Origin of the sequence: Paenibacillus sp. Soil522 (genome assembly GCF_001428245.1) — a bacterium.
Classification (GTDB): Bacteria; Bacillota; Bacilli; order Paenibacillales; family Paenibacillaceae; genus Pristimantibacillus.
In genome coordinates this window covers 171,905-226,863 of record NZ_LMRV01000088.1, presented here as the reverse complement: position 1 = coordinate 226,863, position 54,959 = coordinate 171,905, and the positions used below count along the sequence as shown (strand labels likewise).

Genomic DNA, 54,959 nt, shown 5'->3' with positions numbered 1-54,959 from the left:
TTGTGCTGTATTTAGCAGCTGCAGCCTTAACACCAATTTCCCCCCTCTTTATTTCATCAAGGATCGCAAGTTTCTCTGGTGCGCTATACTGTTCTTTTGACATGAAAAAGCTCCCCTCACAGCAGCAGGTTTTATTATTTAACCTGTCTACTGTATGGGGAGCATATCACAATCGGCATGGGACAGTCTTTTTTTAAAAAGAAGATGTTATTGTATTGAAAACGAGGATACCGTACATAATTGCAGCCGTAATCGCTATGATACTCGGCTTTAGCACCAGGAGGTTTGCCGGCGCGCTGCCCGCTTTCGCTGCGGAGCATTTTGGCGATGCGTTATGGGCGAGCATGATTTATTTTGGCGTTCGTGCCGTATGGGTACATAAGAGGCTTTTTTGGGCGGCGTTGATTAGCGTTTTATTTTGTTTTGGCATTGAGCTTAGTCAGCTTTATCAATCCGATTGGATCAATGAAATCCGAAGCACTTTTTTTGGAACGTTAGTTTTGGGCAGCGGGTTTTTAACGGTTGATTTGGCGAGGTACAGCGCGGGGATTGTGCTGGCGCTCTTGATTGACGGGTATTTCAGTAAACGCGGGCTTAGGGGCTGAAATGAGATTAGGCGCTCGTTCGAACGTTAGGGAATCATCCGGGAAGCAGAATTCACGGATGCTACCCCGCGTTTAATGCCTATACCATGCCAGGAAAGCGTCGGCAACAGCCGTGCCCGCAACGCCGTTTGGATGGGGGTCGTCATGAGGACTCATAAAGGCCTGCTGAAGCAATTGCTCATTCGGCGCCGCTTGTCCGAGTACGGCAGCGATGTCGAACACGCCGGACACACCGGTTAAATGGCAATCGCGAATCCACGAGTTGACGGTACGCCAGACGGTCTCCATTTCTCCCTCAAAGTTGAACGCAGGCAGCGTGCATAGCCATATAGCAAGGTTTGGCTTGCCGCTCACGAGCTGATCGATAACCGACGTAATATCGGCAATCAATTGCCCGGCGCTGCGTTTCGCGGTACCGATATCGTTTACCCCGATGCAAATAACGACCTCATCGCCTTGCTTCGCTTTGGACAGCCAAGCGCTATCGTTTACCAGATCGTAAGCGCGGGCCCACCCGCTGCCAATGTTCCATACGCCAATGTCTGGGCCTAAGCCTGCCGCGATCTTTGCAGCCCAGAAGGCGTAGCCGTCCTGCTCGGTGCGAACGCCTTGCGTAATGGAATCGCCGAGAAATATGATCTGCTTAGATACGGCTCTTTCATAGGCGAGCAGCGAAGGCAGCACCTGACGGTTGCCTGAAGGGGTATAGCCATCGGCAGATGGCTGCCCGGCTAGGCTGCCGTCTGCTTCATACGCGCTTGCAAGCAAGGTCTCCGTATTGAATGGGAGCCCTTCCTCAAAGCCGTCCAATGTGATCGACCAGCTGAACGCCAGAAAATGATTTTCCGGTACGTACACTGAGGCTGTGTCACTCCAAAACCGCTCCCTCCGCTGCACATCTTTGGAGGATGAGCCGTCAAACATGACAGGGCGTTCCGTCCCTGCTGCAATGCTGCCGTCCGGCAGCTCTCCGCCGTCAGCCACGAAGCAGGATTCGATCCGCCATCGTCCGCCCGGGTCATTTGCTTTCGACTCGGCTCCGTCTGCCCATGTGGAATCGACGGTGTTGCTATGCCAAAACTTGAATTGCAACTGACCATACTCCCGCGGCCGTATGTACGATCGAAAGGTAATGGTCGTCTTCTTCTCTGACCGATATATAAAATTCGCTGCGGTCGATAGAGAGGTAACCGATGTGTAGCCGCTTTGCAATACCTTCATCTCCTTAGTCAATTATGAAGTCCCCCTGCAAGGAGAGGGATCTTTTCTCTCAAAACTATCATTATTTTGAATAGAAGACAATGCAGAGGTTTCGCTGGCAATTGAAATTCTATATGATAAGAAGAAACATAGGAAATCGAAGGAGACTGGTAAAATGAGTTTCACAGCTAGACAAAACGAGATTATACGAAAAATAGCGATACTGGCGCAGAGCCAGACCGTTCTAAGCAGCGGGCTATGGTTTCATCACGATATTCGCGATAACTTTTATTATGCTTCCTACTTGTTCGCGGCCGCAGTCGACTTCCCGGAGCAGCTGCCCTTCGATGCGGAAGCCGCCAAACATTTAGCACAAGGTATCATGCTGGAAGTGCTTCGCCTTCAAGATCAAAATGGTGAAAGCGCCACCTTTGGCCATTGGCCGTTAAACCTCGGGGAGGCTCCGCGCGAGGCGAAGCCTAATGTACTGCCCGTAGAGCTCATGGGAAGCTTGATGGCCTTCTTTACGAGCCGCTATCGAGTTCATTTTGATGAGAGGCTTGCACAGGCATTTGATTCGGCGCTCTTTAACGTATACCGGAGTGGCTTCTATCGTCAAAAAAATGTATTCGGTCATCACGATGCCAAATATACAGCCGCAAAGCTGATTTTCGGCCAATTGTACGAGGATGCCGGGCTGATCCGTAACGGGCGCAGCAATCTTCAGCTTACTTTAGCCCATGTCCGTAAGCATGGAATGTCCGAATACGGAAGCTTGCCCTGGTTCTGGCACTGGGTGCAGGCATTTACATGCGCATGGCATCAAATGAGCGACCCGTCGGTCAAAAAAGAGCTAAGCGATATGCTGGATTATCTCTGGAACGAGAGAGCGGCGTTTTACTTGAAAGGGGCCTGGGCCGGCGCGCATTGCCGCGGTCAGAAGCATGATATTCCGCTCGACAGCAACGTCCTGCATGACTATGTGCAGTTCGGGGATTTCGAGCTTCCCGCTGAAATGCCCCGGACGGAGTATGCCGGCTTCCTCTATTATGAGGCTCCCGAAGCAGCCCGTCGCACAGCGCTTGATCGAAGCGGGAAGGCCGAAGTGAAGAAGGCCGTCACGAAGATTTCGGATGCGGGAACGAGCATTCTTCACAGCTATGCTTATATGACTTCCGAGTTTGCGACGGGAGGGATGTGGGAGCGGTATGAGGAGTTTGATAACGAGCAGCACCGCTGGGACATTACTTTGCCGCTTGGCCGGAACCGCGGCGTGAATCAGGCTTATTTCTTCCATCCGGCTGAACCAAATACCGGCGATGATCCGAGACATCAAACCGGGCATACGGAAGTTCTGTTTCACAAAAATACGATTGCCGCGCTTTATCCGATTCCAGCCGGCGCAGCTCACCAAATCGCAGGGATATTGCCGATTGCGGAGTGGCAGCAAGAGCCGGGCGTTCTGCTCGGACAGACGGATCAAGTATTCTTTGCGGTCTATTTGATGCAGCCATTCGAGATTGAACGGCTGGCCGATCGATACGTCGTGACAAGCGAAGGCTCGCGGAACGGCGTTGTTTTAGAGGCAATCAGCCAAAAGGATGCGGAGCAAAGGGGCCTGGACAGCTTTGAGGCATTCGCAGCCGTGGCTAGGCGGAACGCTCCTGCATGGTCTACGGAAAAGCTGAGCGTCCGATATACGAGCTTGGACCTTAGTGTGCTTGAGCTTAGCGTTGACAGCCATAGCGAAAGCGAAAAAAGGATTAACGGGCAACCGGTTGATTTTTCCGAATACATGCTCTAGGATAGTGTCCCGCAGGGACGTAATTACAGCCGCACCAACTGAAAGCGTGTCCCCGCAGGGACGAAAGCGATCCACAGCAAACGGAACATGCCAGGTTCTCTGTACCTCCTTCGTTAGTCTAATTGCAGGTGTCCAGAGGACGCAGTCCTCGGGGCCCTCCCTTGGAAGGGAGGGTTTGGGAGGGTTCGAAAGCACTTAAAGGGACTTTATCCTTGACTTCGAACGAGCCATCTGCTAATCTCACTTTCAGAGAAAAGGCGGGTGTAAGCATGATCATCGGCATCGGAAATGATTTATCGGATATTACGCGTATAGCCAAAATATTGGAAGGGCGCACAGGCGAACGGTTTATGGAGCGGGTGCTGTCCGCAGGCGAACGTGAGCTGGCAGCGCAGTATTCGGGTGAGCGGCTGAGCCAATTTACGGCTGGGCGGTTCGCGGCGAAGGAAGCGGTCGTGAAAGCTTTTGGCTGCGGCATCGGTAATGTTATCGGATTTACGGATATTGAAATATTGCGGGGAAGCTGCGGCAAGCCCGAGTGCAGTCTATCTGCCGCCGCATGGGACCGCCTCGGCCTTAGTCCCGAAACGGTGCGGATTCACGTAACGATTACGCATGAGCGTAAGCTGGCTTCTGCTTTTGCCGTTGCGGAACGGATATCGCAGTAACCTTTTGCCGATACTTGGAATGTAATATACCAAGTTAGCTAGTCGAGAGGGGATGGCGTCAGTGCAGGAGCAGCGGCAGCAAAAGACGAAGCGTCGGTTTAAAACGGGGCAATGGGTCGAATTTGACGGCTTGTATTCGGACGATTGGGGCGGTGATCTGGTGCTGGTGCAGGGCGATCTGTTTCCGATGCACCCCCAAATGGGTGAAACGCATTGGACGTACGCAGGCCAATCCGCTCTTCACTTTACGAAATCTCCCAAAATAAATGGACACCATATCGGCTATTAGGCTGATAAAAAAAGGATGCCAGCGGCAGCAAATGTCTGCTCCGGCATCCTTTTCTGTTTATCATCGCAGCCGCCTCAGCCGTTACTTGTTGCTTGCTAACCAATCGGCCAGTCCGGCAATTTCTTCGGAAGTCAGGCGATCCTTGAAGGCGGGCATCGAGCCTTCTCCCTGCTCAATTTGCTGCGTAATATCCGACGCGCTCATGCGCGCGCCGACGTTCTGAAGATTCGTTGCAGGGCCTACTCTGCCCTGCAGCCCGGTGCCGTGACAGCTGACGCAATTGGCCTTGTAAACGGAGACTGCCTCGGCGGGTCCATCCAGCGCGCTGCTTCTCTTTGAAGCACTATCGCCGCCGCAGCCCGCAAGCGCAAGCAGCAGCCCCGCAGACGCTATAAGCGTTATTCCAACAAACAGCATACGATTAAAAAGCATAATCAGCCCCTCCTTATTAATTTCTTTATTTTGGAAATTTTGGACTTGTTTGAGACATTCACAGGACGTCCATATGAATTTGATTCGTTAATTCGTATAATAGAGTAGGCAGATGGTTATTCACAGAGGGCATCAAAATACATTATATCGCAGTTTTACTTACAGGAGAATTCATGAAACCGACAATAGAGAGCATTTTGAAAAACCAATTAAAAAAAATTCAGGCTGAGGTTATTATGGCCGCCTATTCGGAGAGCTTGCCAGGCTGGACCGAGCAAAAATCCGAGCCGGATTTTTACCGTTTCTGCTACACGGACAAGGGAGAAGCATGGCTGAATATACAAAATGAGAGTTATATCGTACAGCCGGGCACGCTTTATTTACTGCCTGCGGGAACGGTCCAATCGTTTGGGACGGAAGGCGATGAGCCTTTTGGCCGCTATTGGTGCCATTTTCGTTTAGAGCTTGGGGATATTGAGTTTATAAATTCGCTGCAGCTGCCGCCATTTGTATATGTGAAGGACAAGCAGATGATGAATGAGCTTTTTTCCAAAATGGAAACGTATCAACACTGCGCCTCTATCACGAGAGAGCTGCGTCTGAAGGCGGTTTTACTGGAGATGATCGCCTTCTATCTGGATGAAAGCCATGTCCAGAGGCAAATGCCCCATGATCCCGGCTTTGGAGTAAAGTGGAATGAGGTGCTCGCATACATCGAAGCCAATTTGCATGCGAACATTCAAATCGAAGAGCTCGCGAAATTCGCCTTCCTGCATCCGAACTATTTTATTACTTCCTTCAAAAGCATCATGGGCTGCTCGCCGATCCAGTATGTGACGAATCGCCGAATCGCGCATGCCATGCGGCTGCTTATGGATACGGAGCTACCGGTGTCAGCCATCGCGAAGCAGGTGGGCATGCAAAATCATTATTTATCAAGGCTGTTTAAAAGATACACAGGCCTTACGCCGGTTCAATATCGCAGGATCAGCAAGCAAAGCGCAGGCAATCGAGCGGATTTTACTGAGACAACGGGCGAGAAGGAGAATAGCTAATGGAACAGGAAGACATTAAAACATTTTTCAGCGCGGAGCTGCTTGCCTGGTACCGGCTGATCAAGCGGGATTTGCCTTGGCGGATGAACCGGGACCCTTACCGCGTATGGGTATCGGAAATTATGCTGCAGCAGACGAGGGTAGATACCGTCATACCGTTTTACAACAATTTCATGAGTAAGTTTCCAACTGTTCGTGCGCTTGCGGAAGCGCCCGAGACGGAGGTGCTCAAAAGCTGGGAGGGCCTCGGCTACTACTCGCGCGCACGGAATTTGCAAGCAGGCGCCAAAGAAGTGGTAGCGCGCTATGGCGGCATTGTGCCTGATGATAAAACTTCCGTAGCCGGACTGAAGGGCGTCGGGCCATACACAAGCGGCGCGATTATGAGCATTGCGTTTAACCGTCCGGAGCCTGCGGTTGACGGCAACGTCATGCGCGTGCTCTCGCGCTATTTTTGCTTGGAGGAAGATATTGCGAAGCCGTCTACGAGAGCGGGCATTGAGAAGCTTGCTGCCTCCCTTATTCCCGAAGGCGCTGCAGGTGATTTTAACCAGGCGCTTATGGAGCTCGGGGCACTCGTATGTACGCCGAAATCGCCAAGCTGCCTGCCGTGTCCTGTGATGGAGCATTGCGGGGCCAGGCTTGCGGGCAGAGAGGCGGAATTGCCGGTCAAGACGAAGGCGAAGCCGCCGCGTCCGGAGTACAGAGCGGCAGCCATTGTCTTAGGCAGCGGCGAGAATGCAGGCAAAGTGCTCGTAAGACAGCGGCCGGATACCGGGTTGCTTGCCCAGATGTGGGAGCTGCCGCATTTGCTGTTATCGCCGGATCAGGCGAAATGGCTGGCCGAGACGGCGCCGAAGGAACAGAATGAGCTGGGCGAGATGATCAGCCGCATGCTTGAGGAGGATACGGGAATGCTTATCCGTCCGCGCAGCTGGTTTGTGGACGCCGACCATATTTTCAGCCATATTCATTGGAAAATGCGTTTTTACTTGGCGGATTTGGGTGAAGATGCTTATTCTCCTGCGGAGGCGGCTGCGGCATCCGCATTAGAAGGAGCGGGTATGGCTGCGGAGGCGGCTTCCGTGTATGAAATAAGTGCGGGCGATGCCCAAAAATCGGCTGGCAGCGGTGCTTTCGTCGGAGCAGGGGAAACGGAGCTGAGCCGTTATCGATGGATTGGCAAGGAAGATATGGAAACATTGCCGTTTCCGAATTTATTTTTGCGCATTTTAAAGCAATTTTGGGAATAATTCAATAGAAGAGTCGGGGGAGAAGCGAATGAACAGGATGCTTGAGCTGCTGCTGCAGCACAAAATCGTAGCGATTTTAAGAGGTATTGAGGATCGGCATGCGGATGCTGCGGCGCAGGCTTTAATAGACGGCGGTATTCATATGATGGAAATTACGATGAATACGGAGGGTGCGGCGGTTATGATCGAGCGTTGGCGCACGAAGTTTGACAGCCAGGCTGCTGTAGGCGCCGGTACGGTAACCGACGTCGCGCTTGCCGAGCAGGCGGTTGCCGCTGGAGCGCAGTTTCTCATTTCGCCTAATTTGGATGAGGAAGTTATCGCTTATGGGCGTGAGCGCGGCATCACTGTATGGCCCGGCGTCATGACGCCGACGGAAATCGTAAAGGCATGGAAGGCAGGGGCCGATGCTGTGAAAATATTCCCGATGGGAACGCTTGGCATCGGGTACTTGCAGGAAATTCGCGGTCCGCTGAACGATATTCCGATGATTGCGACTGGCGGCGTTGATTTACATAACATTGCAGACTACTTTAAAGCAGGGGCGAATGCCGTTGGGATGGGCAGCAAGCTCGTCAATTTGGAATGGGTACGCGAAGGCAAATTCGCTCAGGTAACGGAGCGGGCGCGGCAATTTGCAGATGCCGTGCGGGCTTTGTAGAGCAAGGGGGAAATGACGTGGACGCTGCATGGTGGCTGCTGGTCAGCTTCTTCATATTCATTGCATTACTGGCTGCGTTTGTCTGGCAAATGGGAGTACGCAGTCAGAAGCCGCGCAAGCTAACGAATGCGGATGCTCCTGACGTGGACACGCAGTGGCAATCCATATCCTTCACAAGCAAGGGATCCAAGCTGGAAGGCTGGCTGCTTCTGCCGGCTTCTTGCGCCTCGCCGGAGGAGGGGCTTGCGCCGCTTATCGTTATCGCGCATGGCTGGGGCTCCAACCGGACGAGAGTGCTGCGATACACGCGTCCGCTTTACGAAGCAGGCTTCTCCGTATTGATGTACGATGCGCGAAGCCACGGCGACAGCGATTCTATCTCTGCTCCTTCCGCGCTTATGTTTCGCGATGACGTGCAGGCTGCGGTCGATACAGCGAGGCGTCTTCCGGGAATCGATCCGGACCGGATCGCGGTGCTCGGACATTCGCTCGGAGGCTTTGGGGCACTGCTCGCGCTCGATCAAGGGATACAGGTGCGGGCAGTCGTAACGGACTCGATGCCCGTCCGTTTCGAGACGATGATGAAGTCAGAGCTGAAACGCAAAAAAATTCCGTTCTTTCCCCTAGCCTATCTTATTCCGATGATTTGGCTCATTCGTGCACGCATATCGCGAGCCGAGTTCAGAGCCGCCGACATTCCACTGGTGTTATCGAGACATGCTGGCAGCCTGGAAGCGGGCCGTACGCCGGTTATGATGATTCATTCGAACGGCGATGATTTTATTAGTGCGGATGATCTACGGGTGCTGAAGAGGCAATTGCCTGAGGGCATCATAAGCACGCTGTTCGTATCGACCAAGGGGCACAGCGCATCGGAGCAGGAGCCTGCCTTTTGGGAGCGGGTCATTCCTTTTTTGCAGGAAACGGTCATGAATGCTTCGGGCAAAAAGGAAGCCTGCGGCACGGGGCTGCAGGCTACAAGAGAGAATATATAATAAAGGGGGGTCATGAATCTATTATAGTAGCCTAAGATGAAAGCAAGATGAGAGAAATATTACAGTTTGATTACATGGCTGTGTATCAAAAGTTTAAAAAACTCCTAAACCTAATAAAATAGAAGTAGAAGAAGGGTTGGGAGAACACATGGGATTATGGACGAAGGAGCAGCTTCACCAGTTCATCAAGGAGAATAAGCTGGTGACGGCGCAGGGTGCCCAAAACGCACTCAAGGATCTTCAAGAGATGCTGCCGTAAAATGGTTTTTGAAAATAGAACAAAAAGCAGGATTTCATGTTTGTTAAGTGAATTCCTGCTTTTTTATTCTGCTTTTTTAAACAATCACTGGGTACCTGTCTTTTTGCCGACGGGAAACGCTATGCACGAATCATGCACGCTTTGGCGTTAAGAACGGCGGACCCGCGATTTATAGTCAATGAAGCGGTGATTACGCCTATTGTATCAAGGTCTTATCCGTAAACGGGTTAAACAAGGGGACGTACGTTACCGATTCGTTATTGATATTGCAACGTAGAAAAATGAAAAATATAAAAAAAGCCGATTTTCCAAAGCAGGAAGATTGGCTTTTTCTATGACTTTGTGAAGTACTCTGCTTGAACATACCTTTCTTTAGCTTAAGTACAAGCCTTTAAAATCTGCATTAAATTAAATAGATGATTTTGAACCCCGTTGAGCAAGGGATTCATACGTTGATCGTTTGGTCATATTTCTACCTCAGGCGATTTATATCTTCCCTAGGCGGAAAACCAAACATGCGGGAATATTCACGACTGAATTGCGATTGGCTTTCGTAGCCAACCCGGAATGCGACATCACCGACATCAGTTGACTCGGATAATAAAAGGCGCCTAGCTTCCTGCAGTCTCAGTTGTTTTTGAAACTGAATCGGGCTCATAGCCGTTACATCTTTAAAGTGCCGATGAAGCGAAGCAACACTCATATTCGCTTTTTCCGAAAGCACTTCAATTCGAAAAGACGTATTATAGTTTTTTATGATATATTCAATAACTTCTCTGATTCGATAGGTATTGCTACCTTCTATCGCCATTTGTTCCAGCGCATCCCCATGGGGACCTTGTAGAACCCAATAGAAAATTTCCTTGATGAATAAAGGCGCAAGCACCGGGATATGTTTTGGATTGTCTAGCAAACAGGCTAACCTGACTACTGCATCCAACAGAGATGGCTCTACTTTGCTGACAAACATAGCTCGTTTCGCATTTTTTTTCGGTCCTACTCGAATTTCGGAATCACTTAAAACCTCTAAGATTTGGCTCGGTGTAATTTCAAGTTTGAGAGCCAAATACGGAGCGTCAGAAGAGGCTTTGATCACTTGTCCAGTAACCGGCAAGTCAACGGATGCCACAATGTAATCGGCAGGACCGTACCGAAAACGCTCCTCTGCTAACAATACCTCCTTTTCTCCTTGGACAATAATGCAAAAGGATGGCTCGTTAATTCTAGAAATTGGTTCGGTAATAACAGATTCACGGATGAAAAATAAAGACGGAATAGGGGTCGGATGAACACCGTCCTGCCCTGCAAAACGCTCAATGAGTTTGGCAAGTTCATGCTGCTGTTTGTTGATTCTCTCAGACATACCTAATTCTCCTTATTCCGTCATCTTCGATAGTTTCATTCTATCGCTTATTTGTCGATTGCACAAATGGTTGTGAGAGAATTAGGCAAAAACTTGATACGAATGGGATAACGATTGCTTTTTCATTTGTTACATAATAAGAAGTACATAAGACACAATAAACAACAACTGAAAGGTAGCTATTAATTTAAAAGAGAGTGAGGAATAATCAAAGTGGATTATATGAAACTTGGAAATACCGGCTTGGATGTATCCCGGCTTTGTCTTGGCTGTATGAGTTTTGGTGTAGCAGAGCGGTCGTTTCATCAATGGGTACTCGATGAAGAGCACAGTCGTCCTATTATTAAAAAAGCCCTTGAGCTTGGTATCAATTTTTTTGATACGGCGAATGTGTATGCAGCTGGAACAAGCGAGGAAATTGTTGGTCGTGCTTTAAAAGATTATGCCAATCGTGATGAAATTGTCATCGCGACAAAGGTTCATGGTCGTATGCACGAAGGTCCAAATGGTGCCGGACTTTCCCGAAAGGCAATCATGAGTGAAATTGATAAGAGTCTGAAGAGATTGGGAACCGATTATGTCGATCTTTATCTAATCCACCGTTGGGATTACCATACTCCCATTGAAGAAACGATGGAAGCATTGCATGATGTTGTGAAGGCTGGGAAGGCAAGATATATTGGCGCTTCAGCCATGTACGCTTGGCAGTTCCAAAAGGCATTACATGTAGCGGAGAAAAATGGGTGGACCCGGTTTGTAGCGATGCAGAATCATTTAAACCTCATCTATCGTGAAGAGGAGAGGGAGATGCTGCCGCTTTGCAAGGAAGAAAAAATCGGTGTGATTCCATATAGTCCGCTTGCGTCAGGAAGATTGACTCGTAATTGGTCAGAAACAACGCATCGATCCGAAACCGATCTGATTCAAAAATCGAAGTACGATGCGACTGCAGATACGGATCGAATGGTCGTGGAGCGGGTGGCGGCTATCGCAGAAAAACATGGCGTTCCCCGTATTCATATCGCACTTGCCTGGCTGCTGCAGAAAGAACCCGTCACAGCTCCTATTATCGGCGCTACGAAAACATCTCATCTTGAAGGTGCCGTAGGCGCTCTATCGGTTAAGTTAACATCGGAAGAAATTGCGTTCCTGGAAGAACCGTATGTATCTCACCAAATAGTTGGTTTTAGTTAATATGGTACGACGATAGCTTGATATTGGCGGAAATACAGAACAATTGAGATTTCATTTGAACAAAGCGAAAACAAACGGGATTTCGGAAGAAGAGCTCAAAGAAGTCATTATTCATCTTGCTTTTTACGCTGGATGGCCGAAATCGATGTCTGCCATTATGGTTGCTAAAGAAGTGTTTTCAGAAGGGAAATAAAGGATTCTCTATAAAGGCATAGAAAAATAAACCCCCTAATTATAAAGCGTAACAACATAGGAGGAAAAAATATGTCTGATAAGAAAGTTTGGTTTATCACTGGTGCCGGGCGTGGTATGGGCGCAGACATCACCAAGGCCGTCCTGGCAGCCGGGTACCAGATCGTCGCCACTGGCCGCAACACCGACGCGGTATCCAAAGCCATCGGCGAGGTTGATAATTTGCTGGTCGTGAAATTGGACGTCACCAGTCCTGCCGACGCCGAGGCCGCCGTAAAGGCGGCGGTTGACCGATTCGGAACGATCGACGTGCTCGTCAATAACGCTGCCAATTGTTATCTCGGCTACTTCGAGGAGCTGATCAGTTGGCATCATTACAGGAGCTTCCAGTAGTATTTTATTTGTAGTGCCAATTCAGCTATATCCATCCTCACATCCAGCTCCCCTGCCAATCCTGTTCTGTTTTGATCGTGTATACTTTGAAATGTAAACGGAAGTTCGTTCCGGGATCTTTGCTGTCCTCTGATTAAATAACTTTATTTTCACAAATTCTGAACCGTAGCTGAGGGCATTGATCGCATTAAAGAACTTTAATTTTTTTGCTTTCAATTTTATGCTCAAAATACGTTGATTTTACTGGACTCACATTAAAGAACTTTATTTTTCCTCACCAGCGTCATCATCTCACTCGCCCTCAAGGAGATCCGGTTGTCGTACCGGATTCTGATCGGCCTTCCCTTTGCTTTCGTAAGCGTATAGTGATCGTGGCAGGAGGCGAGCAGGGATTGCATTTCGGGCAAGTTACGCTTCGCGGGGACGGTTTGCTGCATCTGCGAAGCCTCTTTGGCGCAGTCTATCTCATACTGATGAGCAGATTGACGTCGCGTTATCGGTTTATGCAGCTGATTTCCTGGGAGATGACGACCGGCGCCGTTTCAATGCTCCCCTATGTGCTGTGGAAGGCGGACGCCGCCTATTTAGCCGGCATTTCGTCAAACGGCTGGATCAGTCTCACGTATACGGCCATTCTGGCGACCATGGTCGGCTTTACGCTGCACATTTGGAGCCTCGCCCGTCTTGGCCCTTTCAAAGCGTCTTTTTACGGGTACACGCTGCCGATCACGGCGGTCGCCGCGGGGTATTTTTTGCTGCATGAAATGTTGACGGTTTATCAGATGCTCGGAGGAATCGGCGTCTTATTTGCCATGTATTTGGTGCAGAGGGACATGCAGAAGGTCAGAAAATCAAAGACAGCCAAGGCGCTAGCGACATGATGCTTACTTTTTAAGCTGTGTTTTTCAGAATTAAGTGACCAATGTATGAAGATTTTATATAGGACACATAACTATAGAGCTCGATCAAATGAAAGGAGGATTCAACATGGGCAGTGATAACATCAAACCGAACGGTTCCCAGCATGTGGCTCCCCCATCGGACGACCCTAAAAAGCAGGGACGATCAGCAGCAAAGAAGAAGTCTAAATAGCAATGTTGTTCCGACTAATTAATCCCCCACAATCGCCGATATGAAAAATTCACCCCTTAGAATGAACACTGGAAAACCCCTGGGTTAATCCGATGAAATTCTAGGGGGTGCATTTTTTATGGCAATGAAAGGACAAAAATTTATAAAACATTATCCAAAGTCTCTTATATTTGAGGCTGTTCGATTGCATGTTGATGAAGGATGGAAAAACAGTAAGATCACCGGTCACCTAGGAATACATGACAAAGATCATTGAGTTGATTTTTTCATCTGTTCTTATTCCCTGAAATCATCATAAAATTCTAATATAGTAAAATACATCTGCTCATGTATGTTAGATCAACCGGCGTACAAGCTCTGGAACTGACTACAGAAAATTATCATAGTTCTAAATTTGCGCACCCGGCCAGGCTTCTGACCGATACAAGTAAGCTCACGCAATTATCGCACTCATTCCTGTAGTCATAAGTACTTGTAATATCTCCACTACTTCACTTTTTCGGAGTTTTCTTGATAACCGATCAGCGAATACGCAGGCTTTTCCTAGTAAGACTGTGAAGTGTCAGATGTAAATCAGGGAGTGATAGATTATGAATCATTCATTTTCTACTTGTCCGCTACCCCTGCCGGTGACACCCCAAGATACTTGGATACCGCTTGCTGCGTTAGAACGGATGGAACGTACCCGGTACGATGTACTTATCATCGGTACGGGCGCGGGAGGAGGTGCAGCGCTCTGGCGGTTGTGTAACCAATGGCGCGGAACCGGCCGAAAGATCGGGATTATTGATGCAGGCGGCCTGCTCATTCCGAGTCATGTCTGGAATGTGCCGACGTTAAACAGGGGCCGATGGTTCGATTATATGTATAACCCGCGCATTTTAAGAACTCTTGGACTTACACTTCCTGAATTCCCAGGTGCCAGACAATTGTTTGCATTAGGGGGTAAAACCCTGACGTGGGGGGCAGTTAGTCCCCGAATGCCTGTTTCCGAATTGCTCCAATGGTCGATCCCGCTGCGAGAAATGGATTTTTATTATAGCTTAGCGGAGAAGGTGATGAAGGTCACACAGACTTATACCTCCGGATCCGCGATCACGCAAATTTTGCTTAAAAGGCTGTGGCAAAACGGGTTCGTTGATGCCCGAGAGATTCCGATGGCTGTTGATATGACCGCCACTCAGTACGGAGAAGTCCATTCCAATGCTTTCTTCAGTTCGATTTCATTTTTTGCAGAGGCGTTAAATCTGATGTCCTTTGATTTGGCCGTTGAGGCGCGGGCTGTACAAATTCATGTCGAAAAGGGCAACGTATCAGGTATTACCGCGATGTCGAAGGAAGGAAAAGCATATGCGCTGGAAGCGGAAAATATCGTTTTGGCCGGAAGCACTTTTGAGACTCCGCGGCTTCTTCTACATTCAGGTATCCCGGGTCCGGCGATCGGCCATTATTTAACGAATCATACCAGTTTAATGACGGTTATACCCTTAAGTGTCAAAGGTTTCCCGGAAGTGCTTGGCACGCTGGGCATCCTATATCCAGCATTGGAGGGGCGCCCGTTTCAGTTGCAAATCCAGGGACCGGGAACGTTTGCTTGGTATCCCCAGTATGAAGAAAAGCCCGTCCGAGAGGATTGGGAAGTACGATTACTCAGTTTCGGTCGAGTGGAATCGAGGTTTGAAAACAGGGTGATGTTGGATGAAAACCGGAAGGATTTCTACGGTGTTCCAGAAATCCAAGTCCAATTTTCCTACAGCGACAAAGACCGGGAAGTGATTGCGCTGATGGCGGATTCCATCCGGAAGGCGACCAACGCCATCAGGGGCGAAACAGATGAAGGTTCCTTGCCTTCCCTTTGTTTGGCGCTGTCGGGAAGTGACAATCATGAATCGGGGACATGCCGTATAGGGAACGATCCGCTCACTTCGGCGGTCAATCCGTTCGGACAGCTCCATGGTATTCGTGGTTTGTATGTGTCCGATAACAGTGTACTTCCTACCAGTGGGGCGGCAAATCCGACTCTGACAACGGTGGCGCTAGCGATTCGCACAGCTGATTACTTGCTGGAGATGATGAAAGGCTGACCGCCTTAGTTTCGGAGGTGAACACATGAAAATGAAGCATCGTCTTGGTATCATCGAAAGAGCTTTAAGAAAGGCGAATCGTTTGTTTTCGCTCTTTGAAACTTTATCCGGACCAAGTGCAACTACCGGAGAGTCACGAATGTTATTGAACGGCATCTGGCGATTTTTAACGGATCCTGACCATCTGGGTGAAATAAAGGCGTGGTATTCGGCATCATTGAATGATTTCGCATGGGAAGCTCTAACTGTACCCGGTAATTGGGATACGATGAATGCTTACAGCTCCTATAGGGGCAAGGGTTGGTACAGAAGAACCTTCGAAGCACCTAGTGATTACCTTGGATATACGGTTTGCATCCGGTTCGATGCGGTTTATCATCATACTAAGGTATGGTTAAACGGAACTTATCTTGGCGAGCACAGCGGTGGATACACACCCTTTGAGTTCGATGTGTCGGCATTGTTAAACTATGGCAGCACCAATACGATCACTGTTATGGCCGATAATTCCTATCAGGTGGGAGCATGGTGGCCCTGGGGCGGCATAATCAGAGACGTCCATTTGATTGTTAATCACAAGGTTAGAATTCAATGGCAAAAGGTTACTTCGACGCCAGACTTGATCCATGGTTCGGCATCAATCCATATAAACGTGAAAGTGCTGAATTGTTTCTCAAGGGTCAAGACGATAAATGTAGAATGTAATCTTTATGACAAGGCAAGCGGCAGCTTAATTTGGAGTTCGGCAAATGATAAAAATCTCACCGCTTCCGCTTCAGTTAACGCTAATTCGCATGTGAGCGTCAGCTTGCATACGAAATTACCTGCATCCAAGGTAAAGTTATGGCATTTTGATTTTCCGCATCTTTACCGTATGGAAACGTCACTCTTAGAAAACACCGTTTTAAAGCATCAAGTCAGTAATCCGTTTGGCATCCGTAAAATTGAACTTTCAGGGACACAGTTTAGACTAAATGGAGAGCCGGTCAGGCTTGTAGGATTCAACCGAGTACCATCTAACCGTGTGACAGGAAATACCGAGCCGAAATATCTCGTCAAGGCCGATATCGATTCGATGAAAAACGCCGGAGCCAATATGGCCCGAATCCACCATGTACCGAACGATTCCGATTTATTGGACTATATCGACGAGAAGGGAATGCTGAATATTGGAGAAATTCCCGTGTGGGGCAAGGAAGACATTCATGTTACTAAAGATAACCCCGAAGCGAGGCAGTGGTTAAAAGAAATGATTGAAAGAGATTACAATCACCCTTCAATCGTCGGTTGGAGTGTTGCGAATGAAATTCCCGGAGACACTGCAGCCGGTCAAAAATACGTTAAATCGATGTTTGATTATATCAGAACGTTTCTTGATTCAAGCAGAATACTGACCTATGCCAGCAACACGGCAGCCCAGGCGGGCTCGCCAATCGGGGATGCAGCCCAATATTGTGATATCATATCGTTAAACAGCTACGGGAATCAAGCCGAAAACGCTATTCATGTTCATAGGCTTTGGCCCGACAAGCCGATTTTTTTCACCGAATATGGACCATCCGGATTCAATAATGAAGATCCAAATATCGGGAACGTGCAAGTTGACAGCTTATTAAACCTGTTGAGGGATAAGGAGTATATCGTCGGGGCCTCACTCTGGACATGGAATGATTACAGGAGCGATTATGCGGGCACACCTGCATCCGAAAACAGACCTTGGGGCGTTGTAACCGTATGGAGGCAGCGGAAAAGAGGCTACGAAAACGCAAGGAAGGCCAACTCGCCCGTAAAAGCCATGCGTATCTCCCATTCCGTGATTACATTCCGTACAGGAACCCGTGTGAAAACTGCTGTAACGGTAAATCCAAAGGGAATGATTGCAGCGGATTTGCCATCCTATACGATGAAGGGTTACAAGTTGAAATGGCAGATTTACGACAACCATTACAAAAGCGAAGGTGGGATTATTGATCTTCCGCAGTTGTATCCTGGGAATTCTCCATGGACGGGCTACCTCCTGTGGACGGTTCCCATGGAAGGTGTACTGCAGCAGAAAATTACAATTGTCACCCCCACGAACTACGAAGTATATGAAAAAAACGACTACTTTAACGTGCCTGCGGCGCCTACAATCCAAGAAGTCTTGGTTGCGAGCGGTACTGTACGGATCATTTTTCATAAAGTGAACGGAGCGTCTGCTTATAATGTAAAATATGGGATGCCGTACCGGTCAGCGAAGGATTTTATGTGGGATATTCCAGCGATAGCACGGATTTACACTATAAGATCCAATACGGCATAAAAAGTGGGGTGTACTCCCATGTACTTGACCGCATTACTCAAAAAGGCGCTTTTGCCGTAACGGGCTTGAAAAATTACACAACGTACTATTTTCGGTTAATGCGAACGACCGCTTCCGGCAGAAGCGACTATTCACAAGAAGTCGCGGTGAAGCCGGAACCTTCCGATGCGCCTATGGCACGGCCTCAATTATATGCGGCGCTTCCGGGCAATGGTCAAGTCGCACTCATCTTTGAATCAGTACCGAAAGCGACGGGCTACAAAGTCAAATATGGAACGGAAGCGGAATGTTATTCAAATATGGTTGTTGTCAATTCAGCTGCAGTAGGCCAAGTTGTGGTGACAGGTCTGAGCAATCATATCACTTATTATTTTACAGTAAGCGCATTAAGTGAAAATATGGAATCAGCTGCCTCCGATCTGAAACAGGCCGTACCAATTCCATGGCCAGTTTCTTTCCCCATGCTCATGATGAAACAGAGCGATAAACCATCGTTGTGAGACCGCAGGGATTCCTGTGGTCTATTTTAATGGGCATAGGCAATCTATCCTGAAGTCGAAGCATCTGTATGTTGAGAAGTGCGCAAGAAAACAACATTTTTCGTCTGTATAACAACACATTTCTGGACGGATACGGGCTATGATTTACACAAGAATCTCGAAATAGCCTGAGGAAAGAAGGTAAATGGACATGTTAGAAGCAAAGGAACAAATGTGGTTAAACGGAGTAATCGAAAAGATTACAACGAAAATGGATTGGGTCAGCGAAAAATCCAGAAACAAAATCCCTTACACGACGATTAACGGAACGCATGATGACCGCAGCATAGACAACCCGACCGGTACCGAAACAGATGGCATCAATTGGTGGACGAATGGTTTCTGGGGCGGCATGATGTGGCTGATGCACCATGAAACCGGCAACGAAAAATATAAAGAGATCGCCAATATTTCCGAAGCCGGGTTGGATCAATGCTTCCAGGATTATTACGGGCTGCATCACGATGTCGGGTTTATGTGGCTTCCGACCAGCGTGGCCAATTATAAAGTAACGAAGAACGCGGAGTCCCGGAAAAGAGCTCTGCATGCCGCCAACTTGCTGGCAGGACGATTTAATCTGGCGGGCGGGTTTATCCGTGCATGGAACGATGTGGGGGATAACGATACCAGAGGGTGGGCGATCATCGACTGCATGTTCAATATTCCCCTTCTCTACTGGGCCTCGGAAGAAACGGGAGATCCGCGGTTTAAGCAGATTGCCATGAAGCATGCGGATACGTCCATGACGGCTTTCGTGAGACCGGACGGTTCCGTGAATCACATTGTGGAGTTCGATCCGTTTAATGGCGGAGTGGTCAAAACATACGGAGGTCAAGGCTATGAAGAGGGCTCTTCATGGACGAGAGGGCAAACCTGGGCCTTGTACGGCTTTATGATGAGCTATATCCATACCGGAAAAGAACAATATTTGGATACGGCTAAGCGTGTTGCGCATTATTTTATGGCCAATATTCCAGACAACGGAGTGATACCGGTTGATTTCAGACAGCCGAAAGAGCCTAGGCGTGAGGATGACACGGCTGCAGCGATTGCAGCTTGCGGATTGATTGAACTTGCCAAGGCAGTAGGCCCGTACGAGAAAGAATCCTATATCGAAGCTGCGCTAAAGCTGCTCAGAACGTTAGATGAATCGCGTTGCGACTGGTCCAGGGATAACGACTGCATTTTGCAATACGGTTCAGGAGCGTATTACGCAAAATCGCATCATCATCCGATTATCTATGGGGACTACTATTTTATGGAAGCTATTTTTAAACTGAAGGGCAATGATTTGTATCTTTGGTAAGGGATAGGACCCGGAAGGGTCCTATTTGTTATTATGGATAGGGGACACGAAAGGCAGAGGATGAAAATCTTTTTGATAAATGATACTGCATGTAAATTTTGGGAATAATTTTAAATGGACCCCGTTATAGAAGCGCATCCTCTAGAATATATATGGGATAACGCACGCGTTATGCGGTGATGTATTTTAATCCGTTCGATTATGATACTATTCAAGGAAGCAGAAAGAGATAAATAGACTTGTGAAGAGGAGCTGCGGATCCCGGGGCTGTTCGCTTTGCAACCCGTATAGGAGGTTCGAATGCATAGAGTAGCTTCCAAGCTGTTGGTGGTTGTCTTCATCATAGCAGCTGCATATTGCCTTGACTTAAAGCTGGACTTATTTCCTGCCGCAGCCGAGTCGGAGGAGGCCGTCGCCGTGGATGAGCCGAATAAGCTGGAGAGACTGGAGCAAGAAATCGCCCAACAGTTCCAAGCCCGGTCTGAGCATTTTTCTGTCACTTACACGGGGGACAAGCAGGAGCTGACGGATAAGCTCAAGGATATTATTCACGCCGCCCTTAGGCATGATGACTATTCGGCCTATATCCTGGAATCCTACATCTATACGATCCGAAGCTGGGGAAATAAATCGACGATCGCCCTTGAAGCCAGATACCGTGAGACGCTTAAGCAAACAGCCGTCGTAGACCTTGAAACGGCGAAGGCGCTTAAGTCGATCATTGAACCGGGGATGAACGAGCATGAGAAAGTAAAAGTGATTCACGATTGGATCGTTAATCAAATCGAATATGACCAGTCCTTGTCGCACTACACCGCATATGAAGCGGTAACGTTAGGCGAGGCAGTCTGCCAGGGCTATGCGCTGCTCGGCTACAAGATGCTGAAGGAAGCGGGCATTACGGTATTAATTGCCGAGGGGACCGTAAATACGGGCGAGCATGCTTGGAATATGGTGCAGCTGGACGGCATTTGGTATCATTTGGATTTAACTTGGGATGATCCGGTAGGGATAACGGCTGCAGGCAAGGACTCGTCTGCGAAAGCGAATGCAGCCAAACCGGGCGAGAGTGCGATCAGGTACAATTATTACTTGAAGACGGACGAGGAGCTGCGGGCGGATCATCAATGGACAAAAGCTTATCCTGCCGCAGCGGCATCCTATGCGGATACGATCCGGGAGCTGGAGCAGCTGGGCAAGGCAGCCGAGCGCGACCGCTTTACCAAGCTGAAGATGACACTGGGCCTGCACTGGCTGGAGCCGGAATATACGGTATCGAGCTCAGAGCAGCTTAATCAGGTTATTCAATCGGCGCTTGACTCCCGCACGGCGAGCTTAGCTTTCAGATATGAGCAAGGCGATCAGTTTCCCGCTGCCTTGAAGGCTGCCTTCCAGAGCGTGAACGTGGCAGTTGGCTACCGGGCGAGCTATGAGCCGTATGCCGGCGATGATTCGCTCCTTGTCCATATACAGCTTGAATATCGGCGGTAGACGGCATTTCGAATGAAGCAAATCGATCATACCCGAAAATGAGGTGCAGAAATGCACCTCATTTTCGTATTTACCGGGCGATGTAATTGTTCGGAGAATGATTATTTTGAGAAATGGCCGACTGTTTCCTGATCGATCAACGGAAGCGTAATCTCTATTTTTGTTCCAAAGCCGGCTTTGGATTTGATCATGAACTGAGAGGCGGCGCCGAACTGTATTTTTATTCTTTTGTACGTGTTATAAAGGCCGATATGGGGCTGATCATCATCGGCATTGACCGGCGAGTACTGTAATCGATCCCTGATTTGCTTTAAGCGGCCGGGGGTTATCCCTATCCCATTGTCTATTACCGCTATCCGCAGCTGTTGCCCCTTTGCACGGATTTTAATTTTGATTAACCCCTGTTCCTTTTTGTTTTTAATGCCGTGATACAGCGCATTCTCCACTAACGGCTGCAAAATGAGCTTATTCACCCGATAATCCAGAAGGTTCTCCTCTAAATCCCAAATGACCTTGAATTTGTCCGAATATCTGTATTTGAGTATTTCGATATAACTGCGGGTATACTGCAGCTCTTCTTCGAGGCGGATAAGCTGCATGGGCACATCGAGCGCATATTTAAGAATGTCGGATAAATGCTCCAGCATGACGTTGGCTTCATTGGGTTTCCCGGTGAGGCTAATCACTTTCCAATAAATCGTTTGGAGCGTGTTGAACAGAAAATGAGGATTGATTTGAGCTTGCAGCGCTTTAAGCTCAAGCACCTCATGCCGATATTTACGTTCCGAAAGCTGGACGGTTAAGTAGTTATGCTCCACGAACGTCCGCAATACGTTTTGAATGATGTAATTGTACACATGATAAGGCTTTTCCTCGACCGTCGACAGCTCGGTGCCGTATTTGGCTGAGTGGATGATGTTCAGAATGGATTTGACATTGCGGTAATTATTTCTAGTGAGAAAATAGGTGAGCAGAGTACCCGCAATAAAACAAGCGATAAGCAGAAAAGACGTCAATTTCTTCAAGAAATTAGGTACTTTATATAAGCTTTTCTGTGAAGTGACCGTAACGAAGCTCCAACCGTATTTATCTGATTTTAGTTTCGAAACCAGACTTGGTCCGGCAGCAGATTGAATCGTAAATACGGATTGCTTGTTTAAACCGATGTCTACAAACTCATGGCTTGTGTAATCAGCCAATTGGGCTTGGCTGGTCATTAATTGATTATTCTGATCCATAATGAAAATTTGCTGCTCGGGAAGCACCTTCAGATGCTCGAGCTGCTTTTCAATATAATCAGTGGAAATGTTAAGGATGAGCACGCCGGAATTTTGAGCTTGGGTCAGTTTGCGGTAAAGCGTTATCACTTTTTTTGACGGCTCGAATGAATATGCCCTAACTGTACGGGACTCGGCCCACATCATTTCGTGCCCATGCATCATAATGCTCCGGTGCCAAGAAACATCATGGGATGTGCGCAAGTAGTCAATCCCGTTGTTGCTGTTGTAATACCGGTCATAGTCATTTGGGATATACATATAAATGGAATCAATATAGGGTCTGGCATTTGCCGGGGCATCGATAAAGTCGCGTACCGTATCGAACAGCGTGATATCCCCCGATTCCAGCACGGGCGCTCTCAAGACGCGATTCATATTCTGATTGATCGTCGGATTCGTAATAAAATATAAAGAGATCGCATCCAGCTCGTTAAAAATCAACTCGACGTTATCTTTGGCCTGCCGAAGCAAGCTTTCGTTATTGGCAATAATAGCATCCTTGATATAGTTCTCGATAATAAGATTGGACAATACGCCGAGCACCAGGATCGGGATAAACATCGGCAGGATGACGCCTATAAAGTTTTTTATGAAAAAAGTGTGAATGGTTTTCATAAGCTACTCATTTCTAACCTCACGCGGCGATTTTCCGTAGTATTTGCCGAACGCCCGGGTGAAATTTTTGGAATTTGCATAGCCGACGAGCTCGCTTACTTGATAAATTTTGTACTGAAAGTCTTCAAGAAGTTCTTTTGCTTTGCTCATTCGTTTATCGAGCAGCAGATCAGAGAAATTTTGCCCCGTTTTATCTTTAAAAAATTTACTGAGATATTGGGGAGTCATATAGACATGCTCAGCAGCCCCTTCCAGGCTGGCTGTAGAAAGATGCTTGTCTACGTATTGGCGGACCGCCGCTATCACTTTGTGTTCCGTTAAAACGGAATCGACAGCTTCCGTCGCGGTCGATTGATTTAGCTCTTCCTTCAGCTTTATAAAAGTTTCTACCAGCTCGTCGTATTTTGTAGGTTTAATAATGTAGTTTTTCACACCGTATATGATGGCCTTTTGTGCATACTCGAATTCCCTGTGGGCGCTTAAAAATACAATTTTAACTGGTAAGCGCTTACGGTATATTTCATGGGCAAGCTCCAAGCCGTCCATTACAGGCATTTTAATATCGCTGAGCACGACATCCACCCGTTCTATTTCAATAAAAGTAAGCGCGTCTGCCCCGTTTTCCGCTTCGCCTACAATTTCAAATCCGATCTCTTGCCAAGGGAAATAGTTCCGTAATCCGGTTCGGGTCTCTTTTTCATCGTCGACGATCAGAAGCTTGTACATGAAGGCCCCCCAGTTGTTTAACTTTTTATCTTGATTATAGTATACCAGTATCGTGCCGCCAAAAATAAGCTCGGCAAGCGAAATGTTAAATTAAGCTGATTTATAGCAAGTAATGATACCTTTTGCGGGATTAAGGACAAAAAATACATAACTAGAGGTACGGAATAACAATTCGAATGCCTGTTTTTTTAAGGATGTAAGCGCTATTATTTAGTCAGCAGCAACGGTTTAAGCAAACAAAAAAAGATAAGGGGGTTCAAGAACGATGGGGATCAAGTTCGGATGTCATGGTTATACCTGGCAGCTGTCTTACGAAACGCAGTCGGATAATTTGCCTCATATATTGGACGTCATTGCAGACGGCGGTTTTAAGGGGCTGGATACGCAGGTAGCGATGCTCGGCAGATTTTATAATGACCCGGCGCTTCTCAAGGAGGAATTGCAAAAACGTAATCTGGAGCTTGCGGCTCTGACGCTTTCCTTGCACTGGCTTCACAAGGGGGAATCAGAAGAGGAACAAAGCACAGCCGACCATTTTATTGCTTATCTGAAGCAGTTTCCAAATGCTTTACTTAATGTAGTCCAAATGCCGGGAAAAAATCGTGATGAATTGCAAACGAGGCAGCGTAACGTTCTGGAATGCGTCAATGCCATTGCAAGAAGAGCAGCAGATCATGGCGTTGTCACAGCGTTTCATCCCAACTCTCCGCCAGGCTCGGTTTTCAGAAACGAAGAGGATTATAAGATCATGTTTGACGGGTTGGATACGAATGTGATCGGGTATACCCCTGACGCAGGACATATCGCCTGCGGCGGCATGGATGTGGCGCAAGTTTTTGAAACGTATAGACCGCTTATCAAGCATGTACACTTTAAAGATGCTGCTGCTGATCATGTGTGGAAGGCGATGGGCGAAGGGGTGATCGATTTCCCACGTATTGTCAGACATCTGCAAAACACCGATTATAAGGGATGGATTATGGTAGAAGAAGAATCCGAGAAAGCGGTAGCCGACCCGGATGGCGCCATGATGGAAAATGCCCGCTATGTTAAAGAACAATTAATGCCAATTGCGTAACAAAATATTTTGGAAATAGATGATTTATTATGAAAGGAGTTTGTTCATGAAACCTAAAGTGGTGTTAACAGGACAAACCTGGCCAATCCCCTATGCGAAGCTTCAGGAACATTGCGATGTGAGGCAGTGGACAGGCCCCGGCCCGATTCCAAGGGAGCAGCTGCTGGAATGGCTCGAAGATGCGGAAGGCTTGCTCAGTGTCGGTCACAGCATAAAGGTGGACGAGGAGCTGCTTAGCGCTGCTCCAAAGCTTCGGGTTATTGCGCAGTCAGGGGTTGGCTACGACAATATTGATGTAGCTGCTTGTACGAAGAAAGGGATTCCGTTCGGCAATACGCCGGGCGTGCTGGTTGAGGCGACGGCAGATCTTACTTTCGGCATTTTATTATCGGCTATGCGTCGCATTCACGAAGGCTGGGATCTGGTGAGAGCAAACCAATGGCGTGAAGTGATGGGCACCGATCTTTATGGTAAAACATTAGGGATTTATGGTATGGGTGATATTGGAACCGCGGTGGCAAAGAGAGCGAAGGCGAGCGGCATGCAAATCATCTATCATAATCGTACGCGAAAGCAGGATGACGATCAGCTCGGAGCAAAATACGTTTCCTTTGACGGGCTGCTGGAAGAGGCGGACTGCATCGTCGTACTCGTGCCATTATCCGCTCAAAGCAAAGGAATGTTCGGAAAGCAGCAGTTCGACCGGATGAAAAATACTGCTTATTTTGTAAACGCTTCACGGGGACAGGTGGTTCAGACAGATGCGTTGTATGACGCTTTGAAACAGAACAAAATCGCCTACGCAGCATTAGATGTTACGGATCCGGAGCCATTGCCGGGCGATCATCCGCTGCTTGCATTGCCAAATATTTTGGTAACGCCGCATATTGGCAGCGCAACGTATGAGACCCGCAATAGTATGGCTATGTTGGCAGTGGACAACTTATTAGCAGGACTAGCTGAGAAGCCTCTGCCGGCTTGCGTGAACTCATCTGTTAATTACATCTAAAAAAATAAGGGGATGAATAACATGTTGAAAAAATTTAACAGGCTAACGATTTTAAGCTTGGTCACACTCCTTGCCCTTGCATTGACGCTGTCGGCTTGTTCCGGCTCAAATTCGAATGCCGGCAATCAGGGGAACGCAGGTAAGGAAACCGGGGATGAAAAGGTAACGCTGCGCTTCTCCTGGTGGGGCGGAGAGTCCAGACATAAAGCTACCTTAGCTGCGATTGATTTGTACATGAAGCAAAACCCGAATGTGACCATTGAAGCGGAATACGGGACGTTCGACGGTTACTATCAAAAGCTTCAGACGCAGCTCTCCGGCGGAACGGCTCCCGATCTTATCCAGCTGGACTATTTATGGATAAACGATTTGGTCAGACAAGCCGATTTGTTTGTCGATATGTACACGCTGAAGGACACGATCGATCTAACCGAATTCGATGAACCGTTTTTGCGCGATTGGGCGATCATCAACGATAAGCTTCAAGGCGCCCCGACTGGAATGAACGCGCTGACGGCAATTGTGAACAAAAGCTTCATGGAGCGCGAAGGCATTCCGATGCACGATAAATGGTCCTGGGAACAGATTATTGCGGAAGGACAGAAGCTGAATCAAAAAAATCCGAAGATGTTTTTGATCAACTCAGATTTGGCTACGCTTACTGAAAAAATAGTTCCTTCCTATCATAGCCAGCTTACAGGAAAGTACCTTGTTAATGCTGATAATACGCTGGGCTTTGATCAACAATCAATGACCGAGACCTTCACATTCCTTAAATCATTATTTGATACAGGCGTGCTGCAGCCGCTCGGCGAGAGCGCTTTGTTCAACGCCAAAACCGAGCAAAATCCGAAGTGGATTAACGGCGAATCGGCCATGACGATTGCGAATGTCGCGGATATTCCAAAGCTTCGCGGAACAGCAGCAAGCTTTGATATTACGACCACACTGTTTCCGGTTAAGGAAAATGCCAAATCTACCGGCATTAATGCCAGACCTTCGCAGCTGATCGGCATTAACAAAAACTCTAAGCATATTGATGAAGCCGCCAAATTTTTAAATTGGTTATTTGCGGATAAAGATGCCATTATGACGCTTGGCGTGGAGCGGTCGATTCCGGTCAAGCCATCGTCACAACAGCTGCTGCTCGAAAACGGCAAACTTGATCAGGTCGTTGCCACTTCCTTAGAGACGGCTTTAGCCAATCAAGCAGCCGCTCCGAGCTTTATAAACAACAATCTGGAATTGATGAAAATTTCCAATGAAGTGATCGAGAGAGTGGCCTTTGGCAAACTGACTCCTGAAGCTGCGGCAGCGGAAATGATCGAACGTTATGAAGCTAAACTGAAAGAGATCGAGGCATCTACAAAATAAAAGAATGGTCTAAGGTGGAAAAACTATGAACAAACTAGGGATCGTTTTTAGAAACTCAGATAATAGGCAATGGATAGGATTGCTATATGTGTCCCCGTTCATTATTGGACTTTTGATTTTCAAGATGTATCCGTTTCTAGCTTCGTTATATTATTCCTTTACCGATTTCAGTTTATTGAAGGCTGAAAAATTTATCGGGCTGAGCAATTATGTTTATATGTTTACGCAGGACCCCTTGTTTTTCCCGGCGCTCAAAGCAACCTTTCTTTATGCGCTGTTCGCTGTTCCAGGAAAGCTGGCATTTGCGCTGTTGATAGCCGTTATTTTGAACGTGAAAATGAAGTTCATCTCGGTGTTCCGCACGCTTTACTACCTTCCGTCTATTCTAGGCGGAAGCGTAGCTATCGCCATACTATGGCGTTCGATGTTCACGAAGGACGGTGTGGTCAATCATTTTATTACCGGCCTGGGGCTGCCGGCCATTGACTGGTTCGGAATTCCCTCATTGGCCTTAGTATCCATCAGCTTGCTTGCGATCTGGCAGTTTGGATCATCCATGGTATTGTTTCTGGCCGGTCTGAAGCAAATACCAAAAGATTTGTACGAAGCGGGAACGATTGACGGGGCATCGAAGCTGCGTATGTTTTTCAGCATTACGTTTCCCCTGCTTACGCCGATCATTTTTTTCAATCTCATTATGCAGACCGTCAATGCGTTTCAGGAGTTCACCGCAGCTTTTCTAATTACGAACGGGGGGCCGCTTAACAGCACATATTTATTCGGCTTAAAGCTGTATCAAGATGCATTCCAATTTTCCAAAATGGGTTATGCGTCAGCGCTTTCCTGGATCCTGTTCCTATCCATTATGCTGTTTACGATCATAGCGTTTAAATCCCAGAAATATTGGACTCATTACGAGGATGGAGGAAAATTCTAATGACATCTCTGATTCGTATGGGCAGGTTCAGCTTTCTAACGATTTTCGGCATTATATTAATTTATCCGATCATTTGGTTGATTAGTGCGTCGTTTAAACCGCTGCCCGAAATTTTCTCGAGCGTAAATTTGATTCCTTCCCGCTTCGTCATCACATCTTATATTAACGGGTGGAAGGGCACAGGGCAGTTTGGGTTCAGCACCTTTTTTACCAATTCGTTCCTGCTTGTTGTTCCGACCGTGATCGCAACCGTCTTATCCAGTGTTATCGTGGCCTACGGTTTCGCCCGTTTCCGGTTTCCGACGAAAAACCTGTTTTTTTCCTTGATGATTGCAACGCTTATGCTACCGAATGCCGTTATCATTATTCCGAGCTATCTCTTATTTCGCAACTTAGGCTGGTTGGACACCTATTGGACGTTTATCATTCCTTCTATGTTTGCGACTTATCCGTTTTTTATCTTCATGATGATTCAGTTTTTCCGCGGCCTGCCGCGCGATTTGGATGAATCGGCGGTCGTGGACGGCTGCAATTCGTTCAAGATATTAACGCATATTTTGCTGCCGCTCAGCAAACCGGCGCTCGTATCCGCTGCGGTATTCCAGTTTATCTGGACATGGAATGATTTCTTCAACTCATTAATTTATATTAACAGTGTCAAAAAATACCCGATTTCCTTGGGCCTGCGGATGTCGCTCGACACCTCGTCCATTTCAAACTGGGACCAGGTGATGGCCATGTCGGTTCTGTCCATCGTCCCGTGCCTGATCATTTTCTTCTTAGCGCAGCGTTATTTTGTCGAAGGAATTGCGACAACAGGCATTAAAGGTTAATAGACGATCATTTGAGGGGAGAAGAAGCATGAAACCGTCTATATTTATAGCGGCATCGGTATACGGTGCTGAATTGGTGCAGCAGCATGGACAAGCTTATTTCGCTGAGATGGCGGCACGCTCCGGGGCAACCGGATTCGAAGTCCGCCGGGAGCTGTTTCTTGAAGAGGAGCCGCCTCTTGATGAGCTTAGAGAAGTAATGGAGGATAACGGTTTGCGCTGTGCGATATCCGCTTCCGTAGAAATATGGTCTCCCGAAGGAGATTTAAACGAGGAGCAGCTGTTTCAAACATTAGTCGAAGGAAAGCAGCTTGGAGCAGCATTCGTGAAAACGACGCTTGGAACGTACGTGCCGGGAAGATCGGATTTAAAGGCGCTTCGGGGCTGTCTGGAAAAGGCTGATTATTTGAACCTTCCTATTCTATTAACGGTAGAGAACGATCAAAGCTCCCACGGAGGCAATCCGCAAATATTACGCGGCTTCTTCGATGACTGTGCAGAGGAGCGGATTCCGGTCAGTATGACGTTTGATGTGGGCAATTGGCTTTGGGCCGGAGAGGATATTTGCAAGGCTGCCGAAATACTTGCCGAATACGTTGTCTATGTGCATTTTAAATGGTCCGAGGAACGGAATGGCCTAAAAGCGGCAGCACCGTTGCCTGCTGATGAACATGCAGAGTGGCGGGACGTTCTTCCTTATTTTCCTGAAAATCTTCCCAGGGTAATCGAGTTTCCTATTATAGGTGAAGATTTAGAGCGACTGACGAGAGAGTATACACAGCAGCTGGAGCTGGCATAACGGGAAAGCGAGGGAGCATTCATGCAAAACTACGAACAAAAGAGCGAGAAAATTAGAAGTATGTTTCGGGAATTAAAAAAAAACGACCCAGAGCGCCTCGCGAACAGATTGAATCTATCCTGGAGCAACTGGGGATTCGGCGTTGAAACCTTGGATGACACCGCTAAACGGTTAAATCAATATGGCGTGAAGTACATTGAGCTGCATGGGAATCATTATGGCCCGGATTTAGGATACCGGCCGAGTGAAGTAAAGCAGGTGCTGCAGGACTGGGGCATTGAAGTGTCGGGTGTTTGCGGTATGTTTTCGAGGGAAAACGATCTCTCGAGCAACATAGCCCGTCACCGCCAAGAAGCGATCGATTATATCCGCCGGGAAACCGAGTTTACAGCCGCAGTAAAAGGCCATTACTTATTAGTCGTACCGGGAGCTGTGGGCAGGGCTCAGAAATATGACGACATGGAATGGGAGAGAAGCATCGAGACGCTGCAAACGGTGGCAGACGAATTTTGCAATTGGAACATTAAAGCCGCAATCGAACCGATTCGGGCAGCCGAAACCTCCCTTGTTCACACTGTTGCTGCAGCTCAAGCTTATATTAAAGACGTCAACCATCCCGGCATCCGGCATATAAACGGGGACATTTATCATATGCTGGTAGAAGAAACCCATATCGGCGAAGCGATTATGCAAGCAGGAGACCAATTAGTCAATCTGCATTTGGCCGACAGCAACCGCGGTGCGTTAGGGGAAGGGCATATGGATCTGGATACGATTATCATGGCGCTTTATTTAATCGGATTCAATCAAGCAGGCCGGTTTGTTACGCCTGAACCGCTAGGTCCGGGAGGCGATCCTTATCCAGCCATGTTCGGCAGACCGGATAAAGAGCTGCTTGATGCTTTGGTGCGAAAAACGGTGTCCTATTTTAGAGAGAGAGAAGCCATTTTAATAGAAAGTTAGATGAATCGCTCCGCTGGGCAGACGTAATCATATCGCCGCTCGCTTCCGTTAACGGAAGTGGAGCGGTTTTTTTCAATCCGGACAAATAGTCTAGATTCATATGCGTAAGGAATGGAGCGTAAGAATAACATAGGCAACGAATGCAAGGAAAGGGTGAATACGACGCCCTTTATTTAGTATGCCCAGAGATGTATTTCATCTCACGGTGAAAGTTTGGAATGGGGGGACTGAAGGACTTACTGCTCGCTTTTGCGGGCCGCGGTCATTTGCTGCCATACGGAGCCGGCTGCTTCCTCGCCGCGCTCGATCCGCTCCAGCGCCATTTGGGCTTGGAGCTGAATTTCGAACTCGCTGTCCTTGGCTGCCTCACGGAGTGCTTCGACTGCCGACTCGTCGCCAGCCTCGTAAAGAAACCTTGCTGCCCGCCAGCGGACAAGCTTGTTCTTGTCGCGGAGCGATTCGATCATCGGTCCCGTTGCGGCCGGATCGCCTAGATCGGATAAGGTGTCGCCGGCTGTCCGTCTGACGGCCGTCGACGAATCGCGAAGCGCGGTGAACAAATAAGGCAGCGCTTCAGGAGACCGCAGATCGCCCAGATAGACGACCGCCAATCGGCGAATGGACGTGTTTTCATCCTTAATCGCTGCAGCAAGCAAAGGCAAGCCTTCGATCGAGGAGACGTAACGCTCCAGGGCAGCATAGCGAACCTGCCAATCGGGAGAGGCGAATTGCTCCTTGGCTTCTTCAAGCGTTAATGGAGCCGGCCTCACAACCGCTGGCGCCGCTCCTTCCTCACCGCCCATATTTCCTTGCGCAATGGCGGCTTGAACGAGTGCCTCTAACCGTTCCCCCGTATACGAGGCTTCCAGTTCGCGTACGATTTCGGCCGCAATCTCATCCGGCTCGCCGTAACGGACGCCGAATTCCTCCAGCCTGCGTTCGCGAATCATGCCGGAGCCGGCAGCAAGGCTAACCGCTTCGGCAAACTGCGGAGGAAGCGCAGACCGTACCTCACTGTCTCCCATACGAACGCGCACCTGCATCGGAATACCGCGATACATTTGAACGAAAACCTGAGCTTCGCCATAGCTTGCCGAGTGTCTATGTCCGCCGCCATTCTGTTCCCCGTCCGCTGTATCCTTCTGCAGCAATTGCCCTGCTTCAGCCAAAATGGCCGCCCAATCCGCTCCCGGCATCCGGTCAAGCGCAATAAAGTCAGCGGTACGGAACAGGCTTCTAACGCCTTTTATTTGCAAAAGCTGCTGAAGCAGCCCGGGAGCGCCGCTTGCCTCGCCAGCTTTATAGGTAAACCTGCGTCCGCGCGGAAGCGTCTCATCGACGTTCAGCTTCATCGAATTAGGACTAGGCGTCGGCTCTATTGAAATTAGTTTCATAAGGAAACCTCCTGGAAATGGATGTAACAGTCGTTTTTTTTTGCTGCTCTCGAGTAACAAATGCCGCATCGAAAGCGTAGTCTTAAGTGTATAAGCTATACGACTAAGTGTAACTGATTTCATGTAAGGATGCGAACAATGAGGCACTTCAGGTGTTTTCATAAAACATATTTGCAATGTGAGCCGCCCGCTTGGTATCTTTATAAAACAACAGATCATGGCCAGGGAGGTATGGACGGTTGAGGTTAAAACGATTTGCTAACATAGATCCTATCGAGCAGCACACTTCCTTAAAGCAATTCAACAGGTGGCGTCAGGAACGCATTCGCAGGCTGAGAATGAAAGATTATTCATTCACCGTTCCGAATGTCGAGCCTGACATCGCATACTTGGAAAATAACCGAAAATGGCCATCCGTTACTTGGGTGGGGCATTCGACTTTTTTTATACAGCTTGGCGGATTAAATATCATTACGGATCCTGTGTGGTCGAGCCAAATGGCTTTCCAAAAAAGGCTTTCGCCGCCGGGGATACCGATCGAGGATGTCCCTCCGGTTGAAGTCGTCCTTATTTCTCATTCCCATTATGACCATTTAAATATAAGCTCGCTGCGCAGGCTCAGCGGCGCGAGACAGCTGCTTGTGCCTGCAGGACTCGGCGCAAAGCTCCGGAAAAAAGGCTTTATCCGAATCAAGGAGCTGCATTGGTGGGAGTCGGTTATCATTAGCGGCGTCAAAATCACCTTTGTGCCTTCTCAGCATTCCACCCGCCGCAATCCGTGGGATACGAACAGCTCGCATTGGGGCGGCTTTGTTATTGAGCGTCCAGCCACGCGAAGCGGGAAGCTTGTGAGCCATGCCGGCAAATCGGCGGCACCTGATAAGGGCAAACCGGCGGCACCTGCTAAGGGCAAAGCGGATGCGGAAGCCCGGGCGCAGGTAGCAAGCGCAGCCGAACCGTCTGAAGCTCTTTCGAATCCATTTTCTTGCGGGCACAGCCTAGCCGAAAGGCCGGACGTAGCGGAGTCTCCGACGATTTATTTCGCAGGAGACAGCGGGTATTTCCAAGGCTTCAAGGAGATCGGCAATCGCTTCCCGATCGACGTTGCGCTTCTGCCGATCGGAGCATATGAGCCGGAATGGTTTATGGGACCGCAGCATATTACGCCGGAGCAAGCTCTTCAAGCGTTCGATGATTTGAATGCCTCTTGGTTCGTTCCTATGCACTATGGAGCTTTCAAGCTGGCTGATGATACACCGCGCGAAGCGCTTGACAGGCTGGAAGCCGAGCGCAGAAAACGCCGCATCGGGGATGAACGCATTCTTGTCCTGCCGCATGGCGAGACGTGGCGCTTGTCCGGCAAATGACAAACGAGGAAAAGAGCGCGCCAAAAGAGCACAATGACGCCGGTAAGCGGAAGCGGTATACTAAGCAAGAAAACTTTCTTGTTGATCACGAATCAGCTTTGCGTGTGCAAACGTTAAGCTTAATTTTACGAAGCAGGTTTGTTTAGCACAAACCTTTGCATATTCTTACGATGGAGGTTTGCTGACGCAAACCTCGGCATAATCTTACGAAGCAGGTTTGCGTCAGCAAACCTTAAGGAGGAACTAAATATGAGTCAAGCAAATATACGTTTAGGAGTTATCGGCGCGGGTGCGATCGGCAGCATACACATGCAGACGTTCAATAAGGTAGATGGGATTGAGATCGCGGCCGTGACGGACGCTTACCTTCCGCTTGCCGAGCAGCGCGCCGCGGAGCACGGCGCTCAGACGGTGCATGCAAGCCCGCAAGCGCTGCTTGAGGATTCGTCCATCGATGCGGTTGTTATATGCGTACCGAACCAATTCCATGCCGGGCTTGCTATTGAGGCGCTAAAGCAAGGCAAGCACGTTCTTCTGGAGAAGCCGATGGCGATCGATTCCGAAGCAGCGCGCACGATAGTAGAGGAAGCCAAAAGATCCGGTAAAATATTGATGATGTCGCATCAGATGCGTTGGACCGGTCTTATCCGCGCTCTTAAGCAGCGCATCGACAATGGCGATGTGGGTCATATTTATAATGCCAAGGCAGGCTGGTTCCGTAAGAAGGGCATTCCCGGCTGGGGCTCGTGGTTTACACGCAAAGACCAGGCTGGTGGCGGCCCGCTTATCGATATCGGCGTTCATATGCTTGATCTATCGCTTTATCTCATGGGTAATCCTAAGCCGATATCTGTATACGGCTCGACCTATGCCGAATTCGGACCGAAGCGTCAAGGCACGGGAACCTGGGGAACGCCGAATTGGGACGGTTATTATGACGTTGAGGATCTGGCTTCGGCGTTGATCAAGCTCGATAACGGGGCGACCTTGTCGTTAGAAGTCAGCTGGGCAGCGCATTCCGCATTTTTGCCGGAGGAACCCTTCATTCATTTGATGGGAACGCAGGGCGGAGTAGCGGTCATCGGAAATAACGGCAAGTACGTTACCCATTCGGACAATGAGGTGCTCGAGAGCGACATTACGCCGCTTGAGGGCGAAGAGGACCGCATCTTAATGAGCCGTCATTTCGTGGAGTGTATTCGCGAAGGCAAGCAGCCGATTACGTCCGCACTGTCGGGCTACACCAACAACCGCATTCTTGACGCCATTTACGAATCATCCCGCACAGGCAATGAAGTCAAGTTGAAGTGGAACTAGTGTTTTAAGCTGCGGCATCACAATAAAATACAAGCACAACAGCCTTCTCTTATGCGACGACATCATGGCGGCCGATTTGGGGAGGCTTTTTTTTTTGCAGCATGGTCTATGAAAAAATACCCCGATAATTGCTGCAGTGAAGGCCGTTAGGCCAAGGTGAAGGCAAAAGAAGGTTCGGTTTCCGCGTATACTGTGGTATAATAGTTTGAGATAAAGTGATTTTGTAGTGAAGGACGGGATTAAACGAATGATTAGCACTAGTGGCATAACGCTCCGTTACGGGAAGCGGGCGCTTTTTGAAGATGTAAGCATTAAGTTTACGCCAGGCAACTGTTACGGCTTGATCGGCGCTAACGGCGCTGGTAAATCGACCTTTTTGAAAATATTATCCGGTGAAGTGGAGCAATCGCACGGAGAAGTGCACATAACGCCGGGCGAGCGGCTAGCCGTTCTGAAGCAAAACCATTATGAATATGACGAGTCCGTTGTACTCGAGACGGTCATGATGGGTCATAAGCGTCTTTATGAAGTGATGAAGGAGAAGGACGCATTGTATGCAAAAGCGGACTTCACCGACGAGGACGGCATGCGCGCGGGCGAGCTAGAAGCTGAATTCGCGGACATGAACGGCTGGGAAGCGGAGTCAGAAGCGGCAGAGATGCTTAACGGGCTCGGCATAACACCTGACCTTCATGATAAGAAAATGGCTGAGCTGAGCGGCAACGAGAAGGTTCGTGTATTGCTGGCACAAGCCCTGTTCGGCGCTCCGAACATTTTGCTGCTCGATGAGCCTACCAACCACTTGGACATTGAATCCATTCGTTGGCTGGAAGATTTCCTTGCCGATTACCAAGGCACGGTTATCGTAGTCAGCCATGACAGGCACTTCCTGAATACCGTTTGTACGCACATTGCGGATATTGACTTCGGCAAAATTCAAATGTACGTCGGCAACTACGACTTCTGGTACGAATCCAGTCAGCTTGCTTTGCAGCTGATGCGCGGTGAGAACAAGAAGAAGGAAGATAAAATCAAAGAGCTCCAGGCGTTTATTCAACGCTTCAGCGCGAATAAATCGAAGGCGAAGCAAGCGACGTCAAGGCAGAAGCTGCTTGAGAAAATTTCGCTTGACGATATTCGTCCGTCTAACCGTAAATATCCGTTTATCCTCTTCAAAGGGGAGCGTGAAGCGGGCAAGCAGCTGCTGCTTGTTGACGGCTTGACGAAAACGATTGACGGTGAGAAAGTGATCGACAACCTGACGATTGCGCTGAACAAAGGCGACAAGGTCGCTTTTGTCGGCCCGAACAGCTTGCCGAAGACATTGCTGTTCCAGCTGCTCGTTGGTGAAGTAGAAGCGGATGCCGGCAGTTACTCATGGGGCGTAACGACTTCGCGGGCTTATTTCCCGAAAGACAACTCTGCTTATTTCGATGGGGTAGATATGAACCTGGTTGAATGGCTGCGTCAATATTCGAAGGATCCGGATGAGACGTTCATTCGCGGCTTCCTAGGCCGTATGCTCTTCTCAGGCGACGATGCGATGAAGAAAGCAAGCGTATTGTCCGGGGGCGAGAAGGTTCGCTGCATGCTCTCCAAGATGATGCTTGAGGGCGCGAACGTATTTATTTTGGATGAACCGACGAATCACTTGGATCTTGAATCGATTACGGCTTTGAATAACGGCCTGACGGACACGGATTGTACGGTTCTATTCACTTCGCATGACCATCAGTTCGTGCAAACGATCGCTAACCGCATCGTGGAAATTACGCCAAACGGCGTAATCGACCGGATGATGACGTATGACGAGTACCTTGAGAGTGCTGAGGTTAAAGCGCTTCGCGAGCGTATGTACGCGGTGTAATCCGCTATTTTATAAAGGAGCGTCGACCTGAGGGGGGAACCTTGCGGGTCGGCGTTTTTTTGTATCCACCTGGCAGACAGTTCGCATGAAGTTAACCCTCTTTAAAAACGTAAAATAGGACGGAGCAGGTGTTAGATCTGCTCCGTCCTATTTTACGCATGGGTCATTACTTGTTTTTGGATAACCGGAAGCTTGCGGCCTTTGCCGTAAGGGATGCAAAGCGGCGTTCCGAAGATTGGATCGGCAGTTACTTGGCATTCCATGTCGAAAACGGCGCGGATGAGTTGTTCGTTCATAATAGCTTCCGGCTTGCCTTGCGCATAGATGCGACCGTCCTTCACAGCTACAATATGATGCGCATAACGGCAAGCAAGATTAATATCATGCAGCACCATTACGATCGTACGGTTTTCCTGCTCGTTTAAGTCGAAGAGCAAATCAAGGATCTCTATCTGATGCGTCATATCAAGATATGTTGTAGGCTCGTCGAGCAAAATGGTCGGTGTGTTCTGGGCCAGCGTCATCGCTATCCAAGCACGCTGCCGCTGTCCCCCGGATAGCGAGTCAACCGAACGGGAGGATAGCTCGTCCATATGTGTTACTTCCAGTGCTTTCTTCACCATCTTCTCATCTTCGCGGGACCATTGCTGCAGCCAGCTTTGGTAAGGATAGCGTCCTTGTTTCACAAGCTGATGAACGGTCAGCCCTTCCGGTGCGATAGGGCCTTGCGGCAGGATGGCGAGACGTCTGGCGATTTCCTTACTCGAGAGCTTGGCAATTTCGGTGCCATCGAGCAGTATCGAGCCCTCCTGAGGCTTTAAGAGGCGGGCGAGGGAACGCAGCAGCGTCGATTTGCCGCAGCCGTTGCTGCCGATGAATACGGTAATTTTACCCGGAGGAACAAGCAAATCGAGATTGTTGAAAATCGCTTTTTGTCCATAGGATAACGTAAGGTTTTGCGCTTGAATGGAGGACACGAGAACGACTCCTTCTTATTGATCAGTTTATTTTAAGTGTTTGCCGGTGGCCGTTACGACCCGTTCCGGTGACGGTACAGCAAGTAGATAAAAAACGGTGCCCCTATCGCGGCAGTAAACACGCCAGCGGGAATGTCGAGCGGAATGAACGCTATTCTCGCTACAAGGTCAGAGAGCAGCAATACGAGAGACCCAATGAGAGCGGAGACCGGAATAACGCCTCCATATGATGGCCCGACAAGCCTTCGTGCAATATGCGGGGCCATCAGGCCGATAAAATTGATGGCGCCGCCGATGGCAACCGCTGCTCCTGCAAGCGCCACGCTGATGATAAGAAGAATCGTCCGTTTGACATGGACGGAGCTGCCTACGCTCGTTGCAACCTCATCGCCGAGCTCCTGCACATTAAGATGTCTGGCGTAAATAAGGGCTATCGGAAATAGCACGATAATCCAAGGAAGCAGAGTCGCAACGTCTTTTTCCCAGGAGACGCCGAATATACTGCCTGTCATAAACGTAAAAGCTTTAACCGCTACGGCAGTCGGCGTAAATGATGCCGTAAGGATAAGCATATAGGTAACGGCCGTTAGCGCAGTAGCCATTCCAATGCCGATCAGGACGAGTCTAAGCGGTGTGATCCCCCGGCGGTAAGCAAACAAATAAATAAGGAATGCAGCGGCAAAAGCTCCAATGACAGCGCTCAGCGGCATAAAGCGGATGCTGAGATGCGAGAAGTACAGAATAAACACGACGGTACCCAGCGAAGCCCCGCCTGTTATACCAATAATGTCAGGAGAAGTTAAAGGGTTGCGAACAATTCCTTGCAGCAGGGCGCCGGAGACTGCGAGGGCTGAGCCCACCATAACCGCAATCAAAACGCGCGGCATACGCAGCGAAAAAATAATCATGGAATCTGACGAGTCGCCTATTCCAAGAAGCGCACGGATAACGCCTGCAGGACTTATCGTCTTGCTGCCAAGACCAACGCAAATGACGACTGCCGCTAAATTGGCAGCGGCTAATAATATGATCATTAATACGGTTCGGCGGTCTAGTTGAAAGGAGTGCCTGCGGCCTCTGATCGTGATCCATTGGTTCATATTAGGAACGTCCTCCTCTTCTGGCGATAAAGACGAAGAAAGGAACGCCAATAATAGCAGTCATAATTCCTACGGGAACTTCCTTCGGAAAAGAAATATACCGCGAGCTTATATCGGCAGCCAGAAGCAGAACGCCGCCATACACCGTGCAGTACGGAATGACCCATCGATATTCTATGCCTACCAAATAACGCATCAAATGAGGAACGATGATACCTACAAAAGCAATCGGGCCTGCCATGGAGACCGAACCGCCTGCAAGCAAAACGATAATAATTCCTGCCGCCATTTTAATATAGACCGTTTTCTGACCAAGCCCCACGGCCACATCCTCTCCGAGCGCGAGCACATTCATATGCCGCGCGAGCAGGGCCGCGCCTACAAGGGCAATACCCATGTATGGAGCAGCGGCAGTGTATATATGCATATCGCGTCCAGCGACTGTGCCGACAAACCAATAGAGCACCTGATCGAACGTTTGACCGCTCGTTAGCAGAACACCTAATGAAAGCGAAGAGAAAAATGCGGTTAAAGCGGCGCCTGCCAAAGTAACTTTAAGCGGAGTCAGGCCGTCGTTTCCGATTGAACCTAGCGTATAGACAAGGGCAGCTGTACAAGCCGCACCGGTGAAGGCAAGCGCTGCAAACGCCGTTAAGCCGCTCGCTCCGAAGAAGGCGGAGCCGGTGACAATGAAGAAGGCAGCACCCGCATTAATGCCGAAAATACTCGGCGAAGCGAGCTGGTTACGGGTTATACCCTGCATGAGTGAGCCGGCAACAGCCAGGCTTGCTCCAACAGTGGCAGCAATGAACGCTCGCGGCATTCTTGCCGTCTGTATAATAAGATGCTCCTGCGAGCCATCAAATGAGGTATAGGAGGCTAAAATAGTCCGCCAGCTGATATTGGTCACTCCGTAAGCGATGCTGCAAATGATACCCGCGACAAAGAGAAGCAGTCCTGCGCCAAGCCCTGCCGCCTTTAGTGAGCGCGTATGTAATAAAGTGTCCATAATTTCCTCTTTCCTCAATGCCGATTATGATGATCTGCGTCTTTCATTGGGGAATTTCCCAGTTAAGCAGATAAAGATTAATAATTTTACACGTTTGAACAATTGAATGCTACTAAAACATTTTAGGGGAACTTTCAGACAGTGTCAATGAAGTTGAAAATCATTATCACTAACTGTTGACTTTATCTTAAAGTGCTGGTATAGTTTCGTTTGGGATAATAGTGAGAATGATTTTCATTATGAAGGAGAGAAAACACAAATGTTACATGTATTAAAAAGGAAATTCACTTGGACTGTATCGGCCGTTTTGCTTGCGCTAGCCGTAGTTATTTCGGGCTGCGGTCAATCCGGTTCAAACAATAGCAATGGAAACGCGGCAGCCTCTGAGGAGTCGGGCGCGGCGACAACTGGAGAAGCAAGAGTAATCACGCATGCAATGGGCGAGACCAAAATTGAAGGAACGCCTGCTCGTATCGTTGTATTGACGAACGAAGGAACGGAAGCATTGCTTGCAATTGGAGTAAAACCGGTAGGCGCAGTAAAATCGTGGACAGGCGAGCCATGGTATGAGCATATTAAAGCGGACATGGAAGGCGTTACAGTTGTAGGCGATGAGAGCCAGCCGAACATGGAGCTAATCGCGAGCCTTAAGCCTGACCTTATTATCGGTAATAAATTGCGTCAGGAAAAAGTTTACGATCAGCTTAACGCCATCGCACCAACCGTGTTTTCCGAAACGCTTCGCGGCGCATGGCAATCTAACTTTTTGTTGTATGCAGACGCAATCGGCAAAAAAGCTGAAGGGGAAAAAGTTATCGCTGCCTATGACAGCCGCACTGCTGACTTTAAGGGTAAAGCTGGAGACAAGCTGAACCAGAAAGTGTCTGTCGTTCGTTTTATGTCTGGCAAAACCCGTATTTACTTAGAAGATACCTTTACAGGTATTGCATTCTCCAAACTCGGCATTACACGTCCTGACAGCCAAAAGTATAAAGATACTTTCGTAGAAGAAATTACGAAGGAACGTCTTCCCGAGGTAGACGCGGATATGATCTTCTACTTCACTTATGATACCGGCGACGGTAAAGGAACGGCGATGGAACAAGAAATGCTGAATGACCCGTTGTGGCAAAGTCTTCAAGCCGTGAAGAACAACAAGGCAATCAGAGTGAGCGATGCCATCTGGAATACAGCCGGCGGCGTAATTGCGGCTAATCTAATGCTCGACGAGCTTTATAAGATTTATGACATCAAATAAATGATCTCTTTATGAACAGCCGGAGTTTTCTTCGGCTGTTTTATTTATTTCATTCGGCTTGAATGATATGTCCATTGGCCGGCGCATGCAGCGCTTCGCATCGGCAGATGCACTGAATATATTGCATGCCTCCGGTTAAGCCGGTTATCGGACGCGCAGGATCCAATTCATCGGCATTATCCAATTCAATGAAATAATTGCAGACGCCTGCCGCCCGGGCGGCAGTCAGAATGGACGGCCAATCCAGCACTCCGCGCCCAACCTCGGCCATCTCTCCATCCGCCGACATATCCTTCAAATGGATCGCTTTAACGAGTCCGGCATACCGCTTAAGCATCTGAACCGGATCTAATCCCGATTTTGCGATCCAATACGTGTCCAGCTCAAGCTGCATCCATTCCGGGCCTACGGCCTGAAGCAGGTCGTCGAGCACGAAGCCTGATCCGCTTAACTTCCATTCTGCTTCATGATTATGGTAAAGAAATTGAAACCCGTATGCCCGAATTTGCTTGGCAATACAGGCCGAGCGTAGGCAAGCTGCCCGTGCAAGTCTGTATATAGCAGCTCTAGCTGCACATGTGTCGACACAGCCCGCACCTGTGTTTGCTCAAGCAGCGCTTTCATTTGCCCGGGAGGAATTTGATAGTAGCCGGCAAGCTCCACCTCGCGAAAACCGGCGGCCGATAAGGCTGCAAGCGTCTGGGGAACGTTTTTTTCCAGCACATTCCGTACCGAATACAGCTGTACACCGCTTAAACGCTCGCACCATTGAATGGAATTATAATGAAATGACATCACATTCCACCCCATCAGCCTTTTATAGTAAGTATAATCTGCCGGTTCTAATTAAATGACTGACTGGACAATATGGTTAGCAGCAGCAACGAATTGTTGCACCGGTGCATAAAAGTACGCACCTGGTCAACACTGTTTCTCTAGACCCACATGGGTTCGTTCGGGTATGATACCGATAGGTTATTATCGAGATTTAAAAATACATACGTTATTACGCTTGGGAGGGTATTGAAACTGAATCAGTATGAAGAGATTAAACAGGGCGAGAAGGGTGCCTGGGTCAGTATCGGTGCTTACTTGGCGCTATCTGCTCTTAAGCTCGGTGCAGGCTACTGGTTTGTGTCAGGGGCTCTCGTTGCAGACGGATTTAACAATCTTACGGACATCGTTGCATCCGCAGCTGTATTGATCGGATTGCGCATTTCGCAAAAGCCGCCGGATAAGGACCATCCGTACGGCCATTTTCGCGCGGAGACGATTGCAGCGCTCATTGCTTCTTTCATTATGGCGACCGTCGGTATCCAAGTATTAATCAGCGCCGTCAAATCGTTATTCGCTTCGGAGCATTCTGTTCCGGATTTAACTTCGGCATGGGTTGCTCTGTTTGCAGCTGTATGTATGGCTGGCGTCTACATTTATAATCGCAGATTGGCCCTTCGGATAAATAACCAGGCTTTACTCGCCGCAGCGAAGGACAATTTGTCGGATGCTCTTGTCAGTATCGGTGCAGCAATCGGTATTATAGGAGCACAATTCGGCTTGCCATGGCTTGATCCAGTAGCTGCATTAGCGGTAGGCGCAATTATTTGCAAAACGGCATGGGAAATTTTTTATAGCTCCACTCATGCGCTAACGGATGGTTTTGACGAAAATGAGCTTTCTTCCTTGCGCACGACAATCGCAAAGACGAAGGGCGTTAAATCGATAAAGGATATTAAGGCCAGAGTCCATGGCAGCCATGTACTTATTGATGTGATCGTTCAGGTTGATCCCGGGCTTACGCTTATTGAAAGTCACCGGATAAGTGATGAAATCGAGCATCGAATGGGGCGTAAGCACAATATCATGAGCGTGCACGTACATGTCGAGCCTCATGTTTTTGGAATTATTGAAGAAAACGTGACGGAAAAGCATTAGAATATAAAGGCCGGTCGGGGAAACTCCCTGACCGGCCTTTATTCGGATACATTATAGGATTATCAAGCTGCAAGCGGTTTGCGCCGCCTGCCATGTTAGGAATCAATTTGAACAGTCGTACCATCCGATTTTTTGATTGGTGTGGCCTGCTCGGTTTCAGCTTGTGTTTCCGCTATCGCTTTTTTTTTGTTATGCCTTTTGCGAAGCAAAAGATACACAATGATGACCGGCACGGCTCCTACGAAAATGTATAAGGAAACATCCTTAACCATGCTCTCCGCGGCCCGCCCATAGAAGTAAAACAAGAGACCGACAATATAAAACTTTAATCCCCGTCCGATAGCCGCGTAACCGATCAGCCTCCATAGGGGGAAGTTTAAGACGCCGGATAAAATGGTAAAAACTTTGAAGGGGATCGGTGTGAACGATCCGATAAGAATAGCAGCTTCGCCATTTTTCTGAAACCGGACCGTCGCTGCGTCGATCCACTCTTTTTTTAGAAATCTATAGAGAACTGATTTGCCCATTACTTTGCCTAAATAATAACCAACTGGTGTTCCTAAGAGACAGGCTATATATCCTACGGTAGCCAACCATAATGCTGTAGAGGGATTGAGTATGCTTAATGATACTTGAAGGAAAAATGCGGGTATCGGGAAAATAACTGCATCAAGAAAAGCATGTATAAATAATCCCAACGGACCAAATTCCTTTAAAAAATCGACTACAGCTTGAAACATTACCAGGCTCCCTTTCCGTCAACTAGCCTGCACATAAAGCCTACTTTATGAGATAAATCAAGCAAAGGTTCCTTTATATGCTAACATATGATGAAGCTCGTTGAAAAAGCGCTTTAGCGCTTGATATTTTATTATAGCATATTTAATACGGTTAAGAAGATGATAGGTGTCATGTGTTTTTTTGAAAGCAGCAGTTGAATTTGAGCGGGCATATGTTCAAGGGAGTAGAGAATTTTGAAAATAAGTCCATTCATGGCGTTATTTTAGCTGCTGTTACATAAGACCTTTCATAGTACTGTTATTTGTACGGCTTAATCTTTTGGAATGTTCTATAGTGTAACCCATTTGTTCTCCAGCTCTAGCTCCAACTCATATGAACGAACTCGTGTACTGCCGCTTGCAGGTTTCAGCCACTTTTTATTAACCATTTGCTGCAGCCATTTTCTAGCTGTCTTGTTCTCGATCCCAAAATGCGCGCATACGTCGCCGGGAGTAAAAGGCCTAGCTAGCTTGATGGCGAGCCTTAAGACTTCCTTTTCAGTATAATTTGCGCCAAGATCATATGTTTCCGTGCCTAGCCACCTGCCCATAAATTGCTGGAGCTTCTGCTGGCAGAAGCGCGGATTGTCTTTGATGTCATCGAAGCTGAAGCGCAGCAACTTCCAGCCGTCGATAATTAAATCGTTTTGCCGCCTGAGATGATCGGAGAATTGCACGCGATTTAAGTTTTTCCAGTGAAAGCCGTAGCTGTCAATTTCAATCGCCAGCCTCAAGATGGATCGAATATAGGCAAAGTCAATGTATCGATCCCCATCCTTATAATCATGCGTTTCATATTCCGGATGCAGGTGCTGCAAATTCCCGAAAGCCGGCCACCATACGCGCTCCAAAAACAGCTTCTCCGCATAGTCATGCCCCTCCATCAGCCGTCTCAGCGACTCTCCCTTCCGTGCGTCCAGATGCTCCTTCATAAACAAATGATGCGCTTCTACAAACTTCATGTTTCCTCTCCCCTTAAGTGAAATTTGCGGTACTTGATAAAAAAAGCCGCCTGCATACGGGTAAACCCGTAAACAAGCGGCGTGTGCTTCACGACGTCACATTGCGGTAATTATATTAACAGCTTGAGCAGCTTGGTTACCCATTCCATGAATGCGTACCCCCATCATAATGTCTTAATCGGAATTGCAGTTGTTCCATTCTTAGATTGCGAAAGGCACTTATGGTAAGCAGCTCACAAAGAACAGATGATTAGCGGTAAAAGGTTCTCTTATTATTGCCAGATGCCCTATATCGAGTCATATAGCGGTGAAAAAGGTCGTTAAGCTAGCGTAATCGGGACTTTAGCAGCGAGAATTATCAGAATAAGACCATTCATTACTGCTATTACGGATATAGGGTACCGATTCAGCTCAATAGCAGTAATAATTGGCGTTATGTACGGGACAGGGCCATCGTTAGTGATCATCTGAAGAAGCGATGCTGCACCCGTGTCTGACGCCGTAAGACGACTGGCGATATGTGCCGGCGAATGCTAGTAATTATGTACAGAAGCAGCGCTACTCCCTTGTCTGGCGCCGCGAGACGCCGCTTTGCTGGGCGGCTTGGATGACGCGGCGGCGCACCTCTTCTACGACTTTGCTGTTAAACACGCTCGGTACGATGTACATAGGGCTCAGCTCATCGTCGCTGATGACGGAGGCGATAGCCTCTGCTGCCGCAAGCTTCATCTCTTCATTAATCGTTGTAGCGCGGCTGTCGAGGGCTCCTCGGAAAATGCCCGGAAAACAAAGAACATTATTAATTTGATTCGGGTAGTCGGATCGGCCCGTTGCGAAGACGGCAACGATATCCTCTACCAGCTCGGGTCTTATTTCGGGCTCAGGATTAGCCATCGCGAATACAATTGGATCCTTAGCCATTGTTTCAATATGGGCACGCGTCAATATGCCGCCGGCTGATACGCCAATGAATACATCTGCTTCTTTTAGAGCATCTGCCAGTCCGCCGCTGCGCCGCTGCGTGTTCGTATGGTCAGAGTACCACTGCCACATGGGATTGTCGTAAGTCCGGTCGGCGGTCAAGATGCCTTCGCGGTCCACGCCGACGATATGCTGAGCGCCTCCCGCGAGCAGCATTTTGGTACATGCGGTACCCGCCGCCCCGATCCCGCAAATGACGATGCGGGCATCGTGCAGGCTGCGGCCGGTCAGCTTAAGCGCATTAAGCAAGCCTGCATACAAGACGACGGCCGTTCCGTGCTGATCGTCATGAAAGACGGGGATATCCAGCTCATCCCTCAGTCTTTGTTCGATTTCGAAGCAGCGTGGTGAAGAGATGTCCTCTAAATTAATGCCTCCAAAGGCAGGAGCGAGATTTTTGACAGTCGCGATAATGGCTTCCGTATCCTGGGTGTCGAGGCAAAGCGGAAAAGCATCTACGTCGGCAAATTGCTTAAACAGCATCGCTTTGCCTTCCATGACCGGCATCGCTGCATACGGGCCGATATTGCCTAGACCGAGTACGGCGCTGCCATCCGAAACGACTGCGACCATATTTCTTTTTACGGTTAGCGTATAAGCTTTGGACGGCTCTTCGGAAATGGCTTGGCATACTCTGGCGACATCCGGCGTATAAACACGCGACAAGTCATCACGGTTTTGGATGGGGGTTTTAGGCTGGATCGTAATTTTTCCGCCCAAATGAAGCAGGAAAGTACGGTCGGAAATATGGACTAACCGAATCCCGGGTAATGATTTCATCGCTGCCGTAAGCCGTTCGGCTGCGCCATGCTCGGCTATTTTGACGGTTAAGTCGCGCAAGCTCTTGTTTTTGTCCGTATGTATGACGTCTATAGCGATGATGTCGCCCTTCGCTTGCTCGATCGCCGTAGCCGCGCGTCCGAACTGGGCGAGATTCGTATCGATCTCCAGCCTCAAAATAATCGTTTTCCCGTCTCTCATATGTGAACTCATAATAAACAGCTCCCTTCATCAGTTATACTATTTGGATAAGGGCATACAATTTATGCTTCATTCTCGTTTGGAAGAAGAACGCCGTCACTGCATCAGTCGCAGGACGGCGTTCGGACAACTCGTCGGGTCGTATTGTTGGTTTCGTTTCGTTAGCAGACTGTCCCTGAATTGACCTGAGGCGTAGGGCTCGTGGATGAGCGAGAGCCATCGGTCGACGGTATCGTTCGAGTCGAGCATTTCACCAAAGCCGTTGCTTATGAAGTATTCGCAGTTCTCTTCCTCTTGTCCGGGAATCGGCTCATAAAACAGCATCGGAATTCCTTTGCTCATTCCTTCGGTGCAGGTCATGCCGCCCGGTTTCGTAATGAGTAAATCCGATGCGTCCATCAGCTTGTTGACCTCACGGGTGAAGCCGAGAACGCGGATGTTTGGATGTTGAAAGAGCGGATCTGCAAGCATCTTTTCCTTCATTTTTTCATTCGAGCCGACACAGTAAATGAGCTGAGTGCTCTCCCGCCATTTGGTCATATACTCCAGGGCATTATCCTCGTACATAATTCCCCATCCGCCGCCCATTATGAGTACGGTGGGCATATTTTTCAAGCCAAACTGCTGTCGTACTTCTTCTTTCTCGTATTTATGCCAGAAATTCGGATGAACAGGTATTCCTGTTATTTCGATTCGGTCAGTCGTAACCCCTTTTTCCACGAGTCTTTCCTTCACGAGCTCGCTCGAAACGAGGTAGCGGTTGACTTCCTGATTTACCCATGATCCATGCGCATCGTAGTCAGTAATCAACGTATATAACGGCATGTCCAGTCCCAGTCGTTTGAGCCGTGCAACAACCGCATTCGGTACAGGATGGGTGCATACGATTAAATCCGGCTTTAATTGGGATATTACATGGGATGTTTGGGTATAAAACATACGGTGAAGCGCAAGCTGCGTAAAGCGGTTAAACGATTTTTTATAATTGCTGCGGTACATAAGACCGACCATCTTAGGCTGTTTGCTTACTGTTTTGCGGTATGCAGATATAATCCATGGACCAAGCACCGGATTAAGAAATTTACCAAGCTCGATGACTCGGGTCTGAATCCCCGGACATAACTGCTTTAGTCCGACAGCGAGCGCATAGGCAGCTTGAGTATGACCGGAGCCAAAGCCTTCAGAGAGCAGCAGCACTCTTTTCTTACGCATTCATTCCACCTACTTTTCTAATTCCATATTACGATGCAAGAGCGGCTAACACAAGTTTTATCCGATAGGGTTGCATATAATGCGGTGGTTAATTTATCCTTAACACAGATGAACATATTATTATGATATGTATCCCTTGAGTCAACTATATTTACATAAATTTTACAAGTGGAAATAAAATAAAAGCGAGGATGAAGCGAATGGAACGATTAAATCAGGATGATCAGAGCTTGAAAATTGGGGATTACGTTCGAGCGGAAGTGCGCTCGGGACATTATATAGGAGAGCTTATTGAAATGAATGGGCCCAGGGCGCTTGTAAAAGTACTTGCTGTACTTAAGCATCCGGAGCAAGGAGACCTGCACAATCCCTATAATCCGGACGTGCCAATGTTTCATGAGCGGCGCGCGCTCAGCTATACGGAAAAAACGACTGTTCTGATCCGTGATGTGAAGCAGTATACGAGCGTCATTCCTGAATATAACGCTTCGTTAAGAGCTGCAGCTGAAGCGGAAATCGCTGCACTCGACCGGCTGCAGCGCTGGACTGCAAAAGGGCTTGAGCAAATGCAGCAGCTTCAGAAGGAGTACAAATAGCGTAATATTAATTGTTGATAAAGAAGGTTTTTAACGTATCGCGATAGATGACCTGAAATTGCAGACCTTCGGATATAGCAGCTAGCGGGACGTACAGCGTGCTTGCTTTGCCGCCCGAATGAATGAAGGCAGGCGTGCATCGAGCCGCTTAGATACGCCCTTAATGCTAATAGAGGCAGCGCCGGCGGTTATATCGACCGTACTGTTCTTCAGCATCACGGAAGCGGTCTGCATGGAGGCGTTCCACTTGATGGCGGCGCCAATAGCATCCGTGATGCTTCGGAGCGGCACATAGGTTTGGTTTTACCCCGCTCTCTCTAGGCTTGACTACAAGGTAATCGCCCCAAATGGCCTTCGATAAGGCTTTCCCCATTGCCGCATAGCCGGCCCTGCTAGGATGAATATCTCCCTGAGCAATTGATGTAAAGCTGACCTCTTTCTCAATAAACGATAAAGCGACGTTTACGATTTTCACATGAAAGCCATCCTTCGTTAAATGCCCAGTTACCTGATTTAGACGCTCGCGAAGCTGCTTGCGCTATTTTGCAGAAACAATCGGTCGCTTTCGGGGTATAATGGGAAAGTTAAGGCTCCGATCTTTACTGGCTGAGGGATAGGCAGATATTGATCTGCGATTACGACCTCGGCATCTGGCTGCAGGCTCAGCATCAGTCTAAGCAATGGTGTAAGGAGAAGCGAAGCCGGACATAAGCAGTTTGGCGAATAGGGCAGCGGCAGAAGCGCGAAGCGGCACTTTCCTAAACTTGCTATACAACACGCACACATCCTTCTGATAAAATATAAGGGAATATAGGTCGCATTCCTATGCTATGCTTATGTTTTGGAGCGAGGAGGGGGCCATTCCGCAGGCAGAAGCTACCTTCCATCTGCGGTTGTAGTAAAATAGTGCAAATAATTATGAAAATATTAAATTGATTCCGCTATGGCCTAATGTTAAAATAATATAATAATCGCAATGTCGCGGTATAGGCCCGGTATATGGTCAATTAAACGCGGGGCGCTCGCAATCCGAGCCGCTGACCGTTTAGCTTATGAATGGCAAGGAGCAGGCCGATGCGCCTCGCTGACTACCATTCTATGATAAAACAAGTTAAAAATGAAGCGTAATGCGTATTCATCGGTGCTTATTTTCAACACGTTCACGCTTACCCAAAAATCTTCTCATAGAAAGGTTGCACACAATGAAAGAACATATTTTGGGATTGCCGCCGAAGCAGGGGCTCTATGATCCGCAATTCGAGAAAGATGCTTGCGGCATGGGCTTTGTGGCAAATATCAAGGGAATCAAATCACATAAGGTCATCCGCCAAGCGCTGATGCTGCTCGAGAATATGGAGCATCGCGGCGGTCAAGGCAGCGAACCGAATACAGGAGACGGAGCTGGTATTTTGCTTCAAATTCCGCATGCATTTTTTGCAGCTGAGTTAATGAAGCAAGAAATCAAGCTTCCGGCGGAAGGCCACTATGCTGTCGGTATGATTTTCATGCCGCAGGATGAAGCTGCACGCATTGCAATTGAGCGTGAAGTGGAAGCAATCGTTCAAGAGGAGAACCAATCGGTAATCGGATGGCGTACCGTTCCGACGAATGATAAGAAGCTGGGTGAATCCGCATTAGCTGTGAAGCCATTTGTTCGTCAGCTATTTATCGGAATGAACGATAGTCTGAAGGATAATATGGCATTTGAACGCAAATTATACGTGATTCGGAAGCGCGCTGAGCTTGCGATTCGTTATGCCGGCAAAGAAGGCGGCAATATGTTCTACTTCTCGAGCTTATCCTCGAGAAAGATTGTTTACAAAGGGATGCTTACGACTGAGCAGGTTCGTTCTTTCTACACCGAGCTAAATGACGAGTCAGTTGTATCGGCGATGGCGCTCGTTCACTCCCGTTTCAGTACGAACACATTCCCGAGCTGGGAACGCGCGCATCCTTTCCACTACATGATTCACAACGGCGAGATTAACACGCTTCGCGGTAATGTGAACTGGATGCATGCCCGTCAAACGTTGTTTGCAACTGAATTGTTCGGCGACGACATCGAGAAAATCAAACCAGTCATTAATCCGGACGGTTCCGACACGGCGATGTTCGATAACACGCTTGAGTTCTTGTTCCTGTCTGGCCGCTCCATGGCCCATGCTGCAATGATGATGGTACCGGAGCCGTGGTCTAATCACGAGAAAATGAGCGACGAGCGCAAAGCATTTTACGAATACCACAGCACACTGATGGAGCCATGGGACGGACCGGCTGCGCTCGGCTTTACTGACGGCGTGAAAATCGGTGCGGTGCTTGACCGTAATGGTCTTCGTCCGGCTCGTTACTACGTAACGAAGGACGACCATATTATTCTTGGCTCTGAGGCTGGAACGGTTGCCATTCCGCCTGAAGATATTTTATACAAAGACCGCTTGCGTCCAGGACGCATGCTGCTTGTTGATACAGAGAAAGGCCGCATCATCTCCGACGAGGAAGTGAAGGCGGAGATCGAGACGGAGCACCCTTACCGCGAATGGCTTAATGAGCATCTCGTTGATTTGGAAGATCTGCCGGATGCCCCTGAATTGCCTGAACCGAACCATGCTACCGTCCAAATGAGACAGCAAGCTTTCGGCTACACGTTTGAAGATGTTCGCAAAGTGCTTGAACCAATGGCCGGCAGCGGCGCGGAGCCAATCGCTTCGATGGGCTACGATGCTCCGCTTGCGGTATTGTCGGAACGCCCGCAGCGTTTATACAATTACTTCAAGCAATTGTTCGCCCAAGTAACGAATCCGCCGATTGATGCGATTCGTGAGGAAATTATTACATCGACCGGCACGACCATTGGACCTGAGCGCAATCTGCTCAATCCTGAGCCGGAGAGCTGCCGTCATATCAAATTGGATACGCCGATTTTATCTAACGAGCAATTCGCTAAGCTTCGCCATGTGCGCCGTCCTGGCTTCCGTTCGATCACGCTTCCGATCTTCTTCCCTGCGAATGAAGGCGAATCGGGCTTGCGCGCAGCGCTTGCACAAATGTGCGAAGCGGCTGATCGCGTTATCGCGAAAGGACATAATCTGCTTATTCTATCCGATCGCGGCGTCGACAAGGACAATGCGGCAATTCCGGCACTGCTGGCTGTCTCGGCTTTGCATCATCACCTGATCCGTCAAGGCACGCGTACGAAAGTAGCTATCTTGCTTGAATCGGGTGAACCGCGTGAAGTGCATCACTTTGCTTTGCTGCTTGGTTACGGCGTAAGTGCGGTTAACCCTTACCTTGCGTTCGAGACGCTTGACGATATGATTCGTCAAGGCATGCTGCGCGGAATTTCGCATGACAAAGCAGTTAAAAACTTTATCAAAGCAGCGACTAAAGGCGTTGTCAAAATATTGTCTAAAATGGGTATCTCGACCATTCAGTCTTACCGCGGCGCGCAAATTTTCGAAGCGCTCGGCTTGAAAGAGGAAGTCATCAACGAGTACTTCACATGGACGCCGTCACGTATCGGCGGCATCGGTCTTGACGTTATCGCTGAAGAGACGCTCAAGCACCATAGCCGCGCATTTGCTGAGCAAGAGGGCGGAGAGAAGGAGCTTGACTCCGGCGGCGAGTACCAATGGCGTAAAGACGGCGAAGACCATTTGTTCACGCCGCAGACGATTCATACGCTGCAAATGGCTTCCCGCGCAAACGACTATAAGCTGTACAAGAAGTTCTCGGCACTCGTACAGGGTGAAGACAAGAAGCATCTAACGCTTCGTTCCTTGCTTCAATTCAAGGAAGGCCGCCAGTCTGTGCCGCTTGAGGAAGTTGAGTCGATCGAATCGATCGTTAAACGGTTCAAAACCGGCGCGATGTCGTTTGGTTCGATCAGTAAAGAAGCGCATGAGAGCCTGGCTATTGCGATGAACCGTTTAGGCGGCAAGTCAAATACGGGCGAGGGCGGGGAAGATCCTGCACGCTTCATTCCAGATGCAAACGGAGATTCCAGACGCAGCGCAATTAAGCAGGTTGCATCCGGACGTTTCGGCGTAACGAGCAACTACCTGGTTAATGCGGACGAGATTCAAATTAAAATGGCTCAGGGCGCTAAGCCTGGTGAAGGCGGACAATTGCCTGGCCTTAAAGTATATCCTTGGGTAGCCGAGGTTCGTGGTTCAACGCCTGGAGTAGGCCTCATCTCGCCTCCTCCGCATCACGATATTTATTCGATCGAGGATTTGGCAGAGCTTGTTCATGACTTGAAAAATGCTAACCCGCGCGCTCGCATCAACGTGAAGCTCGTATCCGGTGTTGGCGTAGGAACAATTGCAACCGGCGTAGCGAAAGGCCGTGCGGACGTTATTATGGTCAGCGGCTACGATGGTGGAACAGGAGCTTCTCCGATGGGCTCGATCCGTCACGCGGGTCTGCCGTGGGAGCTTGGTCTTGCAGAAACGCATCAAACGCTAATGCTGAACAAATTGCGTGATCGCGTTGTCCTTGAAACGGACGGCAAAATGATGAATGGCCGCGACGTTGCGGTTGCAGTGCTGCTTGGAGCTGAAGAATACGGCTTCTCGACTGCTCCGCTCATCGTGCTTGGCTGTATCATGATGCGAGTATGTCAACTGGATACATGTCCGGTAGGCGTTGCGACACAAAATCCGGATCTGCGGAAGAAATTTATGGGAGATCCTAGCCATGTCGTTAACTACCTGCGCTTCATTGCTGAAGAGCTGCGTGAGATTATGGCAGAGCTTGGCTTCCGTACGATTCAAGAAATGATTGGCCGCGTCGATATTTTGGAAACGAAGCAGCTTCGCGAGCATTACAAAGTGAAAGGCATCGATCTTTCAGGCTTGCTGTACGAAGCGGATCTTCCGCACGATGCAGTACGCTATAACGTTCAAGAGCAAAACCACGGACTTGAGCTATCGCTTGATATGCAGCAGCTCGTTCCTCTTGCGCAAGCAGCGCTCGAGAACGGTGAACGCGTACGCGGTACATTCCCTATCTTGAACACGAACCGTGTTGTCGGAACGATTCTCGGCAGTGAAGTGACTCGCCGTTACGGCGCAGCCGGTTTGCCTGAGGATACGATTTCCTACCATTTCGTTGGAACGGCTGGCCAAAGCTTTGGCGCATTCGTACCGAATGGAATTACGCTATCCATCGAAGGCGATTCGAATGACTACGTCGGAAAAGGTTTATCGGGCGGCAAAATCATCGTAGCACCGTCTCCGAAGGCAACCTTCGTTGCCGAGGATAATGTTATTATCGGTAACACTGCGCTGTATGGCGCAACTAGCGGTCAAGCTTATATCCGCGGAACTGCTGGTGAACGCTTCGCTGTACGGAATAGTGGAGCTAACGTTGTTGTAGAAGGCGTGGGCGATCACGGCTGTGAATATATGACTGGCGGACGCGTCGTTATTCTCGGTAACACGGGACGAAACTTTGCGGCTGGTATGTCCGGCGGCGTCGCATATATCTACGATGAGAAGGGCGATTTCTACAACCATTGCAATTTGGAAATGGTACTGCTGGAGCGTCTCGAGGATTCACTGGATATTGCTGAGCTGCGCGGTTTGATTGAATCACATGCCCAATATACGGAGAGCGCAATTGCCACCCTCATATTAAACGATTGGGATGTATCGCTTTCGAAGTTCGTTAAAGTTATTCCGAAGGATTACAAGCGTATGCTTGAGCAAATCCGTAAGGTCGAGGATAGCGGCCTAGTAGGCGATGCTGCACTGCTTGCAGCCTTCGAAGCGAACAAAAAAGAGCTTGCACGCGCAGGCGGCAAGTAATAACACCAAGCATAAATAGACTTATATTTCGATAAAGGGACTGTCCCTGAAGTAGCACAAACTACTTCAGGCGACAGTCCCTTTTGTTTTTCGACAAAATGCCACTAAATTAGAAAAAAAGCCGCACCCATTAACCGACATATTCCATCCGATGGCTCGGTTATAATGAGGTTAAAATAGGCTTCCTTATCATCACTCTAGTAAGAGACGGTCGTATTTTGCGTTCATCTCCGCTTATCCCTCTATTCTGCAAGTCGGCTGTCGATGCTCATCGAATTCCTCCTGTCATAGAACGATTGCTAGTTTTAAATGAATATGAAAATGTAACCATTGAATGCTCCGGCTGCAAAGCATGAGAATATGCGATCATTTTTGCTAATAGGTAAGATGGAGGAATTGAGCATGGCTACGAAATCAAATGATGCCTCGCGCGCTCACTTCAGGCTTCGCTTCACAGAAGGCGTGAAGGCAGAGCTTAGGCTAATTAGTAATGATGGACAGCTGCTTACACCCTCGACGACTACAGTGCTCCTGCTTAATTTAAGCCAAAACGGCTTATGTTTTTTATCAGGGCTAAAGCTGCCGATACAGCAAAACTATTCCGTTGAATTCAGAATGACGATTTCGAA

At 48.6% G+C, this 54,959-nt stretch carries 49 protein-coding genes (1 of these 49 cut by a window edge); 33 read left to right on the top strand and 16 right to left on the bottom strand.

The window, feature by feature from the left end:
• Positions 1 to 215 precede the first annotated feature (215 nt).
• Complete coding sequence (locus tag ASG81_RS26500; protein WP_235549028.1) at positions 216 to 605, top strand: ribosomal maturation YjgA family protein; 390 nt, start codon at positions 216 to 218, stop codon at positions 603 to 605.
• Between the two features lie 72 nt (positions 606 to 677).
• Here the strand turns inward: ASG81_RS26500 and ASG81_RS26495 are convergent, their stop codons facing one another.
• Positions 678 to 1,838, bottom strand: coding sequence for an SGNH/GDSL hydrolase family protein (locus tag ASG81_RS26495; protein WP_235549027.1), 1,161 nt, complete (start codon positions 1,836 to 1,838; stop codon positions 678 to 680).
• A gap of 142 nt (positions 1,839 to 1,980) precedes the next feature.
• On the opposite strand from ASG81_RS26495, the gene ASG81_RS26490 reads away from it, so the two are divergent.
• The 3 genes from ASG81_RS26490 to ASG81_RS26480 all read left to right on the top strand — a co-directional run bounded on the left by ASG81_RS26490 (position 1,981) and on the right by ASG81_RS26480 (position 4,566).
• Positions 1,981 to 3,609, top strand: coding sequence for a hypothetical protein (locus ASG81_RS26490; RefSeq protein ID WP_056641695.1), 1,629 nt, complete (start codon positions 1,981 to 1,983; stop codon positions 3,607 to 3,609).
• Positions 3,610 to 3,878: 269 nt separating this feature from the next.
• Positions 3,879 to 4,277 carry a holo-ACP synthase gene (acpS, locus tag ASG81_RS26485; RefSeq protein WP_056641693.1) on the top strand — a complete coding sequence of 133 codons (399 nt, stop codon included), beginning with the start codon at positions 3,879 to 3,881 and terminating at the stop codon, positions 4,275 to 4,277.
• Between the two features lie 61 nt (positions 4,278 to 4,338).
• Positions 4,339 to 4,566, top strand: coding sequence for a hypothetical protein (locus ASG81_RS26480; RefSeq protein ID WP_056641690.1), 228 nt, complete (start codon positions 4,339 to 4,341; stop codon positions 4,564 to 4,566).
• Positions 4,567 to 4,647: 81 nt separating this feature from the next.
• Here ASG81_RS26480 and ASG81_RS26475 read toward each other — a convergent pair whose 3' ends face one another.
• Positions 4,648 to 4,998: a c-type cytochrome gene (locus ASG81_RS26475; protein WP_235549026.1), complete on the bottom strand. Its 351-nt coding sequence runs from the start codon at positions 4,996 to 4,998 to the stop codon at positions 4,648 to 4,650.
• A gap of 173 nt (positions 4,999 to 5,171) precedes the next feature.
• Here ASG81_RS26475 and ASG81_RS26470 point away from each other — a divergent pair, with 173 nt between their 5' ends.
• The 4 genes from ASG81_RS26470 to ASG81_RS26455 are packed head-to-tail and all read left to right on the top strand — an operon-like array spanning position 5,172 to position 8,962.
• A complete protein-coding gene (locus tag ASG81_RS26470) occupies positions 5,172 to 6,053 on the top strand; it encodes an AraC family transcriptional regulator (protein WP_056641687.1) in 882 nt (293 codons plus the stop codon).
• Entirely contained in the window at positions 6,053 to 7,306 is a 1,254-nt protein-coding gene (gene mutY, locus ASG81_RS26465; protein ID WP_056641684.1) for an A/G-specific adenine glycosylase, read from the top strand. Before ASG81_RS26470 ends, mutY begins: the two co-directional genes overlap by 1 nt.
• A gap of 28 nt (positions 7,307 to 7,334) precedes the next feature.
• Positions 7,335 to 7,967 (top strand): bifunctional 4-hydroxy-2-oxoglutarate aldolase/2-dehydro-3-deoxy-phosphogluconate aldolase, encoded by a 633-nt coding sequence (locus ASG81_RS26460; protein ID WP_056641681.1) that lies wholly within the window; start codon positions 7,335 to 7,337, stop codon positions 7,965 to 7,967.
• A gap of 17 nt (positions 7,968 to 7,984) precedes the next feature.
• Entirely contained in the window at positions 7,985 to 8,962 is a 978-nt protein-coding gene (locus ASG81_RS26455) for an alpha/beta hydrolase (protein ID WP_056641678.1), read from the top strand.
• A gap of 731 nt (positions 8,963 to 9,693) precedes the next feature.
• On the opposite strand, the gene ASG81_RS26445 is transcribed toward ASG81_RS26455, so the two are convergent.
• Positions 9,694 to 10,584: an AraC family transcriptional regulator gene (locus ASG81_RS26445; protein WP_056641670.1), complete on the bottom strand. Its 891-nt coding sequence runs from the start codon at positions 10,582 to 10,584 to the stop codon at positions 9,694 to 9,696.
• Between the two features lie 213 nt (positions 10,585 to 10,797).
• On the opposite strand from ASG81_RS26445, the gene ASG81_RS26440 reads away from it, so the two are divergent.
• From ASG81_RS26440 to ASG81_RS26405, 10 genes are all read left to right on the top strand, one after another.
• Positions 10,798 to 11,778: an aldo/keto reductase gene (locus tag ASG81_RS26440; protein WP_056641667.1), complete on the top strand. Its 981-nt coding sequence runs from the start codon at positions 10,798 to 10,800 to the stop codon at positions 11,776 to 11,778.
• Positions 11,779 to 11,821: 43 nt separating this feature from the next.
• Positions 11,822 to 11,971 (top strand): carboxymuconolactone decarboxylase family protein, encoded by a 150-nt coding sequence (locus tag ASG81_RS30375; protein WP_268795832.1) that lies wholly within the window; start codon positions 11,822 to 11,824, stop codon positions 11,969 to 11,971.
• A 71-nt stretch (positions 11,972 to 12,042) separates the two neighbouring features.
• Positions 12,043 to 12,363 carry an SDR family NAD(P)-dependent oxidoreductase gene (locus tag ASG81_RS26435; protein WP_081417595.1) on the top strand — a complete coding sequence of 107 codons (321 nt, stop codon included), beginning with the start codon at positions 12,043 to 12,045 and terminating at the stop codon, positions 12,361 to 12,363.
• 392 nt (positions 12,364 to 12,755) lie between these two features.
• The gene (locus ASG81_RS26430) at positions 12,756 to 13,244 is read left to right on the top strand and encodes a DMT family transporter (RefSeq protein WP_056641664.1); all 489 of its coding nucleotides are present in this window, start codon (positions 12,756 to 12,758) and stop codon (positions 13,242 to 13,244) included.
• Between the two features lie 329 nt (positions 13,245 to 13,573).
• A complete protein-coding gene (locus ASG81_RS31455; protein ID WP_155971962.1) occupies positions 13,574 to 13,711 on the top strand; it encodes a hypothetical protein in 138 nt (45 codons plus the stop codon).
• 334 nt (positions 13,712 to 14,045) lie between these two features.
• Positions 14,046 to 15,539, top strand: a complete 1,494-nt coding sequence (locus ASG81_RS26425) for a GMC oxidoreductase (RefSeq protein WP_056641661.1) — start codon at positions 14,046 to 14,048, stop codon at positions 15,537 to 15,539.
• 25 nt (positions 15,540 to 15,564) lie between these two features.
• Complete coding sequence (locus tag ASG81_RS26420) at positions 15,565 to 17,841, top strand: glycoside hydrolase family 2 protein (protein WP_056641659.1); 2,277 nt, start codon at positions 15,565 to 15,567, stop codon at positions 17,839 to 17,841.
• A complete protein-coding gene (locus tag ASG81_RS26415) occupies positions 17,787 to 18,341 on the top strand; it encodes a fibronectin type III domain-containing protein (RefSeq protein ID WP_155971960.1) in 555 nt (184 codons plus the stop codon). The genes ASG81_RS26420 and ASG81_RS26415 overlap by 55 nt, the downstream gene beginning before the upstream one ends.
• Before the next feature lie 190 nt (positions 18,342 to 18,531).
• Positions 18,532 to 19,686 (top strand): glycoside hydrolase family 88 protein, encoded by a 1,155-nt coding sequence (locus ASG81_RS26410; RefSeq protein ID WP_056641724.1) that lies wholly within the window; start codon positions 18,532 to 18,534, stop codon positions 19,684 to 19,686.
• A 300-nt stretch (positions 19,687 to 19,986) separates the two neighbouring features.
• On the top strand, positions 19,987 to 21,177 hold the full coding sequence (locus tag ASG81_RS26405) for a transglutaminase domain-containing protein (RefSeq protein ID WP_056641651.1): 1,191 nt from the start codon (positions 19,987 to 19,989) through the stop codon (positions 21,175 to 21,177).
• Positions 21,178 to 21,278: 101 nt separating this feature from the next.
• Here ASG81_RS26405 and ASG81_RS26400 read toward each other — a convergent pair whose 3' ends face one another.
• Positions 21,279 to 23,018 carry a cache domain-containing sensor histidine kinase gene (locus tag ASG81_RS26400; RefSeq protein WP_162255071.1) on the bottom strand — a complete coding sequence of 580 codons (1,740 nt, stop codon included), beginning with the start codon at positions 23,016 to 23,018 and terminating at the stop codon, positions 21,279 to 21,281.
• Positions 23,019 to 23,075: 57 nt separating this feature from the next.
• Positions 23,076 to 23,798, bottom strand: a complete 723-nt coding sequence (locus ASG81_RS26395) for a response regulator transcription factor (protein ID WP_056641647.1) — start codon at positions 23,796 to 23,798, stop codon at positions 23,076 to 23,078.
• 265 nt (positions 23,799 to 24,063) lie between these two features.
• Here ASG81_RS26395 and ASG81_RS26390 point away from each other — a divergent pair, with 265 nt between their 5' ends.
• The 7 genes from ASG81_RS26390 to ASG81_RS26360 are packed head-to-tail and all read left to right on the top strand — an operon-like array spanning position 24,064 to position 30,791.
• Positions 24,064 to 24,876: a sugar phosphate isomerase/epimerase family protein gene (locus tag ASG81_RS26390; RefSeq protein ID WP_056641644.1), complete on the top strand. Its 813-nt coding sequence runs from the start codon at positions 24,064 to 24,066 to the stop codon at positions 24,874 to 24,876.
• A 46-nt stretch (positions 24,877 to 24,922) separates the two neighbouring features.
• Positions 24,923 to 25,885 carry a 2-hydroxyacid dehydrogenase gene (locus tag ASG81_RS26385; RefSeq protein ID WP_056641641.1) on the top strand — a complete coding sequence of 321 codons (963 nt, stop codon included), beginning with the start codon at positions 24,923 to 24,925 and terminating at the stop codon, positions 25,883 to 25,885.
• A 21-nt stretch (positions 25,886 to 25,906) separates the two neighbouring features.
• A complete protein-coding gene (locus ASG81_RS26380; RefSeq protein ID WP_056641637.1) occupies positions 25,907 to 27,259 on the top strand; it encodes an ABC transporter substrate-binding protein in 1,353 nt (450 codons plus the stop codon).
• A gap of 25 nt (positions 27,260 to 27,284) precedes the next feature.
• Positions 27,285 to 28,196 carry a carbohydrate ABC transporter permease gene (locus tag ASG81_RS26375; protein ID WP_056641634.1) on the top strand — a complete coding sequence of 304 codons (912 nt, stop codon included), beginning with the start codon at positions 27,285 to 27,287 and terminating at the stop codon, positions 28,194 to 28,196.
• A complete protein-coding gene (locus ASG81_RS26370) occupies positions 28,196 to 29,029 on the top strand; it encodes a carbohydrate ABC transporter permease (RefSeq protein WP_056641630.1) in 834 nt (277 codons plus the stop codon). The genes ASG81_RS26375 and ASG81_RS26370 overlap by 1 nt, the downstream gene beginning before the upstream one ends.
• A 28-nt stretch (positions 29,030 to 29,057) precedes the next feature.
• Positions 29,058 to 29,828 (top strand): sugar phosphate isomerase/epimerase family protein, encoded by a 771-nt coding sequence (locus ASG81_RS26365; RefSeq protein ID WP_056641627.1) that lies wholly within the window; start codon positions 29,058 to 29,060, stop codon positions 29,826 to 29,828.
• 21 nt (positions 29,829 to 29,849) lie between these two features.
• On the top strand, positions 29,850 to 30,791 hold the full coding sequence (locus tag ASG81_RS26360) for a sugar phosphate isomerase/epimerase family protein (protein WP_056641625.1): 942 nt from the start codon (positions 29,850 to 29,852) through the stop codon (positions 30,789 to 30,791).
• Positions 30,792 to 31,027: 236 nt separating this feature from the next.
• Here ASG81_RS26360 and ASG81_RS26355 read toward each other — a convergent pair whose 3' ends face one another.
• Complete coding sequence (locus ASG81_RS26355; protein WP_056641621.1) at positions 31,028 to 32,185, bottom strand: virulence factor; 1,158 nt, start codon at positions 32,183 to 32,185, stop codon at positions 31,028 to 31,030.
• A gap of 239 nt (positions 32,186 to 32,424) precedes the next feature.
• Between ASG81_RS26355 and ASG81_RS26350 the strand changes: the two genes are divergently transcribed.
• The 3 genes from ASG81_RS26350 (at position 32,425) to ASG81_RS26340 (ending at position 36,736) form a co-directional block, all read left to right on the top strand.
• Complete coding sequence (locus ASG81_RS26350) at positions 32,425 to 33,552, top strand: MBL fold metallo-hydrolase (RefSeq protein ID WP_056641618.1); 1,128 nt, start codon at positions 32,425 to 32,427, stop codon at positions 33,550 to 33,552.
• Between the two features lie 249 nt (positions 33,553 to 33,801).
• Positions 33,802 to 34,869, top strand: a complete 1,068-nt coding sequence (locus ASG81_RS26345) for a Gfo/Idh/MocA family protein (protein ID WP_056641614.1) — start codon at positions 33,802 to 33,804, stop codon at positions 34,867 to 34,869.
• A 247-nt stretch (positions 34,870 to 35,116) separates the two neighbouring features.
• Positions 35,117 to 36,736 carry an ABC-F family ATP-binding cassette domain-containing protein gene (locus tag ASG81_RS26340; RefSeq protein WP_056641612.1) on the top strand — a complete coding sequence of 540 codons (1,620 nt, stop codon included), beginning with the start codon at positions 35,117 to 35,119 and terminating at the stop codon, positions 36,734 to 36,736.
• Between the two features lie 152 nt (positions 36,737 to 36,888).
• Here the strand turns inward: ASG81_RS26340 and ASG81_RS26335 are convergent, their stop codons facing one another.
• From ASG81_RS26335 to ASG81_RS26325, 3 genes are read right to left on the bottom strand one after another with little or no spacing between them, the layout of a single operon-like run.
• On the bottom strand, positions 36,889 to 37,713 hold the full coding sequence (locus ASG81_RS26335; RefSeq protein WP_056641609.1) for an ABC transporter ATP-binding protein: 825 nt from the start codon (positions 37,711 to 37,713) through the stop codon (positions 36,889 to 36,891).
• Positions 37,714 to 37,766: 53 nt separating this feature from the next.
• Positions 37,767 to 38,813: a FecCD family ABC transporter permease gene (locus ASG81_RS26330; protein WP_056641605.1), complete on the bottom strand. Its 1,047-nt coding sequence runs from the start codon at positions 38,811 to 38,813 to the stop codon at positions 37,767 to 37,769.
• Position 38,814: 1 nt separating this feature from the next.
• Positions 38,815 to 39,822 (bottom strand): FecCD family ABC transporter permease, encoded by a 1,008-nt coding sequence (locus ASG81_RS26325; RefSeq protein ID WP_056641601.1) that lies wholly within the window; start codon positions 39,820 to 39,822, stop codon positions 38,815 to 38,817.
• A 259-nt stretch (positions 39,823 to 40,081) separates the two neighbouring features.
• On the opposite strand from ASG81_RS26325, the gene ASG81_RS26320 reads away from it, so the two are divergent.
• The gene (locus ASG81_RS26320; RefSeq protein WP_056641597.1) at positions 40,082 to 41,080 is read left to right on the top strand and encodes an ABC transporter substrate-binding protein; all 999 of its coding nucleotides are present in this window, start codon (positions 40,082 to 40,084) and stop codon (positions 41,078 to 41,080) included.
• 49 nt (positions 41,081 to 41,129) lie between these two features.
• On the opposite strand, the gene ASG81_RS26315 is transcribed toward ASG81_RS26320, so the two are convergent.
• Entirely contained in the window at positions 41,130 to 41,585 is a 456-nt protein-coding gene (locus ASG81_RS26315; RefSeq protein WP_235549032.1) for a sugar phosphate isomerase/epimerase family protein, read from the bottom strand.
• Entirely contained in the window at positions 41,528 to 41,875 is a 348-nt protein-coding gene (locus tag ASG81_RS26310; RefSeq protein WP_056641591.1) for a hypothetical protein, read from the bottom strand. Before ASG81_RS26310 ends, ASG81_RS26315 begins: the two co-directional genes overlap by 58 nt.
• Before the next feature lie 234 nt (positions 41,876 to 42,109).
• Between ASG81_RS26310 and ASG81_RS26305 the strand changes: the two genes are divergently transcribed.
• On the top strand, positions 42,110 to 43,012 hold the full coding sequence (locus ASG81_RS26305) for a cation diffusion facilitator family transporter (RefSeq protein ID WP_056641721.1): 903 nt from the start codon (positions 42,110 to 42,112) through the stop codon (positions 43,010 to 43,012).
• A gap of 95 nt (positions 43,013 to 43,107) precedes the next feature.
• On the opposite strand, the gene ASG81_RS26300 is transcribed toward ASG81_RS26305, so the two are convergent.
• The 4 genes from ASG81_RS26300 to ASG81_RS26285 form a co-directional block, all read right to left on the bottom strand.
• Positions 43,108 to 43,752 carry a YqaA family protein gene (locus ASG81_RS26300; protein ID WP_056641588.1) on the bottom strand — a complete coding sequence of 215 codons (645 nt, stop codon included), beginning with the start codon at positions 43,750 to 43,752 and terminating at the stop codon, positions 43,108 to 43,110.
• 329 nt (positions 43,753 to 44,081) lie between these two features.
• Positions 44,082 to 44,753, bottom strand: coding sequence for a hypothetical protein (locus ASG81_RS26295; RefSeq protein WP_056641585.1), 672 nt, complete (start codon positions 44,751 to 44,753; stop codon positions 44,082 to 44,084).
• A 558-nt stretch (positions 44,754 to 45,311) separates the two neighbouring features.
• Positions 45,312 to 46,727 (bottom strand): NAD-dependent malic enzyme, encoded by a 1,416-nt coding sequence (locus ASG81_RS26290; RefSeq protein ID WP_056641582.1) that lies wholly within the window; start codon positions 46,725 to 46,727, stop codon positions 45,312 to 45,314.
• Between the two features lie 84 nt (positions 46,728 to 46,811).
• The gene (locus ASG81_RS26285; RefSeq protein WP_056641579.1) at positions 46,812 to 47,927 is read right to left on the bottom strand and encodes an MGDG synthase family glycosyltransferase; all 1,116 of its coding nucleotides are present in this window, start codon (positions 47,925 to 47,927) and stop codon (positions 46,812 to 46,814) included.
• Positions 47,928 to 48,127: 200 nt separating this feature from the next.
• On the opposite strand from ASG81_RS26285, the gene kapB reads away from it, so the two are divergent.
• Positions 48,128 to 48,523 (top strand): sporulation phosphorelay system protein KapB, encoded by a 396-nt coding sequence (gene kapB / locus ASG81_RS26280; protein WP_056641575.1) that lies wholly within the window; start codon positions 48,128 to 48,130, stop codon positions 48,521 to 48,523.
• An 81-nt stretch (positions 48,524 to 48,604) separates the two neighbouring features.
• On the opposite strand, the gene ASG81_RS34215 is transcribed toward kapB, so the two are convergent.
• Positions 48,605 to 48,814, bottom strand: a complete 210-nt coding sequence (locus ASG81_RS34215; RefSeq protein WP_056641572.1) for a stalk domain-containing protein — start codon at positions 48,812 to 48,814, stop codon at positions 48,605 to 48,607.
• Positions 48,815 to 49,725: 911 nt separating this feature from the next.
• Here ASG81_RS34215 and gltB point away from each other — a divergent pair.
• Together gltB and ASG81_RS26265 are read left to right on the top strand one after the other, a co-directional pair.
• Positions 49,726 to 54,330 carry a glutamate synthase large subunit gene (gltB, locus tag ASG81_RS26270; RefSeq protein WP_056641570.1) on the top strand — a complete coding sequence of 1,535 codons (4,605 nt, stop codon included), beginning with the start codon at positions 49,726 to 49,728 and terminating at the stop codon, positions 54,328 to 54,330.
• Between the two features lie 402 nt (positions 54,331 to 54,732).
• Positions 54,733 to 54,959: the 5' portion of a PilZ domain-containing protein gene (locus ASG81_RS26265; protein ID WP_056641566.1), read on the top strand. It continues 214 nt past the right edge of the window; only the first 227 of its 441 coding nucleotides appear in the window; its start codon is at positions 54,733 to 54,735; the stop codon falls past the right edge of the window.

What these genes read in the sequence shown, in the direction of transcription:
- ASG81_RS26490 (WP_056641695.1), top strand. Translation starts at nt 1,981, where the DNA reads ATGAGTTTCACAGCTAGACAAAACGAGATTATACGAAAAATAGCGATA.
- acpS (WP_056641693.1), top strand. Translation starts at nt 3,879, where the DNA reads ATGATCATCGGCATCGGAAATGATTTATCGGATATTACGCGTATAGCC.
- ASG81_RS26475 (WP_235549026.1), bottom strand. Translation starts at nt 4,998, where the DNA reads ATGCTTTTTAATCGTATGCTGTTTGTTGGAATAACGCTTATAGCGTCT.
- ASG81_RS26470 (WP_056641687.1), top strand. Translation starts at nt 5,172, where the DNA reads ATGAAACCGACAATAGAGAGCATTTTGAAAAACCAATTAAAAAAAATT.
- mutY (WP_056641684.1), top strand. Translation starts at nt 6,053, where the DNA reads ATGGAACAGGAAGACATTAAAACATTTTTCAGCGCGGAGCTGCTTGCC.
- ASG81_RS26460 (WP_056641681.1), top strand. Translation starts at nt 7,335, where the DNA reads ATGAACAGGATGCTTGAGCTGCTGCTGCAGCACAAAATCGTAGCGATT.
- ASG81_RS26445 (WP_056641670.1), bottom strand. Translation starts at nt 10,584, where the DNA reads ATGTCTGAGAGAATCAACAAACAGCAGCATGAACTTGCCAAACTCATT.
- ASG81_RS26435 (WP_081417595.1), top strand. Translation starts at nt 12,043, where the DNA reads ATGTCTGATAAGAAAGTTTGGTTTATCACTGGTGCCGGGCGTGGTATG.
- ASG81_RS31455 (WP_155971962.1), top strand. Translation starts at nt 13,574, where the DNA reads ATGGCAATGAAAGGACAAAAATTTATAAAACATTATCCAAAGTCTCTT.
- ASG81_RS26425 (WP_056641661.1), top strand. Translation starts at nt 14,046, where the DNA reads ATGAATCATTCATTTTCTACTTGTCCGCTACCCCTGCCGGTGACACCC.
- ASG81_RS26420 (WP_056641659.1), top strand. Translation starts at nt 15,565, where the DNA reads ATGAAAATGAAGCATCGTCTTGGTATCATCGAAAGAGCTTTAAGAAAG.
- ASG81_RS26410 (WP_056641724.1), top strand. Translation starts at nt 18,532, where the DNA reads ATGTTAGAAGCAAAGGAACAAATGTGGTTAAACGGAGTAATCGAAAAG.
- ASG81_RS26405 (WP_056641651.1), top strand. Translation starts at nt 19,987, where the DNA reads ATGCATAGAGTAGCTTCCAAGCTGTTGGTGGTTGTCTTCATCATAGCA.
- ASG81_RS26400 (WP_162255071.1), bottom strand. Translation starts at nt 23,018, where the DNA reads ATGTTTATCCCGATCCTGGTGCTCGGCGTATTGTCCAATCTTATTATC.
- ASG81_RS26395 (WP_056641647.1), bottom strand. Translation starts at nt 23,798, where the DNA reads ATGTACAAGCTTCTGATCGTCGACGATGAAAAAGAGACCCGAACCGGA.
- ASG81_RS26390 (WP_056641644.1), top strand. Translation starts at nt 24,064, where the DNA reads ATGGGGATCAAGTTCGGATGTCATGGTTATACCTGGCAGCTGTCTTAC.
- ASG81_RS26385 (WP_056641641.1), top strand. Translation starts at nt 24,923, where the DNA reads ATGAAACCTAAAGTGGTGTTAACAGGACAAACCTGGCCAATCCCCTAT.
- ASG81_RS26380 (WP_056641637.1), top strand. Translation starts at nt 25,907, where the DNA reads ATGTTGAAAAAATTTAACAGGCTAACGATTTTAAGCTTGGTCACACTC.
- ASG81_RS26375 (WP_056641634.1), top strand. Translation starts at nt 27,285, where the DNA reads ATGAACAAACTAGGGATCGTTTTTAGAAACTCAGATAATAGGCAATGG.
- ASG81_RS26370 (WP_056641630.1), top strand. Translation starts at nt 28,196, where the DNA reads ATGACATCTCTGATTCGTATGGGCAGGTTCAGCTTTCTAACGATTTTC.
- ASG81_RS26365 (WP_056641627.1), top strand. Translation starts at nt 29,058, where the DNA reads ATGAAACCGTCTATATTTATAGCGGCATCGGTATACGGTGCTGAATTG.
- ASG81_RS26360 (WP_056641625.1), top strand. Translation starts at nt 29,850, where the DNA reads ATGCAAAACTACGAACAAAAGAGCGAGAAAATTAGAAGTATGTTTCGG.
- ASG81_RS26355 (WP_056641621.1), bottom strand. Translation starts at nt 32,185, where the DNA reads ATGAAACTAATTTCAATAGAGCCGACGCCTAGTCCTAATTCGATGAAG.
- ASG81_RS26345 (WP_056641614.1), top strand. Translation starts at nt 33,802, where the DNA reads ATGAGTCAAGCAAATATACGTTTAGGAGTTATCGGCGCGGGTGCGATC.
- ASG81_RS26340 (WP_056641612.1), top strand. Translation starts at nt 35,117, where the DNA reads ATGATTAGCACTAGTGGCATAACGCTCCGTTACGGGAAGCGGGCGCTT.
- ASG81_RS26330 (WP_056641605.1), bottom strand. Translation starts at nt 38,813, where the DNA reads ATGAACCAATGGATCACGATCAGAGGCCGCAGGCACTCCTTTCAACTA.
- ASG81_RS26325 (WP_056641601.1), bottom strand. Translation starts at nt 39,822, where the DNA reads ATGGACACTTTATTACATACGCGCTCACTAAAGGCGGCAGGGCTTGGC.
- ASG81_RS26320 (WP_056641597.1), top strand. Translation starts at nt 40,082, where the DNA reads ATGTTACATGTATTAAAAAGGAAATTCACTTGGACTGTATCGGCCGTT.
- ASG81_RS26310 (WP_056641591.1), bottom strand. Translation starts at nt 41,875, where the DNA reads ATGTCATTTCATTATAATTCCATTCAATGGTGCGAGCGTTTAAGCGGT.
- ASG81_RS26300 (WP_056641588.1), bottom strand. Translation starts at nt 43,752, where the DNA reads ATGTTTCAAGCTGTAGTCGATTTTTTAAAGGAATTTGGTCCGTTGGGA.
- ASG81_RS26295 (WP_056641585.1), bottom strand. Translation starts at nt 44,753, where the DNA reads ATGAAGTTTGTAGAAGCGCATCATTTGTTTATGAAGGAGCATCTGGAC.
- ASG81_RS26290 (WP_056641582.1), bottom strand. Translation starts at nt 46,727, where the DNA reads ATGAGTTCACATATGAGAGACGGGAAAACGATTATTTTGAGGCTGGAG.
- ASG81_RS26285 (WP_056641579.1), bottom strand. Translation starts at nt 47,927, where the DNA reads ATGCGTAAGAAAAGAGTGCTGCTGCTCTCTGAAGGCTTTGGCTCCGGT.
- kapB (WP_056641575.1), top strand. Translation starts at nt 48,128, where the DNA reads ATGGAACGATTAAATCAGGATGATCAGAGCTTGAAAATTGGGGATTAC.
- gltB (WP_056641570.1), top strand. Translation starts at nt 49,726, where the DNA reads ATGAAAGAACATATTTTGGGATTGCCGCCGAAGCAGGGGCTCTATGAT.